Source organism: Mesorhizobium sp., assembly GCF_017306585.1.
GTDB lineage: Bacteria > Pseudomonadota > Alphaproteobacteria > Rhizobiales > Rhizobiaceae > Mesorhizobium.
In genome coordinates this window covers 1-42,691 of sequence record NZ_JAFKIC010000140.1, presented here as the reverse complement: position 1 = coordinate 42,691, position 42,691 = coordinate 1, and the positions used below count along the sequence as shown (strand labels likewise).

Sequence of the window (42,691 nt, the reverse complement as noted above, 5' to 3'; positions counted from 1 at the left end):
AATCTCCCGGCACCCATGCCCTGAAGCCGGTGACGCTGGCCTTCAAGGCAGGCGAGATCCACGCCATCGTCGGCGAGAACGGCGCCGGCAAATCGACCCTCATCAAGCTCTTGACCGGCGTCATGCCGCGCACCTCCGGCGAGGTCGTCTGGGAAGGCAAGCCGGCAGCACTTGCGACCCCGCACGAAGCGATGGCGCTGGGCATCAATGCCGTTCACCAGGAGGTCGTGCTCTGCCGCCACCTGACGGTCGCCGCCAACATGTTCCTGGGCGAGGAGACGTCCCGCTTCGGCATTCTGCAGCAGCGCGCCATGGTCAAGGAAGCGCAGAAGATCATCGATGATCTCGGCTTCGACCTGCCCGCGCATGTCGTGCTCGGCGACCTCACCATCGGCCAGCAGCAATTGATCGCCGCCGCACGCGCCACCGTGCGCGGCACCAAGTTCCTGATCTTCGACGAGCCGACCGCCTACCTTACCCGCAAGGAGGCCGACCAGCTCTTCACCCTGATCCGCCGGCTCAAGAGCGAAGGCGTGACGATCATCTACATCAGCCACCGCATGGAGGAAGTGTTCGAGCTCGCCGACCGTGTCTCCGTGCTGCGCGACGGCACGCTGGTCGGCACCAGGAACATCGCCGAGACCAACGACGCCGAACTGGTCAAGCTGATGATCAACCGTTCGATCGAGCAGGTCTACCACAAGGAGCACTTTACTCCGGGCGCCGCGATCGTGGAGGCCAGGAACCTGTCGGGCAAAGGCTTCGAGAATGTCTCGATGACGGTTCGCGCCGGCGAGATCGTCGGCCTCTACGGCCTGATCGGCGCCGGCCGCAGCGAGTTCGTCACCACGCTCTACGGCCGCCACCGCAAGTCCGCAGGCGAGATCCTTTGGGAAGGCAAGCCCGTCCAGATCAATTCCGAGCATGACGCCATCAAGCTCGGCATGGCGCTGGCGCCGGAAAGCCGCCGCGACCAGGGCCTGTGCCTCAACCTGCCTGTCGGCCTCAACCTAAACCTGCCGATCTACAAGCGCATCTCGAACAATCTGCTGATCTCCGGTGCGCAGGAAAAGACCCACGCCGACCGCCAGATCGCTGACCTTCGCATCAAGACGCCGACGCGCAACGCGCTGGCCTCCAGCCTGTCAGGCGGCAACCAGCAGAAGATCGTCATCGGCAAGTGGCTGGCCCACGGCGCCAAGCTGTTCATCTTCGACGAGCCGACGGTCGGCGTCGATGTCGGCACCAAGGCCGAGATCTATCGCCTGTTCAGCGCGCTGCTCTCGAAGGGAGCCGGCATCATCCTGATCTCGTCCTACCTTCCGGAAGTCTATGAGCTTGCCGACACGCTGCATGTGTTCCGCCGCGGCAAGCTGGTGGCGACACACGGCTTCCGCACCGCCGACCACGAGGAAATTCTCACGCAGGCGCTCGCCGAGAAACAAGAAAAGCAGGGAGGAAAGACATGAGCACCGAGGCTATCCCCGCCGAGAAACCGAAGCGCAATTACAACGCCCTGTTCGGGCTGACGCTGCTGGCGCTGCTGGTGCTGCTGTGGGTCATCCTGTCGGTGGCGACGCCGAGCTTCGCCTCGGCCAACAACATCTCGAACCTTCTGCGCCAGGGTTCGATGATCGCCATCCTGGCGGTCGGCCAGACCTTCGTCATCATCACCGGCGGCATCGATCTGTCCGTCGGCGCGGTGGTCGGCTTCGCCACCGTCGTCACCGCCATGCTGATCAATGCCGGCGTACCGGTTTTCCTCGCCATCCTGCTCACGCTGCTGGTCGGCGTCGCCATCGGGCTCTTCCATGGCTTCGGCATCGTCAAGATGGGCCTGCCGCCTTTCATCATCACGCTGGCGACGCTGACCTCGCTGCGCGGCATCGGCCTGCTGATGACCAACGGCAATTCGATTTCGATCAACAATGACGCCTTCCAGGAGTTCTCGCGCAACTCCTTTCTCGGCGTGCCCAACCTGTTCTGGATGGTCATCCTGGTCGGCGTCCCGGCCTATATCTTCCTGCATCACAGCCGCTGGGGCCGCTATCTCTTCTCGGTCGGCTCCAACGCCGAGGCCTCGCGCCTGTCCGGCGTCAATGTCCAGCGCACCATCTACATGGCCTACACGCTGTCGGGCCTCTGCGCCGCCTTCGTCGGCGTGCTGCTCGCCTCGCGCATCGGCATCGGCAACCCGACCCAGGCTGAGGGTTGGGAATTGCAGGCGATCGCCTCGTCAGTCATCGGCGGCACGTCGCTGTTCGGCGCGGTCGGCTCGGTGCATGGCCCGCTGCTCGGCGCCTTCATCCTGGCGACCATCAACAACGGCGCCAACCTGCTCAACGTCAACGCCTTCTGGCAGCGCATCATCACCGGCGTGCTGATCATCGTCATCGTCTATTTCGACGGACTGCGCCGGCGCGGCGGCAAGTAGCCATCAGGATTCCATCGCCGGTCCGTCACCTCAGGCGGGCCGGCGATTTCATGAACAGAACTGGATTGAAGCATGAGAGCCGTCGTCTGCCGCTCGCCCGGCGACCTTGTCGTCGAAGACCGTCCCGCGCCCGACGCTCCGCCTGCCGGCTGGGCGCTGGTCGCGGTCAGCCATGTCGGCATCTGCGGCACCGACTATCACATTTTCGAAGGCAAGCATCCATTCCTCGCCTACCCCCGCATCATGGGCCATGAAGTTTCAGGGACTGTCGTCGGGACCGGCGATGGCGTCGATCTCGCCGTTGGCGAGCCTGTCATCATCAATCCCTATCTCGCCTGCGGCAAATGCATAGCCTGCCGGCACGGCAAGCCGAATTGCTGTGTGCGAATCGAAGTGCTCGGCGTGCATCGCGACGGCGCCATGTGCGACCGGATCCTGGTGCCGGCGCGAAATCTCTACCCGGCCAACGGCCTGTCGCTGGCCGACGCCGCGGCGGTCGAATTCCTGGCCATCGGCGCGCATGCCGTGCGCCGCGCCCGCGCCGATCCCGGCGCCCGCACACTGGTCATCGGCGCCGGCCCGATCGGGCTCGGCACCGCGATCTTCGCCCGCATCGCCGGGCTCGACGTCAGCCTGCTCGACATGAGCAGCGAGCGGCTCGGCTTTGCCGAGAGCGAGCTCGGCTTCGCCACGCTCGACGGCTCCAGGAAAACGGCAGCTGAGTTGGTTCGCGACGCTTCCGGCGGCGAAGGGTTCGACGTGGTGTTCGACGCCACCGGCAACACGCAATCGGTGCAGTCGGCCTTCGCCCACGTCGCGCATGGCGGCACGCTGGTGCTGGTCAGCGTGGTCAAGGACGACATCGTCTTTTCCGATCCCGAATTCCACAAGCGAGAGATGACGCTGATCGGCAGCCGCAACGCGCTGAAGGCCGACTTCGACCACGTCGCCACCTCGATCCGCAATGGCGCGGTGCCCTTGGCCAAGCTCGTCACCCACCGCACCACGCTGGAAGACACGCCGCGCGATCTCGCAAGATGGGCGCATGAGAAATCCGGCCTGATCAAGGCCGTGATCGAGGTCGGATAAACGGACCGGCCGCCTTATAGCGCCGACAGTTTCAACTCGATCCGCTCGGCCGGGAAGCGCGACTCGGAAAACTGGATCGGCTGGCCGTCCGGCGTGACATTGACGGCGACCGTCACCAGCACGATGGCGCCGGGCTGCAGGTCAAGGTCGGCAAGGTCGGCCGCATCGGCATGGCGCGCCGACAGCACGGTCGATTGCCGGAGATAGTCGTCTATGCCGAAGCGGCTCAGCGATGCGGTGATCGATCCAGTCTCGGCCATGGCCTTGTCGATGCCGGTAAAACGCCTGGCGTCGAACCACGCGGTGGCGCGCGATATCGGCCGCCCGTCAGCCTCGCCGCGCGTCTCCAGCCTTATCACCTCGGCGCCCTTGGCCAGTCCGAGCCCCTCGGCGATACGCTGGCTGGCCGGCTCTACCGATGAGGCGAGCAGCACGATATGCCGCTCCGACGTCTGCCCCTGCAGGCCCGTCGAGAAGCGTGTACGCGTCCCGATCGGATAGGAGAGCCGCTTGCGCGACAGCACGAACGTGCCGCGTCCCTGCTCGGCGCGCAGCACGCCTTCCTGCACCAGCGCCGCGATGGCGCTGCGCACCGTGTGGCGATTGACGCCGTAGCGTTCGGCCAGCGCCATTTCCGGCGGCAGTGCGGCATTCTCGGCGAAATCGCCGGTCGAGATCGCATGCAGGATCCTGTCGGCGATCTGCCGCCACAAGGAGACGCCGCTGCGCCTCTCGATGCTGTCTACGCCTTGCCGCCCGATCATGAATGGTCCCCAGCCTCTGCCGCCCCCGGCATTCCGCGCCTGTCATGCACCCGTCATGGACTCGCGCTAGGTAGTATGTATAATTTGTATAGTTGTCTATATCAATAGACAAATTTAGCAAAGAGGAAAACAGGCGATGCGAGGACAGGAAGCCCGCGACCAGGCAGAGCGCAAGGCCGCCATGGCGACGCTGGCGCAATCCAGCGGTGACGACATCGTCCGGCTGTGGAACGAGGCCGGCCTGCCGGCGGAAGCCGAACTGCTGCGCGGCCCCGAGACCGGCCTCGTGACGCTGCGCGGCCGCATCGGCGGCGGCGGCGCGCCGTTCAATGTCGGCGAAGCCACCGTCACCCGCGCCACCGTGCGCGTGCCGTCCGGACAGGTCGGCCATTGCTACGCGCTTGGCCGCGACAAGCAGAAGGCAAAGCTCGCGGCCATCGCCGACGCCCTGTGGCAGGACCCTGCCCGCCGCGCCGAGGTCGAAGCCGGACTGATCGCGCCTTTGAGGTCGGCACTGACTTCGGCCCAGGAAAAGCGCCGCGCGCAAACCGCGGCCACGAAGGTGGATTTCTTCACCATGGTTCGCGGAGAAGACTGATGGACATCGCAGCTCAATCGATCGAGGGCGGCTTCGCCGATCCGGTCTTCAACGCCCAGGCCGTGTTCCGCGCCGTCATGGACGCCATGGCGCGGCCGGGCAGCGTGCAGCCGATATCTGCTTTCGCCCGTCCGCCGGCGCCGCTTTCGGCCACCTCGGGCGCCATCGCGCTGGCGCTGTGCGACAACGACACGCCGGTGTGGCTCGATCCGGCCCTGCACGCCTCGGCCGCGGTCATGTCCTGGCTCGGCTTCCACTCCGGCGCGCCGCTGGCCAACACGCCGGCCGACGCGCATTTCGCCTTCATCGCGACGCCGGCCGAGATGATGGCGCTGGACGGTTTTTCGCAAGGCACGCAGGACTATCCCGACCGCTCGACGACGCTGGTCCTGCAGGTCGCCGATCTCACCTCGGGCGCTTCGCTGCTGCTCGAAGGTCCCGGCATCGAAACGACGGCCACGATCGCGCCGGCGCAGATGCCACGCCACTTCATCGAGCAGTGGAAGCAGAACAACAAGCGTTTCCCGCGCGGCGTCGACATCATTCTCGCTTCCGCCGAAGCCATAGCCTGCCTGCCGCGCACGACGCGCATCAAGATGATGGAGGCCTAGCATGTATGTCGCGGTAAAAGGCGGCGAAGCCGCCATTGCCAATGCCCACAGCCTGCTTGCCGACCGCCGGCGTGGCGATCGCTCCGTGCCGGCGCTGCGCCTCGACCAGATCGTCGAACAATTGGCGCTCGGCGTCGACCGGGTGATGAGCGAAGGCTCCCTCTACGACCGGGAGCTCGCCGCGCTCGCCATCGTCCAGGCGCGCGGCGACATGATCGAGGCGATCTTCCTGGTGCGCGCATACCGCACCACGCTGCCGCGCTTCGGCTACACCAAGCCGATCGACACCGGCGCCATGCTGGTCGAACGGCGCGTGTCGGCAACCTACAAGGATCTGCCCGGGGGCCAATTGCTCGGCCCGACCTTCGACTATACGCACCGGCTGCTCGATCCCGAACTTGCCGCCGGCGCTGAAGTCGCCGAGCCGTTGCGACGCGAGGCGGAAGCGCAGGCCATGCCGCGTGTCTCGGCGATCCTCGCCCGCGAAGGCCTGATCGAACCCGATGGCGAAATGCCCGGGGATCATGTCCCCGGCGACATCACCCGCGAGCCGCTGGAATTCCCGGTGGCGCGCGATATCCGCCTGCAGGCTCTGTCGCGCGGCGACGAGGGCTTTCTCCTGGCGCTCGGCTATTCGACCCAGCGCGGCTATGCCCGCAACCATCCCTTCGTCGGCGAGATCCGCATCGGCGAGGTCGAACTGGAACTCGACGTCCCCGAACTGCCCTTCGCAGCACCCCTCGGCACCGTGCGTGTCACCGAATGCCAGATGGTCAACCAGTTCAAGGGCTCGGCCAAGGCGCCGCCGCAGTTCACCCGCGGCTACGGTCTCGTCTTCGGCCAGAGCGAACGCAAGGCGATGGCCATGGCGCTCTGCGACCGCGCGCTGCGCGCCAGGGAACTCGGCGAGGACGTCGTCGCGGCGGCGCAGGATGAGGAGTTCGTCATCTCGCATTCCGACAACGTCCAGGCGACCGGCTTCGTCGAGCATCTGAAGCTGCCGCACTATGTCGACTTCCAGGCCGAGCTCGACCTCGTGCGCCGCATGCGCGCCGAATACGACGCGCGGGAAAATCCGGAGAAAGCGGAAGAAAAGCGGGAGGCCGCCGAATGATCGAAGGTCTTTCCCACATGACTTTCATCGTGCGCGACCTCGACCGGATGACCGGGATTCTGGAGGGCGTGTTCGACGCCCGCGAGGTCTATGCCAGCGATGCCGAACAGTTCTCGCTGTCGCGCGAAAAATTCTTCCTGATCGGCGACATCTGGATCGCCATCATGGAGGGCGAGAAGCTGCCGGAGCGCAGCTACAACCACGTCGCCTTCAAGATCGATGACGCCGATTTCGACAAATATGCCGAACGTATCGGCAGGCTTGGGCTCGACATGCGCCCGCCGCGACCGCGCGTCGAGGGCGAAGGCCGCTCGATCTATTTCTACGACGACGACAATCACATGTTCGAACTGCACACCGGCACGCTCGATGAGCGATTGGCGCGGTACGCGCGGCATCTGGAGGTTGCGGAATGAAACTAGTGTCCGCCCCCATGCCCACCACCATCGTGGGAGTGGCTCCCGTGGTCTTGATACCCGCCATAACCGTTGCCGCCACCTCCGTAAGTCTCGCCCTGCGAGCCATCCGTAGGAGTCGGAAAAACCATTCTTCGGAGGAAAAAGGCAACGACGGCAGCGAACCCCACCAGCACGATTCCGAGGTGCATCCATCCGGCAGGATTCATTTTGATCTGATCCGGGTTCCACGCCTTGCAAGTCAATCCAGTAGCACAATGTGGATGTGATCGCCATGACCGACATCGCCACCTACAACTTCGCCTATCTCGACGAACAGACCAAACGGATGATCCGCCGGGCGATCCTCAAGGGCATCGCCATTCCCGGCTACCAGGTGCCGTTTGCCTCGCGCGAAATGCCGATGCCCTATGGCTGGGGCACCGGCGGCGTGCAGGTCACCGCCTCGATCATCGGTCCCGATGATGTGCTGAAGGTCATCGACCAGGGGGCCGACGACACCACCAACGCCGTCTCGATCCGCGCCTTCTTCAGGAAGGTCGCCAATGTCGCCGTCACCACCGATACGGCAACCGCCACCATCATCCAGACCCGCCACCGCATACCCGAACATCCGCTGACCGCAGGGCAGGTGCTGGTCTTCCAGGTGCCTATCCCCGAACCGTTGCGCTTCCTCGAGCCGCGCGAGACCGAAACACGCAAGATGCATGCGCTCGAGGAATACGGCCTCATGCATGTGAAGCTCTACGAGGACATCGCCAAGCACGGCCGCATCGCCACCACCTATGCCTATCCGGTAAAGGTCGAGGGCCGCTACGTGATGGACCCCTCGCCGACGCCGAAATTCGACAATCCCAAGATGCACCGCTCGCCAGCCCTGCAGCTGTTCGGCGCCGGCCGCGAAAAGCGCATCTATGCGGTGCCGCCCTTCACCGATGTCGTCAGCCTCGACTTCGAGGATCATCCTTTCGAAGTGCAGACATTCGACCAGCCCTGCGCGCTCTGCGCAGCCGAGAATGTCTATCTCGACGAGGTCATCCTCGACGACCATGGCGGCCACATGTTCGTCTGCTCGGACACCGACCATTGCGAGAAGCGGCGCGCCGATGGCCATCGCGGCCACCTTGCCCCTGAAACCCATACCGTCCCGGGAACCCATCCTGCCTCGGAAAAAATGGAGCCGGCCCAATGACCGACGAACCGCTGCTGCGCGTTGCGGCACTGTCCAAATTCTATGGTTCGCGCGTCGGCTGCGACAACGTCTCGTTCGACCTGTGGCCGGGCGAAGTGCTGGCGGTCGTCGGTGAATCCGGCTCCGGCAAGACGACGCTGCTCAACTGCCTGTCGACGCGGCTGCTGCCCTCTTCCGGCACCGCAAGCTACCGCATGCGTGATGGCCAGTTCCGCGAACTCTACCGCATGAGCGAAGCCGAACGCCGCTTCCTGATGCGCACCGACTGGGGTTTCGTCCACCAGAACCCGGCCGACGGACTGCGCATGACGGTGTCGGCGGGCGCCAATGTCGGCGAACGGCTGATGGCGGTCGGCGACCGCCATTACGGCAAGATCCGCGCCACCGCCGTCGACTGGCTGTCGCGCGTCGAGATCGACGAGGACCGCATCGACGACGAGCCTCGCGCCTTTTCCGGCGGCATGCGCCAACGCCTGCAGATCGCCCGCAACCTCGTCACCGGCCCGCGCCTGGTGTTCATGGATGAGCCGACCGGCGGTCTCGACGTCTCGGTGCAGGCTCGCCTGCTCGATCTGCTGCGCGGGCTGGTCACAGACCTTGGCCTCGCGGCCATCGTCGTCACCCACGACCTCGCCGTGGCGCGGCTGCTGTCGCAGCGCATGATGGTGATGAAGGACGGCCGCGTCGTCGAAAGCGGCCTGACCGACCGCGTGCTCGACGATCCGCGCGCGCCTTACACGCAATTGCTTGTTTCCTCGATCTTGCAGGTGTGACGATGCCCACCCCCCTCGTTGTCTCCGACGTCGCCAAGAGCTTCACCATGCATCTGCGCGACGGCATCAACCTCCCCGTCGTCGCCGGTGTCTCGTTCTCGATCAAGGCCGGCGAATGCACCGTGCTCGGCGGCCCGTCTGGCGCCGGCAAGAGCTCTATCCTGAAGATGCTCTACGGCAACTACGCCGTCGACGAGGGGCAGATCATCGTCATGCATGAGGACGGGCTTGTCGACCTGGCGCACGCCAGCCCGCGCACGGTGCTTGCCATACGCCGGCAAACGATCGGCTATGTCAGCCAGTTCCTGCGCACCGTACCGCGCGTCTCGGCGCTAGACGTCGTCGCCGAACCACTGGTGGAACGCGGCGAGGAGCGTGAAGCGGCGAGAGACAAGGCGCGCGCCTTGCTGGCTAAGCTCAACCTGCCGGAAAAACTCTGGGCCTTGCCGCCGGCCACCTTCTCCGGCGGCGAGCAGCAGCGCGTCAATATCGCGCGCGGCTTCATCACCGCGCATCCCATCCTGCTGCTCGACGAGCCGACCGCCTCGCTCGACGCCACCAACCGCGACGTGGTCATCGAACTCATCGCCGCCAAGAAGGCGGCCGGTGTCGCCCTGCTCGGCATCTTCCATGACCATGAGGTGCGCGAGGCGGTTGCCGATCGCATCATCGACGTCACCGCTTTCGCGCCGGGAAAACTCGCCGCATGACCAGGAAGCTGTCAGAGACACCGCTGGTCCATCCGACGGCGGAAGTCCACAATTCGACGCTCGGCCGCTGGACCGAGATCGCCGACCGCAGCCGGGTTTCCGAAAGCGAACTCGGCGACTACTCCTACATGATGCAGGACTGCGCCGTCTGGTGCGCGACGATCGGCAAGTTCTCCAATATAGCGTCAAGCGTACGCCTCAACGCCACCAACCATCCGACGTGGCGGCCGACGCTGCACCACTTCACTTACCGCGCCTCAGACTATTGGGACGACGCCGAGCACGAGAGCGAGTTCTTCGCCCAGCGCCGGGCAAAGCACGTCACCATCGGCCATGACACCTGGCTGGGACACGGCTCGACGGTCCTGCCCGGCGTCACTGTCGGCGATGGCGCGGCGGTCGGCGCCGGCGCCGTCGTGTCGAAGGATGTCGAGCCCTACACCATCGTTGCCGGCGTGCCGGCGAAACCGATCCGCGAGCGCTTCGACCGTCGCACCGCCGAACGCTACCAGGCGCTCGCCTGGTGGGACTGGGACCATGCCGGGCTGCGCGCTTCGCTCGAGGATTTCCGCGAGCTGTCGGCCGAAGCATTTCTGGAGAAGTATGGGGCATAGCGGCTTGTCCCGCGAAGGATTATGCCTGTTTCACACCCCTGACACAGGACTCGGACAGGACGCCATCTCCCCAAGGAGATCGCCATGCTCGATAAGATCAAACCCTCGCTCGCCGGATTCTTTGCCGGCTCCAATCCGGCCCCGCCGGCCCATCTCGGCACGCGCTACGACACGTCAGGCAATTTCCTGACCGAGCCTGGCAACACCGTCGTCAGCCATCTGGTCAGCGGTTCGCCGTCCGAGGCCGTGGTGCTTGCCGTGCGGGATCGAATGATGGCCATGCCCGATGCCGACCGGCTCGCCTTCACGCCGGTCTCAAGCCTGCACATGACCTTGTTCCAGGGCATTATCGAATATCGCCGCCGGCTGCCTTACTGGCCGCAGGACGTGCCGCTGGATACCAGCATCGACGCCATGACGCGTCTTTATCTGGAGCGCCTGAAAGGTTTCCAGGGTGCGGGCCCTTTCAACATCAAGGTGGTCGAGGTCGTTCCGACCGGCCTCACGGTTGCTGGCGCAACCGACGAGGATGTGCGCATCATGCGCGAATGGCGTGACGCGCTCGCGGTACCATTCGGCTACCGGCACCCCGATCACGACACTTACGTCTTTCACATCACCTTCGCCTATCAGATCCGGCGCCTTGCCGACGACAGGGCGGCCGCATGGCAGGCGCTGTTCGACGATTGCCTGGCACTTTTCGGGCGCGAGGCACCCGTCATCGAGATCAAGGCGCCCGCCTTCTGCGCTTTCCGCGACATGAAGCATTTCGAGGAACTGCTGGTCCTCGGTTGAGCCGCAAGCCACGCTCCGCCGCGTCTGTGGAGCGTAACAAAACTGACATGCTCGCGACACGGCAGGTTCATGTGGCTGCGATAGGCGAGAGGCTGACGATCAATACGGCCCGGACGGGAACCTGTTTATGTCTGCAGCCTCTGCCACGCTCGAAATCCGCGGTGTCAGCCGACGATTTGGCAAGAACACCGCCGTGAGCGACGTGAACATCTCGATCCCGCAGGGTCAGATGGTCGGCGTCATCGGCCGTTCGGGCGCCGGCAAATCGACCCTTCTGCGCATGATCAACCGTCTCGTCGATCCCAGCCAGGGGTCGATTTTTTTTGACGGCGCCGAAGTCTCCCAGTTGCGCGGTTCGCCGCTTCGCCGCTGGCAGCGCGACTGCGCCATGATCTTCCAGCAGTTCAACCTGGTGCCGCGCCTCGACGTGCTGACCAATGTGCTGCTCGGCAAGCTGAACCACCGCTCGACCCTGTCCAACCTTCTCGGCATGTTCTCGCGCGCCGAATGCGCCGAGGCGGTGGCCGCCCTTGAACGGCTCGACATCGCACGCACGGCGCTTCAGCCCGCCGGCACGCTTTCGGGCGGACAGCAGCAGCGCGTCGCCATCGCCCGCGCCATGATGCAGCAGCCCAAGGTGATCCTGGCCGACGAGCCGATCGCCTCGCTCGACCCGCTCAACGCCAAGGTGGTCATGGATTCGCTGCAGGACATCAATCTGCGCGAGGGCATCACCGTCGTCACCAACCTGCACACGCTCGACACCGCGCGCGCCTATTGCAACCGCATCATCGGCATGGCGGCAGGCAAGGTCGTCTTCGACGGCCCGCCCGAGGAACTCGACCGCGAGGCCGTGCGCCTCGTCTACGGCGCCGATGCCAGCGGCACCGACATTTCGGAGGCCATCACCTCCACCAGCGTTTCTTTCAAGCAGAAGATCGCCGCATCCGCCGGACCGCTCGAACCCGCATTCCCGGGATACTGAGCCCGTTTTGGGCCGATAGCGAGCAGCCTGGATCGTCCGCCCGCGTCAAGGGCAATCGTCAGGATCAAGAACGTCTCCGGCGCGGGGCCGGAACTTACAGGAGAGACATCAATGTTCAGGAAGATGGTTTTGAGCGCCGTTTCGGTGCTCGCGATGGCGACCAGCATGGCCCACGCGGCCGACATGAAGGAATTCCGCGTCGGCATCCTCGGCGGCGAGAACGAAACCGACCGCCTGCGCAACTACCAGTGCCTGGCCGACCACCTGAAGGCCGAATTCGGCTTCGAGAAGGTCTCGCTGTTCCCGGCCGCCGACTATGACGGCGTCATCCAGGGCCTGCTCGGCGGCACGCTCGACTTCGCCGAACTCGGCGCCTCCGGCTATGCCAGCGTCTATCTCAAGGATCCCAAGGCGGTCACCCCGATCCTCACCACCAAGCAGACCGACGGCTCGACCGGCTATTACTCGATCGGCCTGGCGCTGAAGACCTCGGGCATCACCGACATCAAGTCGGCCAAGGGCAAGAAGCTCGGCTACGCCGATCCGGACTCGACCTCGGGCTACCTGATCCCGCTGACGCAGATTCCGAAGGACACGGGCGCCTCGAACGAGACCTTCTTCGCCTCGACCCAGTTCAACGGCGGCCATGAGAACAACATCCTCGCCGTCCGCGACGGCAAGGTCGACGTGGCGGTGGACGATTCCTCCGGCATCGGCGACTTCAAGAACGGCTTCACCTCCGGCACCTTCCACAAGGTCGTCGCCAAGGGCGCCGTCGACCCGAACGACTTCGTCGAAGTCTGGCGCTCGGGCCTGATCCCGAACGGCCCGCTGGTCGTGCGCACCGCGCTCGGCGAGGACATGACCGCCAAGCTCGCCGCCTTCTTCACCGAACTGCCCACCAAGGACAAGGCATGCTTCGAAGGCGTCGAAGGCGGCGATTTCACCGGTTACGTGCCGGTGAAGCCGGACTTCTACAACGTCATCGTCGAAGCCCGTAAGGCAGCCATCGGCGGCTAACGGCGAAATTGCAAAGGGCGGTACCTGAGGTACCGCCCTTTTTGCATCTCCCATCATGACCCTTTCCGTGACAGCCCCCACGCCCTCCGGCACCACTCATGAGATGGCCGACGCCTGGCGACGCCAGACGTCGCTGCGCCGCGTTTATACAGTGCTCGGCGTTGGTCTGCTGCTGGCTGCCATGGTGGCCAGCATGTGGTTCGCCGACGAAGCCAATGCCGGCCATTTCTTCGACCGGCTGCCGCACATTTTCGATTTCCTTAGCTGGCTCATCCCCAAGGACTGGAACGACGTCTGGCGCGCGCTCTTCGACGTCGCCTCGCCGCACGACACCGGCACCCAGGAATTCAACTTCCCGCTCGGCCGCGTCTATGTCTGGGGCGATTTCTACATCCCCGAATATTTCGAGCTGATGCTGACCACCGTCAACGTGGCGCTCGTCTCGACCGTCATCGGCTTTGTTTTCGCCGTGCCGTTTTCCTTCATCGCCGCGCGCAACCTGACGCCGCACCCGCTGCTGCGGCTTGTGGTCAAGCGCTTCATGGAACTGCTGCGCGCCTTTCCCGAGATCGTCATTGCAGGCCTGTTCGCGGCGATCGTGTCCATCGGCCCGATCGCGGCCATGATCGCCATCGGCCTGCATTCGATCGGCGCGCTCGGCAAGCTGTTCTACGAGATCAACGAGAACATCGACATGCGCGCCGAGGAAGGCCTGCGCGCCGTGGGCGCCAACTGGTTCGAGCGGGTGCGCTTCGCCGACCTGCCGCAGGTCCTGCCCAACTTCATGTCCTACACGCTGCTGCGCGTCGAGATCAACGTGCGCGCCTCCACCATCATCGGCGCCGTCGGCGGTGGCGGCATCGGCGAGGAATTGAAGCTTTCCATCTCGCGCGGCTTCGGCGCCAAGACACTGGCGCTGGTGCTGCTTTTGTTCACCACCATTTTCATCATCGACCAGTTCTCCGCCTGGCTGCGCCGCAAGCTGGTTGGCGAGCAAGCCTTTCTGATGAGTACGTGACATGGCTTCGATGACCGCTGCCGAAATCCAGTCGATCGAAGAGCGCTACCCGCAGGTGTTCCGGCGGCCGCTGTACAAGCGTTTCTCGCCTCTGTTCCTGTTCGCCGGCATCCTGCTTTACCTCGTCTATGTTCTCTGGTTCTTCAATCTGCCGCAGGTGCTGAGGGAATCGCATTGGGAGCGTCTGCCGCTCTTCCTGACGCAATGGATCAGCTACGACCTGCAGCCGGAATTCCGTCTCGACCAGCCCGAGATCACGCCGAAATATCCGCGCTTCTCGGCACTTGGCGAAAACCCGAATCCCGACTGGGTGATCAAGAATCCGGACGGCACCTACACGATCCTGATCGACGGGCCGGCGAAATCCGTTACCTTCGACAAGACGCAGGCGACGATCACGGCCAACGGCCAGACGATCCCCGTGCTTCTGACCAGCGGCAAGCCGGTCGTCCAGGGTCCGGTGCCGGACTGGGTGACGGCGCACGATGATGAAGTGGTCGCCAAGATGGGCTTCGTCGGCGAGGTCCGCGTCACCGTCGACCGCGTCAAGGTGCGCAAGCGCTTCCTCGGCTGGGCGAATTTCGTTTTCGACACCCGCTCACCCTTCTTCGGCAAGCCGGCGGGCGAGGTGATCTCGCTCATCATGTCCGGCCCCGAACTCAAGCCGGGTACCTCCAACCTTGCGCTCGCCGGAGACAACATCTGGAACAACGCCCAGTGGCAGCATGGCGACGTCTGGACGAAGCTGCTGCAGACCATCGTCATGGCCTTCCTCGGCACGCTGCTCGGCGGCATTGTCGCCTTCCCGCTTGCCTTCTTCGCCGCGCGCAACATCACGCCGAGCGGTGTGCTGAGCCAGGTGCTCAAGCGCTTCTTCGACTTCATGCGCTCGGTCGACATGCTGATCTGGGCGCTGTTCTTCACCCGCGCCTTCGGCCCAGGCCCGCTGGCGGGAAGTGCGGCGATCTTCTTCACCGAGGTCGGCACGCTCGGCAAAACCTATTCCGAAGCGCTTGAGAATATCGACGACAAGCCGCGCGAGGGCGTGCTCTCGACCGGCGCCAACGGCCTTCTGGTGCAGCGCTACGGCGTCATGCCCGAAGTCATCCCGGTGTTCATCAGCCAGACGCTCTACCAGTGGGAATCCAACACCCGCGGCGCCACCATCATCGGTGCGGTCGGCGCCGGCGGCATCGGCCTGAAACTGTGGGAAGCGATGCGCACCAACTCCAACTGGGCCAACGTCTTCTACATGGTGCTTTTGATCCTGCTGGTCGTCTTCATCTTCGACAACATCTCCAACTTCCTGCGCCGCCGGCTGAGCCGCACCATCCACGACTACAACAGGATCCAGGCTCAGCAGGGGTGACCGGCGCAACGCCAGTGGCCCGCCGCGCCTTCGTCATCCACGGGCGGAGCAAGGAGCGAAGCGACGCGGCGCGGACCCGAGGATGACGAAGGAGAAGCCTAAGCCGCCTTCTTCCACCCGTCCCTGATATGCTTGTACCCGTCCCGATACACCGCTTCCGGCGTTTCTGAAAAATCCCGCCAGACCTTGGTAGCCGCCGCCAGGTCCTTCAGCGAACGGCCGAAGGCCTCGATCGTCAGCCAGTCGTCATAGCCGCTTTTGCGGATGGCCGCGAAAGTCTCCTTCCACGGGATGTTGCCGCGCCCGGGCACGCCGCGGTCGTTCTCCGATATGTGGATATGCACGACATTGCCGCGATGCCTGGTGTAGGCGCCGATCGGATCGGCCTCCTCGATATTGGCGTGGAACGTGTCGTACATCGCCTTGATGTGCGGCCGGTCGATGGCGTCGATATGCTCCGAAAGGTCGGCCATCGTGTTGAGGAGATAGCATTCGAAGCGGTTCAGCGCCTCGAGCCCGATGGCGACATTCCTCTTGCCGGCGTGGTCGCCGATGGCGCGCTGCGAGGCGATGGAACGCTTCTTCTCGGCCGCCGTCGGCCCGGTCCCCGAAAAGGCGCCGAGCGTCGAATGCAGGGGACCGCTCAGTGTCCTTGCGCCAAGCGCATCGGCGCAATCGATGGCCCATTTCATGTAGTCGACGCCGGCCTTGCGCGTTGCCGCGTCGGCCGAGATCAGGTTCATCGAGGGATCGCCCATGGCCGATACGGCCGTGCGCTCCAGCCCGATACGGTCGAGCAGGTCGCCGAGCCTTTTATAGTCGTCGGGCGCGCCGACAAAGATCGGTATCTCGACGCCGTCGAAGCCTGTCGCCTTGATGTCGCGCAACAGCGGCTCGTGCTTCTTCGACACCGCTGTCGTCCACAAGAACATGCACATGCCGATTTTCATCGACGCCCTCCCCATTTGACGGCGCGCCGGCTGTTCCCGCCAGGTTGGCGCCATGCCCCCTCATCCGGCCGCTTCGCGGCCACCTTCTCCCCGAGGGGAGAAGAGACTTAGCGTTGGCGCCACTTCCTCCTCTCCCCTCGGGGAGAGGTCGGATTGCCCCGAATTGCCCTTCGCAATTCGGCTGGCAATCCGGGTGAGGGGGCCTTCGTTACCCGCTGCGCTAGACTAAAGCTTCGTCCACGCCCCATTCTTCTTCGACGACTTCACGCAGGCCTCGATGAAGGCCATGCCTTCGACGCCATCCTCGATGGTCGGGAAGACGACATCCTTGGCCGGCTTTCCTCCCTTGCGGCGCGCCGCGCGAATGGCGCGCGCGGCCTCCTGATAGATGTTGGCGAAACCTTCGAGATAGCCCTCGGGATGGCCCGACGGCACTCGGCTGACGCGGCCCGCCACCGGCAGCGCTCCGGCGCCATTGCGCGTGATCAGTTGCTTGGGCTGGCCGAACGGCGTGTACCAGAGATAGTTTGGATCGGCCTGCACCCATTCCAGCCCGCCCTTCGAGCCATAGATGCGCAGCTTCAGCCCGTTCTCGTGGCCCGGCGCCACCTGGCTTGCCCAGATCATGCCCTTGGCCGGATGCGCCTTGCCCGGCGCCTTGAAGCGCAGCATGACGTTGACATTGTCGTCCAGCTGCCGCCCCGGCACGAAGGCGTCGAGATCGGCCGACAGCGCATCGAGTTCCAGCCCGGAGACGAAGCGGGCGAGATTGTAGGCATGCGTACCGATATCGCCCAGCGCCCCGCCGGCGCCGGCCTGCTTCGGGTCGCCGCGCCACGATGCCTGCTTCTGGCCGGTGGCGGCGAGGTCCTCGGTCAGCCAGTCCTGCGGGTATTCCGACTGCACGATGCGGATATCGCCCAGCATGCCCTTGGCCACCATTTCGCGCGCCTGCCGCACCATCGGATAGGCGGTGTAATTGTGGGTGAGCACGAACACCTTGCCGGTCTTCTCCACGACCGCCGCGAGCTTCTTTGCCTCGGCCAGCGTCGTCGCCAGCGGCTTGTCGCAGATGACATGGATGCCGGCCTCGAGGAACGCCTTGGCCGCCGGCACATGCACGTTGTTGGGTGTGACGATCGCCACCGCCTCGATGCCGTCGGGGCGCTTGGCTTCAGCCTTGGCCATCTCGGCATAGGAGGCATAGCTGCGCTCAGGGTCGAGCCCGAGTTCGGCCGCCGAAGCCTTGGCGCGCGCCGGATCGGACGACAGCGCCCCCGCGACCAGCACGAAATCATTGTCCATCCGCGCCGCGATGCGGTGTACCGCGCCGATGAAGGCGCCCTGCCCGCCACCCACCATGCCGTAGCGGATCGGGCCGCCTCCCGCTTCCGCCTTCGATGCGCCGACCATTTTTCGTCTCCTCGTTGTTTCACCTCCCGTTTGAAGGGAGGTCGATCCGCGCAGCGGATCGGGTGGGATCGCCGGGCGTGGAGATCGGCATCAACCGAACCCACCCGGCCCTTCGGGCCACCCTCCCCTCAACAGGGGAAGGAAAACGGTGCTAAATTCCCATCATCGCGCGCAGCAGCTTCTTGTCCGTGGTGCCGGCGGCGAAGTCGTCGAATGCCTTCTCCGTCACCCGGATGATGTAATGCTGGATAAACGGCGCGCCTTCGGCCGCGCCGTCCTCGGGATGCTTCAGGCAGCACTCCCATTCCAGCACCGCCCATGAATCGTAGTCGTACTGCGCCAGTTTGGAGAAGATGCCGCCGAAATCCACCTGCCCGTCGCCGAGCGAACGGAAGCGGCCGGCGCGGTTGGTCCAGCTCTGGTAGCCGGAATAGACGCCTTGCCGGCCGGTAGGGTTGAACTCGGCGTCCTTGACGTGAAAGGCCTTGATGCGCTCGTGATAGATGTCGATGAATTCGAGATAGTCGAGCTGCTGCAGCAGGAAGTGCGACGGGTCGTAATTGATGTTGCAGCGCTTGTGCCCGCCAACCGCGTCGAGAAACATCTCGAAGGTCGCGCCGTCGAACACATCCTCCGAAGGATGGATTTCATAGCCGATATCGACGCCATTGTCCTCATAGACGTCCAGGATCGGCTTCCAGCGCTTCGCGAGCTCGCCGAAGGCTTCCTCGATCAATCCGGCGGGCCGCTGCGGGAAGGGATAGAGGTAGGGAAAAGCCAGCGAGCCGCTGAACGACACCGAGACGTCGAGCCCGAGATTGCGCGATGCCTTGGCCCCGAACTTCATCTGCTCGACCGCCCATTTCTGCCGCGCCTTCGGGTTGTTGTGCACCGATGCCGGCGCGAACCCGTCCATCTGCGCGTCATAGGCCGGATGCACCGCCACCAACTGGCCCTGCAGATGCGTCGACAGTTCGGTGATCTCGACCCCGGCATCGGCGCAGATGCCCTTGACCTCATCGCAATAGGCCTTGGAGGAGGCAGCCTTCTTGAGGTCGAAGAGCCGCCCGTCCCAGGTCGGGATTTGCACGCCCTTGTAGCCGAGACCGGCGGCCCATTTGGTGATCGACGCCAGCGAGTTGAACGGCGCGGCGTCGCCCGCGAACTGCGCCAGGAACAGTCCAGGGCCCTTCATTGTCGTCGGCATCGGCATCCTCCCTCATTGTTCTCGCGACCGAGCATAGCGCCTGATGGAAGCAGGGCCAGCCACTTTGGTCTTTTCTCAACGGCAGCTTGAGAGCTACGCCATTCTGGTATGACCAAATATAAGCACATGGTCAAGCCCAGGAGCAGTCGCCAAAGGTCGCCAAACTTCGCGCAAAAGGAGAATATACCCCAATATAATCAATCAAATAATCCATACGGAAAGTTGCGTTGCCGTGCTTCTTGCTGTCCGGTAGAATTTGCTGTAGAGGTCGTTTTAGGCCCAATTGGTCGAACCAGTTTGCAGAAAAAGCCTGGGGATGCCTTGGGGAGGAACCCTTGCGTCGCCTTTCGGCGATGCATGTCGCAGGCAAACCATACGGACGATTTGGGAAGGACACACCATGCATCTTTCGACGCACAACTGGATGCGCGCCGAGCCCCTGGAGACCACGCTCAAGCGCATCAAGAAATTCGGCTATGAGTCGATCGAGATCTCCGGCGAGCCCGAACAGTACAAGACCAAGGAGACGCGCGCGCTGCTCAAGGAGCACGGCATACGCTGCTGGGGCGCGGTGACGCTGATGCTGGGCGAGCGCAACCTCGCCGCCAGGGACCAGGGTCAGCGCGAGCGCTCCGTGCAATACGTCAAGGATGTGCTGACCATGGTCGGCGAACTCGATGGCGAGATCATCACGCTGGTCCCCGCGACCGTCGGCAAGGTGGTGCCTGACGGCACCGAGGCGGAAGAATGGGGTTGGGTCGTAGACGCCACCCGCGAATGCTTCACCCACGCCAAGAAGGTCGGCGTCAAGATCGCCGTCGAGCCGCTCAACCGCTTCGAGACCTATCTGTTCAATCGCGGCGCCCAGGCGCTGGCGCTGGCCGATGCGGTCAGCCCAGAATGCGGCGTCTGCCTCGACGCCTACCACATTCACATGGAGGAATTTAACGTCCACGACGCGATCCGTCAGATCGGCAAGCGGCTGTTCGACTTCCATGTCGCCGACAACAATCGCTTTGCCGCCGGTCTCGGCCAGATCGACTGGCCAAGGATCGTCGCCACACTGAAGGAAGTCGGCTACGACGGCGCGCTGACCAACGAGTTCGTCGCCCCGGTCGACCGCACGCCAGCGGCGCCCTATCCCGACATGGTCGAGCGTCACCCGGTCGACATCTCGCCCGAACAGCTGAAGTTCATCCAGGACCACGGCTCCAGCGTGCTGACCGAGAAATTCTACACCGACCAGATGCGCATCACCGCCGAAACGCTGCTGCCGCTGATCAAGTAATCGAAGTCTGTTGGAAATCTGCCCTTCCGCCGTGGCCGGCGGCAGGGCTGGGGAAGAATATGCGCATCAAGACTGTCCAGGCCTGGTGGGTTCGCATCCCGATCGAAGCCGCGAAGCAGCACCGCAGCGACTTCGGCCAGGTGACGACCTTCGACGCCGCCATCCTGCGCATCGAGACCGATGACGGGCTGGTCGGCTGGGGCGAAGGCAAGAACGCCGCCGGCAGCGCCGGCAGCTATGGCGCCCTCGTCCATATGCTGAACCACGAGGTCGGGCCGCAGTTGATCGGCCGTGACCCGGCCGATATCGGCGTCATCTGGGAGATGCTCTATAACGGCGTGCGCCATGACAGCGCCGCGCGCGCCGGCCACGCCATGCCGCAACTGGCCCGGCGCGGCATGAGCATTGCCGCAATCAGCGCCGTCGACATCGCGCTCTGGGATATTCTGGGCAAGTCGCTCGGCCAGCCGGTCTGGCGGCTGCTCGGCGGCCGCAAGGTCGACCGCATGCAGGCCTATGCCTCCGGCGGCTGGGCCTCCGCCGATGCGATCGGCGAGCAGTTGAAATCCTATATAGCCAAGGGCGTCTTCAAGGCGCTGAAGATGCGGGTCGGCGCCATGGACGGCGCCCCGCACATCTCGGCCGCCCGCGTGCGCGCCGCGCGCCAGGCGCTCGGTCCCGATGTCGACCTGATGGTCGACGCGCATGGCACCTATACGGTGGCCGAAGCCAAGCGTTTCATCCAGCTCGTCGGCGATCTCGATCTCGCCTGGTTCGAGGAGCCTGTCATCGCCGACGACAAGCCGGGCATGGCCGAGGTGCGCGCCTCGGGCGCCGTCCCGATCGCCACCGGCGAGAGCGAGGCGACGCGCTACGCCTTCCGCGATCTTGCCGTGCTCAAGGCCGCCGACATCTTCCAGCCCGATCCTGCCTTTTGCGGCGGCATCAGCGAAGCGATGAAGATCGGCGCCATCGCCAGCGCCTTTAACCTGCGCTTCGCGCCGCATCTATGGGCCGGCGCGCCCTGCTTCTTCGCCGGCTTGCATGTCTGCGCCGCCTCGCCGTCGAGTTTCACCGTCGAATATTCGCTTGGCGCCAACCCGATGATCCACGATTTGATCGAAGAGACTGTCGAAGCAAAGGACGGTATGATAGCGATCCCGGAACGGCCGGGTCTGGGATTCACCATTTCGGAGCGGTTCCTGGAGGCGCACGCGCAACGCAATTGACGATGAAAGAAAAGAACCTTCTCGCGGAGCTTGCCGCCTATCTGTTCTCCCATTCGGACAAGGAGAGCGGCCGCACGCCGTCCGAACGTGAGCTGGCGGAGCATTTCGGTGTCAGCCGCGGCCAGATCCGCGAGGCGCTCGCCATTCTCGAAGCCATGCGCATCGTCGAACGTCGGGCCAAATCGGGCATCTACATCGACACCAAGCAGGCCAGCGTCGAAGCCCTGGCGCTGTTCGCCCGCGCGGGCCTGCCGCTCGATCCCCTGCAGATTTACGAGACGGTCGAGTTGCGCAAGATTCACGAGATCAAGGCGGCCGAGCTCGCCTGTTCGCGCGCCACCGAGGAGAATTTCGAACGGTTGCGCGAAATCCTGAAAGCCTCCGAAGAGCGCATCGCCGCCGGCGAAGGGCTCGCCAGGGAAGACCGCGAGTTCCACCTGGAGATCGTGCGTGCCACCAAGAACGGCGTCTTCCACAACATCTGCAGCGTCTATTACCTGATGGGCGAGCAGCGGCTGCCGATCTATTTCAACGATCCGGAGCGCAGCGTGCGCTCGCATGCCGAGCATGTGCAGATCTACGAAGCGCTGCTGCGCCGCGACGGCAATCTCGCCCAGGCGCTGATGAACGCCCATCTGCAAGGCGCCGAGAGCTACTGGAAGGGCCTGATCGAAGGCGGCAAGGCGGTTGCGCCCTCGGGCCCGGCGCTCGAAAAGGCCTGACCGTGGCGCAGGCCGTGCCCAGGATCCTGTCGACCCACCCGCTGCACGCACGCGCTTCGGCCAGGCTTGCCGGCGCCGGTCAGCTCGTCATCGCCTCGGCGCTCGACGCCGCGACCTTGACCCGGGAGGCCAAAGACGCCGACATCGTCATCGTACGCGCGCCGCTGCCGCCGGCCTTGTTCGAAGGTGCCTGGAAGCTGAGGGCGGCGATCCGCCATGGCGCCGGGCTCGACATGATACCGATGGAGGCTGCGGCCGCCGCCGGCGTGCTGGTGGCCAACGTTCCTGCGGTCAATGCGCGCTCCGTCGCCGAGCATGTGATGTTCGCAGCGCTTGCCCTGCTGCGGCAGTTCCGCAGGGTAGACCGCGACCTGCGGGCCAAGGGCTGGCTTGCCGGGCGCGAACACGCCAACGCCAACATCGAGCTCGCCGGCAAGACCATCGGCATCGTCGGCCTTGGCGCCGTCGGGCAGGCCGTCGGCCATATCGCCGCGCACGGCTTCGACCTGAAGGTGGTGGCGACCACGCGCAGCATGCAGCCGGCGCCGGAGAAGGTCGGCTTCCTGTCGATCGACGCGCTGGTCGAGCAGAGCGACATCATCGTGCTGTGCTGCCCGCTGACGCCCGAGACGCGCGGCCTGATCAGCCGCGAGCGCATTGCCCGCATGAAACCCAACGCGCTGTTGATCAACGTGTCGCGCGGCCCGGTCGTAGACGACGACGCGCTGATCGACGCCTTGCGGGAAGGCCGGATCGGCGGCGCCGCCCTCGACGTGTTTTCAACACAGCCGCTGCCGCCAAATCATCCCTATTTCGGCTTCGACAATGTCATCATCACCCCGCACATGGCCGGCATTACCGAGGAATCCATGATGCGCATGGGCGTTGGCGCCGCCGGCGAAGCGCTGCTGGTGCTGGCGGGCAAGCTGCCGGTCAATCTGCGCAATCCCGAAGTGGTCGATCACTATCGGCGGCGGTTTCCGCTCGACATCTAGCAATCGCCGTTTCGCCCCAATTCTCCGGCAACGCTGATGCCATGTCCGTTACCCGCCTCGCATTTCTAACTGTTGCCGCTTTCTCGACCTGCGCCTTGCCGTCGCTGGCCATGGCCGAAAGCAGCTATGTCTATTGCGACAACGGACTGCGCTGCTTTAAGGCGCCTTGCCCGTCCAACAGCGCGCTCGATCTTGCCACGGGCAAAGTTATCAAGGGCGTGTCGATCGACACGAGCCGGTTGCCGCCGAAGGATAGGGCCATGACCGAGGCATCGGACGTGCTCTATGCAGGAAAGATCGTCGTCAGGGGATCGATCGAGCACCGCGTCCAGACCATCACCGGCAAGGATTACAGGCTGACCTGGCTGGTCGCGACCAGCATCCAGCGCACCGCCAGGAACAGCGAGCGGAAACACTGCTCCTCATATAAACCGTGACCGCCCGAAAGGCCGCCATACGCCTCAGGAGCCGAGCAACGCTTCCATCGACGCGGCAATCCTCAGCAGGCGCCGGTCATGACCATTGCGCGCCACCAGCATCAGTCCCGCCGGCAGCGCCATGCCTGGCATCGGCAGCGATATCGCGCAGAGGTCGAACTGGTTGGCGACCTGGGTGTTGCGCAACAGCAGGCCCTCTATGTGGTCGCGCAGCTCTTCATCTTCGGCCACCGACGTGATTTTTGGCGCCGTCACCGGCGTGGTCGGCAAGACCAGCACATCGAATGACGCCAGCCGCTCATCCATCGCCGCGACCAGTGCGGCGCGGCGGCGCAGCGCCCTGATATAGACCGGTGTGGGCAGCAGTGCTGCCCGCGACAACGGCCCGCTGACATGCGGGTCGACCGCAACCGGTGCGCCCGTCGCCAGCCAGTCGGCATGCACTTCTGCCCCTTCCATGGCGGCGATCGAGCCCCGCCTGGTCGCCGCGCGCAGATCCGAGATCAGGTCGTCGATCGACAGCTCCGATATCCCCGCGCCGACCCGGCCGATCTTGCCGAGACATTGCTCGAACGCCGCGCCGACCTCGCTTTCCGTCTGCGTGAAAAGAACACCGCGCGGGACGCCGACACGAAGCCCCGAGAGCGGCAGCGGCGTCAGGTCGCTTGGTGGTTCACCAGCCATCACCGCGTCGGCGGCGGCACAGAGGGCAACGGTGCGGGCAAGCGGCCCGACCGAGTCCAGCGTGCCCGACAGCGGAAAGGCGCCGGAGAGCGGCACGCGCCGCGCCGTCGGCTTGAAGCCGACGACACCATTAAGCGCGGCCGGAATGCGGATCGAGCCGCCCGTGTCGGAGCCGATCGAAATGTCGCTGGTCCCCTCGCCCACGGAGACACCCGCGCCGGACGATGACCCGCCGGGGATGCGGCTGGCGTCAACGGCATTGCCCGGCGTTCCGCAATGCATGTTGTCGCCAATCGCGGTGAAGGCGAATTCGGTCATGTTGGTCTTGCCGATGATGACCGCGCCGGCCTGCCGCAACCGGCTGACTATGGCGGCATCGTGCGGGGCCGGCGCCGCGGTCCTGCGCATCAGCGAGCCGGCCGTGGTCGCCTCTCCCGCGACATCGAAGAGGTCCTTGATCGAGACGATGACACCGTCGAGCGGTCCGAGCGTCACGCCGGCCCGGCCGCGGGCATCGCTGGCATCGGCCGCCGCCCGTGCGGCCTCGGCATACAGCTTCGTGTACACCTTCTCGTCCGCCGCGCGATTGGCAAGACGTGACAGGATGATTTCAAGACGGTCGCGGATTGATTGCATGTCGATGTCGGACCCCGCAAGGATGGATCGTCTTTAAAAGCAAGCAGCCGATTTGGCTTGTTGCAGGGATAACCCGGCCAGCGTGCCTTTGCACCTGCCAGCGATGGGAAGATACTGATGCTGTACAAAGGCGGTTGCCACTGCGGCAAGGTTGCGTTCGAGGTCGAGGGCGAACTGGACGGCGTCGTGCGCTGCAACTGCTCGATCTGCGCCCGCAAGGGCGCGCTGCTGTGGGCCGTACCGCATGACAGGCTGACCCTCGTCGCCTGGGGCGATGACCTCGGCCGTTACACATTCGGCGCAGGAAAAATCGCGCACCGTTTCTGCCGCACATGCGGCATCCACCCTTTCGCCGAGGACGTGAGCGAAGGTCCGGAGCACAGCGCCTATATCAACGTCAGATGTCTCGACGGCATCGATCCGTCCACGCTGTCGATCTTCGACTTCGACGGGCGTTCGGCCTGAGGCAATTTTGCTCTACCGATAGCCCGTCGCATCGGCCGGTTTGCCGGCATCCTGGACTTCCGGCACATAGCGCCAGGCATCGGGCCGCGAGCCGTCGAGATCGGTGAAGCCGTAGATTCGGGCCAGTCCACCGCTGGACAGCGATTGTCCGTTCCAGCGTGATCGATCGGGATCCGCCGCCAAGGCGGCGACGGCTCGGCCGACAAAGCGGGGCGTTTCGGAGATGACGAAATGCGGCACCTGCGCGGTCGCATCACGCCAGTTTTCTTCGGAAACGCCGTAGATCTCCAGCATCATTTCCGAACGCATCCAGCCCGGCGTCAGCGAGACCGAAGTGGCGCCGTGTTTGGCGAGATCCCTGGCATGCGCCCAGGCCATGCGGTTCACCGCGACCTTGGCGAGATCGTAGAAGGGCGACAGGCGATAGTGCGCGGCATTGTATTCGGCGGTGCCGTCGGTGATTTCGACCAGCAATCCTCCGGGCTGCTCGATCAGCAGCGGCAGCGCGTGGTGCGCGGTGATCAGATGCGTGTCGATGGCCAGCCGCAACATCCTCAGGCCATTGTCCAGATTGTGCTCCCAGACCGGCTTGTCCCACTCGAACAGCTTCTCGCCGCCCCAGATATCGTTGACCAAGATGTCGAGGCGGCCCTGCTCGGCGCGGATGCGCGCGACCAGCTCGCGCACGTCGTCGGGGATGAGATGGTCGACCCTTACGGCGATGCCGCGCCCGCCATTCGCGCTGACCATTTCGGCCGTCTCCTCGATGGTTTCGGGCCTGGCATATTCGGATTGTCGGGCGCGCGTGGTTCGCCCGGTGACATAGACCGTTGCCCCGGCGGCGCCCAGTTCGACAGCTATGCCCCTGCCCGCGCCTCGCGTCCCGCCGGCGACCAGCGCGACTTTCCCTTGCAATGTCATGAAACTCTCCGAAATGCTCCGGCCGAACAAACCGGGCTGGCTTGACCGGCTTCCATCATATATAAATGATTATTCGGTTATATTGAGATGTCAAGATGACACGACCCAAGACGCAGTCTGATGGACAGGTGCTCGAAGCCGCGTTGCGGTTGATCCACGACCACGGCCCGGAGGCGCTCACCTTCGAACGGCTGTCAAAGGCTTGTGGCCTGTCTGGCGCAACGCTGGTTCAGCGCTTCGGCAACAAGGCCCGGTTGAAGCAGCGCGCCTTGTTGCAGGCCTGGGATGGCCTCGACGAAAAGACAAGAACACTGGCAGCCGGCGTGCCAGGGACCCCAGCGGGCGCGATCGAATTGCTGGTGGGGTTGTCGCAAGGCTATGGCGGCATCGAGTCCTATGCCGAAGGCCTGCTTGTCTTGCGCGAGGATCTGCGTGATCCCCTGCTCAGGGCACGCGGCGCCACCTGGAGGATATCGCTGTGCGATGCGCTGGCGGCCTGCTTCGCGTCGACAAAGGGCACGCCGCGCGACATCGGCCTGCTGATGGCGTCGCACTGGCAGGGATCGCTGTTGTGGTGGAGTTTCGACCCGGCGATCGAAGTGGCCGTCTATGTCGAGGACAGCCTCAACCGCTTCGTTGCCGCCATGACAACGACAACGGCCCGAGAACCATGATGGTTCTCGGGGCGCGGGACAGGTCGGGAATGGCTGCCGGCAGAGATTATTCGGCCTGCCTGGGGCCGCGCAGGAACACCACGGCCGCCGCGAGCAGCGTTGCGACGCCGCAATAGGCGAAGGCGCTGGCAACGCCCGCATGGTCGACCAGCAGGCCGCCGAACACGGCGCCGAGCGCGATCGCCACCTGGAAGGTCGCCACCATCAGGCCGCCCGCGCTTTCGGCCTGGTCGGGCGCCGCCCGCACCAGCCAACTCTGCAGCCCGACCGGCACCGCGCCGAAGGCAAAGCCCCAGGCCGCGACGGCGGCGGCGGCGATCGTCGGCGAAGCGCCGAAGATGAGCATCGAGGCAGCCGCCAGGGCGATCAGCAGGGGCGCCAGCGCCACCGCTGTCTTGAGGCTGCGTTCGGCCAGGATGCCGCCGGCGATGTTGCCGAAGAACCCGCCTATGCCATAGGCCAGCAGCACCAGCGAGATCGTCTCGATACCGAGCACCGGCACCTTTTCGAGGAACGGGCGCACATAGGTGAAGCCGGCGAAGTGTCCCGATGCGACCAGCAGCACCACCAGCAGCGCAACCCGGATCGACGGCCGCTCCAGCACTTCGAGCAAGGTGCGGAAGCTCGCAACACCGATAGGCGGCAGCTTCGGAATGGTGGCAACCTGCACCAGCAGCGCCAGCGCGGCGACGACCGTCGCGATCATGAATGCCGTGCGCCATCCCCAGACGTCGCCGACATAGGCGCCGACGGGCGCCGCGGTGACAGTGGCCAGCGAAACGCCTGTCAGGATGATCGACATGGCGCGCGGCATCAGCCGCATCGGCACCAGGCGCAACGCCATGGCCGCCGACATCGCCCAGAAGCCGCCAAGCGCCACGCCGAGCACGACGCGGGCGAGCAGAAGCATGGGCAGCGACGAGGCGAAGGTGGCCAGAAGGTTGGACAGGATGAGGAACGCGGTCAGCATCCACATCACCAGCTTGCGGTCCATCCGCTTGGTGATGATCGCCATGGTGGGCGCGGCGATCGCGGCGACGATCGCCGTCGCCGTCACCGCCTGGCCCGCTACGCCCTCGGTAACGCCGAGATCGCGCGCCATCGGCGTCAGCAGGCTGGCGGGCAGGAATTCGGCGGTGACGAGACCGAAGACGCCAAGCGCCAGGGAGACAACCGCCCCCCATGCGGGCTCGGCTCGTTCATCGGATTCCCCGGGGTTCAGAAGTGTGGCGTCGATGACGCCTGTCGCGGGTTCGGCCATGGTCAGTCTCCAATCTCTTCGCAGCGCCACATAAGGAGTGATCGACCGGGGCTCCACCCGTTACATGCCTTGCCATTACGGCTTGGCTGCGGGGCGGCCTCCGGTTTGTTTTGCGACGCAACATTTGGCTGCACTGCAACATAGGAAGTGACTGGCTGGAGTTTCCATGCTAAAAACCCCATCATGTTTGATCGTTCGTCCAAAATCCCGGTCACCGGTGATCCGCTGACAGACATATTGCGCGGGCTGCGCCTCGATGGTGTCGAGTATGGCCGCTGGGAGATGAAAGAGCCTTGGGGCATCCAGTTTCCGGCGCAGGCAGGGGCGCGATTTCACTTCATCGGCCGCAATGGATGCTGGTTGAAGCAGCCTTCCGGCGAATGGGTCGAGCTCAATGCGGGCGATGCGGTGCTCCTGCCGCGCGGTGCCGCTCACGTCCTCGCCAGCGAACCCGGCGCGCAGGCCTGGCCGATCCACGGCTATCACCTGGAAGAGGTTTGCAAGGACGTCTTCTGCACGTCGAACGCGGAAATGTGCGACAAGAGTTGCCGGCCGGGAACGCTGCTGTTCTGCGCCTGCATGTATTTCAACATAGACGGCCTGCATCCCCTGCTCGGCATGATGCCCGATGTCATGCGCACGCATGAACTGGAAGCCTACGAGCCGGGCATTCCACACCTGCTCGAAGCAATGGCGCGCGAGGTGACGATGGAGCGTGTCGGCTCCGGCGGCATCCTGGCGCGGCTGGCCGACGTGCTGGCCGCCACGGTGATCCGCTCATGGGTCGAGCGCGGCTGCGGCGACTCCTCGGGCTGGATCGCGGCGGTGCGCGACCGCGACATCGGGCGCGTGCTGGCGGCCATCCATCTCGAACCGGACCATGACTGGACCGTCGAGTCGCTGGCCAGGATGATGGGCGCCTCGCGCTCGGGCTTTGCCGAACGCTTCGCCACCATCGTCGGCGAGACGCCGGCAAAATACGTCACGCAGGTCCGGATGCATCAGGCAAGGCAGTGGCTGGTCCGCGACCGGATGAAGATATCCGTCGTCGCCGCCCGCCTCGGCTATGAATCCGATGCCGCCTTCAGCCGTGCCTTCAAGCGCGTCATCGGGTCCGCGCCCAGCCACCTGCGCGCCGAGGAGCAAAGCGAACTCCGCCAGGCTCGTTGAAACGGCCCGCTACGACGCGTGGCGCAGGTTGACGCCGCTGCCCTTGTCGAACAGCACCACCTTGTCGGCGTTCCAGGCAAAGCGCACCGGCTGCTCGATGGCGACATCGGTCCTCGCCGGCACGGTGGCCCGCAAGGTACTGTCGCCCACGCGCAGCGTCAGGATCTTCTCCACGCCGTGGTTCTCGACATCGTGGACCCGCGCCTCGACCGGCGCGCCGCTTTCCAGATAGACGTCCTCCGGACGAATGCCGAAGACGAGCGGGCGGCCATCGGTCGCCGCGCCCGCCTTCAGCCCCCCGAAGTTCTTGACGCCTTCTGAAAAGGGCAGTTCGAAATTCAGCGGCGCCATCACCGCGCGGCCGTTGACCAGCTTGCCGTCGATGAGGTTCATCGGCGGCGAGCCCACGAAACTCGCCACGTAGGTGTCGCGCGGATTGTTGTAGATCTCGTGCGGCGTGCCGGTCTGGATGATGCGGCCATGGTTGAGCACGCCCACCTTGTCGCCCATCGACATCGCCTCGATCTGGTCATGGGTGACGAACAGGAAGGTGGCGCCGAGCTGGATCTGCAGGTTCTTCAGTTCCGTGCGCAGCGCCTCGCGCAGTTTCGCATCCAGCGCCGAGAGCGGCTCGTCCATAAGGAACACCCGCGGCTTGCGCACGATGGCGCGGCCGATCGAGACGCGCTGCATCTCGCCGCCCGACAGCCGGTCAACCTTGCGGTCGAGCAGATGCTCGATCCTCAGCGTGCGGGCGGCGCGGTCGACACGGTCCTTGATCTCGGCGTCGGGCAGCCGGCGGATCTTGGGCTTCAACGGAAATTCGAGATTTTCCCGAACGGTGTAGCGCGGGTAGAGTGAATATTGCTGCAGCACCAGCGCCACGTCGCGCTCGGCCGCGCCCCAGTCGGCGACATCGACGCCGTCGATGAAAACCTGGCCTTCCCCAGGCTTCTCCAGCCCGGCGATCAGCCGCAGCGTCGTCGTCTTGCCGGCGCCTGTCTCGCCGAGCAGGACGAAGAACTCGCCATCGGCGATGTCGAGGTCGAGCCCGGTCAGCGCCGTATGGTTGCCGAAGCTCTTGGAGATGTTCTTGAGCTGGATATGCGCCATCAGAGCCTCACCTCGAGCGACTTGCCGCTTGCCTTGTCGAAGAAATGCGCCTGGGTGGGATCGATGCGCGCGAACACCTTCTCGCCGGGGCCGCTGACGAAGCCGCTCTTGGTGCGGGCCCGCAGCATCTTGGAGCCGACCTTGAGATCGACGATGTCGAAGGAGCCAAGCGGTTCGACGATCTGCGTTTCGACCGGCAGGAACCCGTCCGCCGCGTCGCGGCGGATGAGGACGCCTTCGGGCCGGATGCCGAGCGCCAGCTGGCCGCCGGCATGGCCGTTGAGCTTCGACAGCAGCGCGTTGGGGAACTCGAAGCCGGCGGCCGCATCGCCGACGGTCACCGAAGCGGACGAGGCTTTCTCGGTCACCGCCGCATCGGCGACGTTCATCACCGGGCTGCCGACGAATTGCGCCACGAACAGATTGGCCGGCCGCGAATAAACCTCGTCGGGCGTGCCCACCTGCTGCAGCACGCCCTCATGCATGATGACGATGCGGTCGGCCAGGCTCATCGCCTCGATCTGGTCATGGGTGACGTAGATCGTGGTCGAGCCCTGCTTGATGTGCAGCCGCTTGATCTCGGCCCGCATCTCCTCACGCAGCTTGGCGTCGAGCGCGCCGATCGGTTCGTCCATCAGCATCGCCTTGGGCCGCCGCACCAGCGCCCGGCCGATGGCCACGCGCTGCATGTCGCCGCCCGACAGCGCCGACGGCTTCTTGCCCAAGAGATCGCTTATCTGCAGCGTCCTGGCGACCGAGCGGACTTCGCTGTCGATCTCGGACTTGCTCTTGCGCGTGGCGCGCAAGGGAAAGGCGATATTCTCGTAGACGCTCATATGCGGGTAGAGCGAGAACGACTGGAACACCATGGCGATGTCGCGGTCGGCGGCCTTCAGGTGCTGGACAGGCTTGCCGTCGATGAGAATGTCGCCCTCGTCGATCGTCTCCAGCCCGGCGACGGCGCGCAATGTCGTCGTCTTGCCGCAGCCCGACTGGCCGAGCAGCACGATGAACTCGTTATCCGCGATCTTGAGATTGAGGTCCTTGATGACCTGGACGGCGCCGAAGAATTTCTGGACGCCGCGAAGCTCGATCTGGGTCAATGCGGTGCTCCCGGATTTCGTGCGTCGCCGGCATGTCCGGTGCCGGCCCCCTCCTCGGGCGCGATCTTCGAGGTGATGTTGAAGCCGATCAGCCCGATCAGGATGATGGTCAGGCCATATGTATGCAGGAGCATGTTCCAGGGCTGGCACAAAGCCACGATGCCGAGCACCATCAGCACCTGCGAACCGGGCTCCAGATATTTCTGGTTGATCGCACGAAAACTCATTTGCGGATCGCTCCGAAGGACATGCCGCGCAACAGATGGTTGCGGAGCAGGAAGGTGAAGATCGCGACCGGCAGCAGGAACAGGAAGGTTCCCGCCGCGATCACCGTCCAGTCCGGCAGGCCGGAACCGACCTGGCTGGGAATGAAGGGCGGCGCGGTCTGGGCGCGGCGGTTGGTCATGATCAGCGCGAAGGCGTACTCGTTCCACGCGGTGATGAAGCAGAACACGGCGGTGGCCGCGATGCCGGTTGCCGCTTCCGGCAGCACGATCTTGAAGAAGGCTTCCATGCGCGTATAGCCGTCGACGAGCGCTGCCTCCTCATACTCCTTCGGGATTTCGTCCATGAATCCCTTCATCAGCCACACCGAGAACGACAGGTTGAAGGCTGTGTAGAGGATGATCAGCCCGATGTGGGAATCGTTGAGGCCGACGGCGCGGTACATCAGGAACATCGGGATCGCCACCACCACCGGCGGCAGCATGCGGGTCGAAAGGATGAAGAACAGTAGATCGGCCTCCCCCTTCACCTTGAAGCGCGAGAAGCCATAGGCGGTGAACGTGCCCATGCCGACCGCCAGCACCGTCGATGTGATGGCGATGATCAGCGAGTTCATGAAGCGGTTGGGATAGCCCGACCACTGCACCTCGCCCTTGCCGTCGCGCACGATCTTTTCGCCGCCGTCGAAGACGACGCGTTCCCACCAGGGCGCGGCGGCATATTCCTCCGGCGTCGGCGGCGTGCGCAATTGCGAGCGCTTGGTGAACAGCTTGACGAACGGCGATATCTCCGGCTGGAAGACCACCGTCGGCGGGATGGTGGTGGCCAGGTTGCGCGGCTTGAACGCCGTCGAGGCGATCCAGTAGATCGGCGCCAGGAAGATGATCGTCACCACCAACACGGCGACGATGGCCACGCGGTTGAACGCGACTTCGGAAGAGGTGCGCACAGCGGCCATCTCAGCGCTCCTTCACCTTGTTGAGGTATTTGACGTAGATGTTGGTGATCGCCAGGACCATGATCAGCACGATGTAGGCCATCGCGCAGGAGCGCCCCGTCTGCCATTCCTGGAACGCCATCTTGTATAGCCTGATGGAGATCAGCTCCGCCGTCGGCTGGCTGGTCAGGATGTAGGCGAGGTCGAAGGTCTTGAACGCTTCCATGGTGCGGAAGATGACGGCGATCATCAGGATCGGCGCCACCAGCGGCAGCGTGATGCGGAAGAAGGTGTAGAACGGCCCGGCGCGATCGATCGCGGCTGCTTCGTAGAGATGCTTCGGCACCGCCGACAGGCCGGCCAGCGACAACAGCATGACGAAGGGCGACCACATCCAGATGTCGGTCAGCGCGACGGCGTAGAGCGCCATCTTGGGGTCGGCCAGCCACTCGAAATTGCCAAGCCCGAGCGCGTAGTTGATGACGCCCCATGACGGATCATAGAGCAGTTTCCAGAACAGCCCGACGACCGCCATCGACAGCATCATCGGCAGCAGCAGCAAGGTGGTGATGAGACCCTTGAGCGGAATGTCGCGGTTGAGCAGCATCGCCACGCCGAAGCCAACCAGCAACTGCCCTGCGACCGAGATGATGACGTATTTCGCGGTGATGGCGAAGTTCGCCCAGACATAGGGATCGTTGAGCAGGTCGCGGTAGTTCTGCAGTCCGACGAAATTCGCCGGCGCGTTGGTCGACGCGCGGAAATCCGTGAAGGAATAGCCGAGCGAATAGATCAGCGGAAAGATGTTGAAGACGATCAGGAACAGAACCGTCGGGATGATGAAGAGATTGCGGATGGAAATGTCGCTCAGGCCGCGTGCCGCGGCGCGCGAGGACCTGTCGAGCGTGGTGATCATCGTGGTCGCCAAGACCTGCTCCCTTTAAAAGGACTCTGCCCCCGTTTCAAAAAAGAACGGAGGAGGCAGTGCTGCCCCCTCCGCGGGACATGAAGGATTATTGGACGCGGCCGTATTTCTTGAAGGTCGCGTTCCAGTCGGCGGCAAGCGCGTCCAGCGTCTCCTTGGCGGTGCCGCTGCCGCCGATCATGTAGGGATAGATGCGCTGGTTGAGCTGCTGCAGCAGTTCGGCGTATTCCGGCACAGCCCAGAAGTCCTTCACCTTGAACATGGTCTCGTAGAAGGCCTTGTTGTAGGGCGTGGCGTTCTGGAACTCGGCCGACTTCAGCACCGCCTGGCTGCAGGTGTAACCGCCAAGCTCAGCCCACCTTTTCTGTGTCGAGTCCTTGATGAACCACTCCAGGAACTTCATCGCCTCGTCCTGCTTCTGCGAGTAGGAGACGACGGAGATGCCCTGGCCGCCAAGGGCCGCGAACTGATCGCCATGCGGACCGGCCGGATTGGCGAAGAAACCAGTGTTCTTGGCATTCGGGTTCGACGCCTCGTTGATCAGCGAGGGGAAGAAGGCGAAGAAGTTCATGCTCATCGCGGCCAGGTTCTCGGTGATCGCCTGGTTGTCTTCGACGAAGAAGGTCTTGGCCCAGCCCGGAGGCGTGAACTTGTAGAGTTCCTTGTAGGCGTCGAGCGCGGCGACCGCCTTATCGGAGTTGATATGGCCGTCGACCTTGTAGGTCGCGTAGTCGCCCAGTTCGCCGCCATAGGAGAACAGCGCGTTCTCGAAGCCCATCGCCATCGCGTCATAGGAATTGTCGGTGTAGATGGCGATGCCGTAGCGCTTCTGGTCGGGCCGGTAGAAGAATTCGGCGATGTCGCGCAGCGCCTTGAAATCCTTCGGTACATCGAGCTCGTAACCGTATTTGGCCTTGAAGGCTTCCTTCTCCTTCGGGTCCTCGAACCAGTCCTTGCGGTAAGCCCAGCCGACGGCGTCGCCTTCGAGCGGGATCGCCCAGTACTTGCCGCTGTTGCCGGGATACTCGGCGTAATATTTCACCGTCGCCGGCGCCATGACGTTGCTGAGGTCATGTTTCTTGAAGAAGTCGGTGAGGTCGACATAGTGACCGCCCGTCGAGCCGGCGCCGAGCCACTGCGAGTCGCCGACGACCAGGTCATAGGCGTCGCCATGGGCGTTGAACTCGGTGAAGGTCTTGGTCTGGAAGTCGGCCCAGGGCGTGGTTTCCACCGTGATCTTGACGCCGGTTTCCTTCTCGTACTCGTTGCCGAGTTCCTGCAGGTAGTTGGCCGGATCCCACTCCGCCCAGAAGATGGTGAGCGACTTTTCCTGCGCGTAGACTGAAGTTCCGCAGGCAAGCGTCAGTCCGATACCAGCAAGCATGCTGGTCACTAACTTGCGCATAATGATTTCCTCCCTTGTGCGCATTCTACCGTGTCATGCGAGCCGGCAACCGGGCCGGCCCTGGTAGTTCCTCCCGTGATCGCACCTTTCCGGTTCCGGGCCTCCTCGCCCTGCCGGAAAATGGTTCGCAGCCCTCACCTGCGATCCACTTTTCTTTTCTGATCTGGTATTACCAATTCAGCATCGACGTCAAGCTCTTTCTTGGGCGGCAGGTAGCCCCATTGCTGGTGGATTCAGACATTATCTGTCTGTTTTCCCATGATTTTCCTACTCAATGATACATTGAGGTGTTGCCCTGCACGTCGCGGCAAGGATAATATTGGTAGTCGGCGGTAAAATCTGGTCGAACCAGATATAGGCTATTCTGCAGCTACCGTCGGATCGTTGCTGTCGCCACCCTCGATCGATTCCGCGACCGCGGCGCGCACCAGGGCTCCGGCCGCCCATTGCGCGACGGATCGCGTCCCGCGGCTGTCCAGACCCCAGATATCCTTGAGCACGATCAGCACCTCGACGCCGAAGATCAACGACAAGGCCTGCGCCAGCCGCTTGAAGTCGCGCGGCGGCAGGCTGCCCTTGAGCGGCGCGATCGCCTGCTTCAGCAGGTCGACGCGATGGCCGCGCGTGAAGGCTGGTTCACCGCCCAGAGTGCCGGCCTGGCGCCGCGCCCATTGATCGAGCGAAAGTTTCAGCGCCGCCTTGAACGTCGCCTCGAACGCCTCGATGCGCGGCATGGCCGTGTCAAACAGTTCCCTGACCCGGCGCTCGGCATCGGTGGAAGTCGATTGCCAGGTCAGGATAGGCCCGAGCCCTTCGTCGACGACCGCCTGCACGAGAGCCGCCTGGCTCGGGAAATAGCGATAGGCGGTGGCGCGGGAGACTTCCGCCGCCTCCGCGACTTCGCTGACCGAGGGCGTGACACCCGCCTGCATCAGCCGAGTCGCCGTCTCCAGCATCAGACGCTTGGTGCGCGCGCGAGGTCCGCGCTCTGGTGTGGGACCGCCGGCCGGTTCAGTCCCGTCGCTAGATCGGGCTTGTTGACGTGAGACATCCATACCAATACGATACGCGCGTCTCAAAAATTTGCAATGACCTCCTCAGCTCTCGGAGTGGTTAGGTTGACGCTCTACGGCGCCCCCCTGTGTCCTGCCGGACATCTCCCCCACTTGGGGAGAGATCGGATCTCATTTCCACTTTCGCCAATCTCCAACGTCGCAAGGCAGACGCCGGCGCTGCGGCAAGCCAATCTCCCTCGGTGTGGGGGAGATGTCCGGCAGGACAGAGGGGAGCGCGGTAGAGCGCCAAGCGTCGACGCACTGAACAGCACCGCCACGCCGACCGGTACGGGAAGGCGGCCATGAAGCGCATCTACGTCGTGGGCACCGCCGACACCAAGGGCGAGGAGCTCGCCTTCCTCGCCGATACGATCGCCGCCACGGGCGCCGCCGTCATCCGCGTCGATGTTGGAACACGCGAGGCGACCGTTCCGGTAGACGTTGCCGCGAAGGAGGTTGCCGGCTGCCATCCAGACGGCCGCGACGCCGTGCTGGGCGGCAATGATCGCGGCGCCGCGGTCGCCGCGATGGGCACGGCCTTCGCGCACTTCATGCCGTCACGAAACGACATTGCCGCCGTCATCGGCATTGGCGGCGGCGGCGGCACCTCGATCATCACAGCCGGCATGCGCGCGCTGCCGCTCGGCCTGCCCAAGATCATGGTCTCGACGCTCGCGTCGGGCGACACCGCTCCCTATGTCGACGTCTCCGACATCGTCATGATGCCTGCTGTGACCGACATGGCGGGCCTCAACCGGCTCTCGCGCGTCGTGCTGCACAATGCCGCCCAGGCGATCGCCGGCATGGCGGCCAGACCCGCGCCGCCGGCGGAAGGCAAACCGTCGATCGGGCTCACCATGTTCGGCGTCACCACGCCATGCGTGACCGCGATCGCCGACCAGCTTCGTTCCACCTATGACTGCATGGTCTTCCACGCCACTGGCACCGGCGGCCGCAGCATGGAGAAACTGGCCGACAGCGGATTGCTCTCCGGCGTCATCGACATCACCACGACCGAAGTCTGCGATCTCCTCTTCGGCGGCGTGCTGCCGGCGACCGAAGATCGCTTGGGCGCCATCGCCCGCACCGGCCTGCCCTATGTCGGCTCGGTCGGTGCGCTGGACATGGTGAATTTCTGGGCGCCTGCCACGATCCCGGAACGCTATCGGGACCGGCTCTTCTATGAGCACAACCCGAACGTCACCCTGATGCGCACGACGGCGGACGAATGCCGTGCGATCGGCGAATGGATCGGCGCCAGGCTAGCCCTCTGCGACGGGCCGGTGCACTTTCTCATTCCCGAAAAAGGCGTCTCGGCGCTCGACATCGAAGGCGGAGCCTTTTTCGACCCGGAGGCCGATGCCGTCCTGTTCGACGCCATCGAGCGCGCCATCAAGCCGAACGGCAGGCGCCGTGTGACGCGCCTGCCCCTGCATATCAACGATCCCGAATTCGCCAGGGCCGCCGTCGCGGCCTTTCTCGACATCGCCAGACAGTGAGAGACCAGACATGCCGGCAATTCCGCGCAAGGACATATTGAAGAAATTCCGGGGCATGATCGACAAGCGCGTGCCGATCGTCGGCGGCGGAGCCGGCACCGGCCTGTCGGCAAAGGCCGAGGAAGCCGGCGGCATTGACCTCATCATCATCTACAATTCCGGCCGCTACCGCATGGCCGGGCGCGGCTCGGCCGCCGGCCTGCTCGCCTACGGCAACGCCAACGAGATCGTCAAGGAAATGGCCTACGAGGTGCTGCCGGTGGTCAAGAAGACGCCGGTGCTGGCCGGCGTCAATGGCACCGACCCCTTCGTCATCATGCCGCTGCTCCTGGCGGAACTGAAGACGATGGGCTTCTCCGGCGTGCAGAATTTTCCGACGATCGGCCTGTTCGACGGCACCATGCGCCAGAGCTTCGAGGAAACCGGCATGGGCTTCGGGCTCGAGGTCGACATGATCGCCGAGGCGCACAAGCTCGACCTCTTGACCACGCCCTATGTCTTCAACTCGGACGAGGCGCGCGCCATGACAAAAGCCGGCGCCGACATCGTCGTCGCTCATATGGGCGTGACGACAGGCGGCTCGATCGGCGCGACGTCGGCCAAGTCGCTCGACGACTGCGTCGTGGCCATCGACGCCATCGCCGAGGCGGCGCGCTCGGTGCGCAAGGACGTCATCCTGCTTTGCCATGGCGGACCGATCTCGATGCCGGACGACGCCCGCTACATCCTTTCCCGGGCCAAGGGCCTGCACGGCTTCTATGGCGCAAGCTCGATGGAGCGCCTGCCGGCGGAGGCCGCGATCGCCAGGCAGACCGCTGACTTCAAGGCCGTCACGCTGGGCGGCGACACAACGACGGCGAAGAAAAACAAGGGGTGATGACATGAGCGACAAGAGCAAGGTGTTCGTCTATCCGAAGGATGTCAGCGCCTTCGGCTTCGACTGGGGAAAACTGTCGCTGACGGTGGCGCCCGAGGTCAACGGCGCGACCCGCTTTTCCGGCGGCGTGGTCGACCTGCCGTCGGGCAAGGGACACACGCGCCACAACCATCCGGGCGCCGAAGAGATCATCTTCGTCATCTCGGGCAATGGCGAGCAGATGGTCGAGGACGAGAACGGCAATCCGGTGGTGGCGAAGGTCGGCCCCGGCTGCACCATCTATGTCCCGGAAAGCCGGTTTCACTCGACGCTGAACACCGGAGACGGACCAATGCAGCTGTTTGTGGTCTACTCGCCTGCCGGGCCGGAACTGGGCCTGCGCGAGCTACCGGATTTCAGGCTGATCCCGGCGGGGACGTGATCTCTTCTGCAAAGTCGCAGCCCCCTCATCCGACCGCTACGCGGCCACCTTCTCCCCATGGGGAGAAGAGAAAGGCGCCAGCGTCTGCCACCTCCTCTCCCCTCGGGGAGAGGTCGGATTGCCCCGAATTGCACTTCGCAATTTCGGCCTCGGCAATCCGGGTGAGGGGGCAACGCCGACCTTCGCCAGCTAAGCCGTCCCACCCCTGTTCCACCCGCGCCCCCGGTCCCCGAACATCACATAGCCGGTGTCCGTCACCGCCAGCGTGTCCTCCAGCTTGATGAAGCCGCGCGTCGGGTGAAGCATGGTCGTTTCCACCGACAGCACCATGTTCCTCTCCAGCGGCTTGGCCGCGTAGGTGCCCTCGTAAGTCACCGGATGATTGGTCATCAGGAACGGCGCCTCATGCGTGATCAGGCCCATGCCGTGAGCGAAGAAATCCGTATAGGGCGCGACCTTCGACGCCTTCAGCACGCCCTCCGCATGCGAGATCATGTCGCCGCCCAGAATGCCCGCCTTCACCTTGGAGAAGGCGGCCTGCTGCACCGTCTCCACTTCGGCCAGCAAGTCTTCCAGCTCGGCGTCCGGCTCGCCCAGAATGCCCATCCGGCAGAGGTCGCCGATATAGCCGTGATAATTGCCGCCGGAATCGATCGACAGCACCTCGCCCTTCTTCCAGGCCTGCGATGAGGCGGCACGGTTGTGGCTGGAACCCAGCGTCAGCAGGCAATATTCGAAATGCGCGCCGCGATTGGTCTCCTCGCGCCGGATCTGCTCGATCATCTCGGCCTTGGTCGTGCCTTCGCGCGCCCAGGCGATGGTCGCCAGCATGGAATCTGTGATGAGTTCGGACGCGGTGCGCAGCTTCTCCAGCTCGGCATCGGTCTTGATGGCGCGCATGGTCTCCAGCATGCCGGTCGCGTCGATCAGCCTGGCGTCGGGCAGCGCCTTGCGGATCAGCGCATAGGCGTCAGAGGGCAGGAAACCAGGCTCGATGCCGATACGCGCTCCCTCCCTGCCGATCTTTCTGATGTGCTCGACCGCGAGGTTGGCCGCATCGAGCGTGCCCCAGCAGGCGGCGTGCAGCGTCGGCGTCCAGAACGGATGGTTCTGGTGCTCGCCACCCTCCATGCGGTTGCCGATATAGGCGGCGTGATCCGGGCCGCCCTTCTCGTAGACCAGGATCGGCAAATAGCGGCTGTGGCCGATCGCATCCATGGCGGCGAAGAAGATGAACTTGTAGCCACCCAGAAGGTACTGCGTGTTGTGCTTGGAAGTGGCCAGCAGCACATCGATGCCGGCATCCTCCATCAGCCTGTCGACCCTTGCCTGATCGAATGGCAGATTGCTGACGGCACTCTTGCCCGGAGCAATGTTCATCTTTCTCTCTCCCTGAATTGCCGGTGGATCGGCGCTGTTTCGCATCCCATCCGATGGCTTGCGGTCAAATCTGCACCATTTTGCCTTCTCTGGTCTAGCCAGAAATACACCAAGAGCATGTGATGACGGCCACAAAGCCGCCATCCGCCTGCGCAATGACAAATCTGGTCCTACCAGATAGGTCATCCAAACCATTTCCCTTGAACTGGTCCAGCGGGCGAAAATTTCAAAGCCAAGCAAGGATGCGCCAATTCCGTCTCTGGCGAAACCCTCGCCAAGGCTCATAATCACCGCTGCAAGGATGCCGGCGGGCCTCGCCCGGCATCGAGGGGTGTTGGCGCCGACCGGGTCCGCGCGCAGGAGGGAGTTCGATCATGTCAGGTTTCACCATTTCCAGGCGCACGATGCTTGCCGGCTCGGCGCTGCTGCTGGCCTCCACGGCCATGCCGACACTGGGCCGGGCGCAGACACCGAAGAAGGGCGGCCGGCTGGTGCTCGCCGCCGATTCCGAGCCGCGCAACCTCAACCCGGCGATCGTCGCTTCCAACGGCGTCTTCTTCATCTCCAGCAAGATCGTCGAGACGCTGGCCGAAGCCTCCTTCGACGGCAAGGACGGGCTTGCGCCACGGCTTGCCGTGAGCTGGGAAGGCGCGGCCGATGGACTCTCGGCGACCTTCAAGCTGCGTGACGGCGTCAAATGGCATGACGGCAAGCCGTTCACCTCGGCCGACGTCGCCTTCTCGGCGCTGCAGATCTGGAAGCCGCTGCAGAATCTCGGCCGCACCGTCTTCAAGGATCTGAGCGCGGTGGACACACCCGACGATCTGACGGCCGTGTTCAAATTCGCCAAGCCGACACCGTTCCAGCTGATCCGCAACGCGCTGCCGGCGCTGTCGAGCGTGGTGCCCAAGCATCTCTACGAGGTCGGCAAGATCGAGGACAACCCGGCCAACACCGCGCCCGTCGGGACCGGCCCGTTCAAATTCGCGGAGTACAAGGCAGGCCAGTACTACCGGCTGACGAAGAACACGGATTACTGGGGCAAGGACGAGCCCTATCTCGACGAGATCATCTATCAGGTCCTGCCCGACCGCACCTCGGCGGCGAGCGCCCTGGAAGCCGAGGAGATCCAGCTTGCCGCCTTCTCCGCCGTGCCGCTCGCCGACCTCGACCGCATCTCCAAGGTGCCAGGCCTCAAGGTGATCACCAAGGGCTATGAGGGGCTGACCTACCAGCTCGTCGTCGAGATCAACCATCGCCGCAAGGAACTGGCCGACGTGAAGGTGCGCCAGGCGATCGCGCACGCCATCGACAAGGATTTCGTCGTCAAGACGGTGTTCCTCGGCTACGCCGCGACCGCCACCGGCCCGGTGCCGAAGAACGATCCGCAGTTCTACACCGCCGACGTGCCGACCTATGCCTTCGACGTCGCCAAGGCCAACGCGCTGCTCGACGAAGCCGGCTACAAGAAAGGCGGCGACGGCAACCGTTTCTCGCTGAAGCTCCTGCCCGCGCCTTATTTCAACGAGACCAAGCAGTTCGGCGACTATCTGCGCCAGGCGCTCGCGGCGATCGGCATCGACGCGCAGCTCGTCAACAACGACTCGGCCGCGCATATCAAGGCCGTCTACACCGATCACGCTTTCGACCTCGCGGTCGGGCCACCGGTGTTCCGCGGCGATCCGGCGATCTCGACCACCATCCTGGTGCAGAGCGGCATTCCCGACGGCGTGCCGTTCTCCAACCAGGGCGGCTACAAGAACGACGCGCTCGACGCCCTAATCACCAAGGCTTCGGAGACCCTCGACACCTCGGCCCGCACCGACCTCTACAAGGAGTTCCAGAAGGAGGTTGCTGCGGACCTGCCGCTGATCAACGTCGCCGAATGGAGCTTCATCAGCGTCGCCCGCGACAAGGTCGGCAACATCGCCAACAATCCGCGCTGGGCGGTCTCGAACTGGGCGGACACGTATCTGGAATCGTGACACAGTCGCGCGGATGAGAATTCGCGAGAAAATGGGGACTTCGGCGAAGGCCGGGTTCCCGCCCACCCCCCTCTGTCCTGCCGGACATCTCCCCCGCAAGGGGGGAGATCGGATGTCACGCCGGCTTTCGCAAATCTCCAGCGTTGCTAACCAGCGGAAAGAGCGCCGTCATCGACGCTGCCAATCTCCCCCCTTGCGGGGGAGATGTCCGG

43 protein-coding genes are annotated in these 42,691 nt (G+C 64.3%); 28 read left to right on the top strand and 15 right to left on the bottom strand.

Going from position 1 to position 42,691, the window contains the following annotated elements:
- The 3 genes from J0I79_RS14865 to J0I79_RS14855 all read left to right on the top strand — a co-directional run.
- The coding region (locus tag J0I79_RS14865; protein ID WP_292859800.1) for a sugar ABC transporter ATP-binding protein at window positions 1–1,469 on the top strand (1,469 nt) is incomplete at its 5' end.
- A complete protein-coding gene (locus tag J0I79_RS14860) occupies window positions 1,466–2,434 on the top strand; it encodes an ABC transporter permease (protein ID WP_292859797.1) in 969 nt (322 codons plus the stop codon). The genes J0I79_RS14865 and J0I79_RS14860, both read left to right, overlap by 4 nt.
- A 72-nt stretch (window positions 2,435–2,506) precedes the next feature.
- Complete coding sequence (locus J0I79_RS14855) at window positions 2,507–3,523, top strand: zinc-binding alcohol dehydrogenase family protein (protein ID WP_292859795.1); 1,017 nt, start codon at window positions 2,507–2,509, stop codon at window positions 3,521–3,523.
- 14 nt (window positions 3,524–3,537) lie between these two features.
- On the opposite strand, the gene phnF is transcribed toward J0I79_RS14855, so the two are convergent.
- Window positions 3,538–4,287 carry a phosphonate metabolism transcriptional regulator PhnF gene (gene phnF / locus J0I79_RS14850; protein ID WP_292859792.1) on the bottom strand — a complete coding sequence of 250 codons (750 nt, stop codon included), beginning with the start codon at window positions 4,285–4,287 and terminating at the stop codon, window positions 3,538–3,540.
- Between the two features lie 136 nt (window positions 4,288–4,423).
- Between phnF and phnG the strand changes: the two genes are divergently transcribed.
- The 13 genes from phnG to phnE (J0I79_RS14785) all read left to right on the top strand — a co-directional run bounded on the left by phnG (window position 4,424) and on the right by phnE (J0I79_RS14785) (window position 15,502).
- Window positions 4,424–4,885 (top strand): phosphonate C-P lyase system protein PhnG, encoded by a 462-nt coding sequence (gene phnG / locus J0I79_RS14845; protein WP_292859789.1) that lies wholly within the window; start codon window positions 4,424–4,426, stop codon window positions 4,883–4,885.
- Entirely contained in the window at window positions 4,885–5,496 is a 612-nt protein-coding gene (phnH, locus tag J0I79_RS14840; RefSeq protein ID WP_292859786.1) for a phosphonate C-P lyase system protein PhnH, read from the top strand. The genes phnG and phnH overlap by 1 nt, the downstream gene beginning before the upstream one ends.
- A gap of 1 nt (window position 5,497) precedes the next feature.
- Entirely contained in the window at window positions 5,498–6,610 is a 1,113-nt protein-coding gene (locus tag J0I79_RS14835; RefSeq protein ID WP_292859783.1) for a carbon-phosphorus lyase complex subunit PhnI, read from the top strand.
- Window positions 6,607–7,026, top strand: coding sequence for a FosX/FosE/FosI family fosfomycin resistance hydrolase (fosX, locus tag J0I79_RS14830; RefSeq protein WP_292859779.1), 420 nt, complete (start codon window positions 6,607–6,609; stop codon window positions 7,024–7,026). Before J0I79_RS14835 ends, fosX begins: the two co-directional genes overlap by 4 nt.
- A gap of 274 nt (window positions 7,027–7,300) precedes the next feature.
- Entirely contained in the window at window positions 7,301–8,218 is a 918-nt protein-coding gene (locus J0I79_RS14825; protein WP_292859776.1) for an alpha-D-ribose 1-methylphosphonate 5-phosphate C-P-lyase PhnJ, read from the top strand.
- Window positions 8,215–8,991 carry a phosphonate C-P lyase system protein PhnK gene (gene phnK, locus J0I79_RS14820; protein WP_292859773.1) on the top strand — a complete coding sequence of 259 codons (777 nt, stop codon included), beginning with the start codon at window positions 8,215–8,217 and terminating at the stop codon, window positions 8,989–8,991. The genes J0I79_RS14825 and phnK overlap by 4 nt, the downstream gene beginning before the upstream one ends.
- 2 nt (window positions 8,992–8,993) lie before the next feature.
- Window positions 8,994–9,701, top strand: coding sequence for a phosphonate C-P lyase system protein PhnL (gene phnL / locus J0I79_RS14815; protein ID WP_292859770.1), 708 nt, complete (start codon window positions 8,994–8,996; stop codon window positions 9,699–9,701).
- The gene (locus J0I79_RS14810; RefSeq protein WP_292859767.1) at window positions 9,698–10,315 is read left to right on the top strand and encodes a DapH/DapD/GlmU-related protein; all 618 of its coding nucleotides are present in this window, start codon (window positions 9,698–9,700) and stop codon (window positions 10,313–10,315) included. Before phnL ends, J0I79_RS14810 begins: the two co-directional genes overlap by 4 nt.
- A gap of 84 nt (window positions 10,316–10,399) precedes the next feature.
- Window positions 10,400–11,110 carry a DUF1868 domain-containing protein gene (locus tag J0I79_RS14805; protein WP_292859764.1) on the top strand — a complete coding sequence of 237 codons (711 nt, stop codon included), beginning with the start codon at window positions 10,400–10,402 and terminating at the stop codon, window positions 11,108–11,110.
- A gap of 127 nt (window positions 11,111–11,237) precedes the next feature.
- Window positions 11,238–12,095 (top strand): phosphonate ABC transporter ATP-binding protein, encoded by an 858-nt coding sequence (gene phnC, locus J0I79_RS14800; protein ID WP_292859761.1) that lies wholly within the window; start codon window positions 11,238–11,240, stop codon window positions 12,093–12,095.
- 111 nt (window positions 12,096–12,206) lie between these two features.
- Window positions 12,207–13,115 (top strand): phosphonate ABC transporter substrate-binding protein, encoded by a 909-nt coding sequence (phnD, locus tag J0I79_RS14795; RefSeq protein WP_292859758.1) that lies wholly within the window; start codon window positions 12,207–12,209, stop codon window positions 13,113–13,115.
- Between the two features lie 55 nt (window positions 13,116–13,170).
- Window positions 13,171–14,133 (top strand): phosphonate ABC transporter, permease protein PhnE, encoded by a 963-nt coding sequence (gene phnE, locus J0I79_RS14790; RefSeq protein ID WP_292859755.1) that lies wholly within the window; start codon window positions 13,171–13,173, stop codon window positions 14,131–14,133.
- A gap of 1 nt (window position 14,134) precedes the next feature.
- A complete protein-coding gene (gene phnE / locus J0I79_RS14785; protein ID WP_292859752.1) occupies window positions 14,135–15,502 on the top strand; it encodes a phosphonate ABC transporter, permease protein PhnE in 1,368 nt (455 codons plus the stop codon).
- 98 nt (window positions 15,503–15,600) lie between these two features.
- Here the strand turns inward: phnE (J0I79_RS14785) and J0I79_RS14780 are convergent, their stop codons facing one another.
- From J0I79_RS14780 to J0I79_RS14770, 3 genes are all read right to left on the bottom strand, one after another.
- Entirely contained in the window at window positions 15,601–16,452 is an 852-nt protein-coding gene (locus tag J0I79_RS14780) for a sugar phosphate isomerase/epimerase (protein WP_292859750.1), read from the bottom strand.
- A 225-nt stretch (window positions 16,453–16,677) separates the two neighbouring features.
- Window positions 16,678–17,865, bottom strand: a complete 1,188-nt coding sequence (locus tag J0I79_RS14775; protein ID WP_292859747.1) for a Gfo/Idh/MocA family oxidoreductase — start codon at window positions 17,863–17,865, stop codon at window positions 16,678–16,680.
- 151 nt (window positions 17,866–18,016) lie between these two features.
- Complete coding sequence (locus J0I79_RS14770; protein WP_292859744.1) at window positions 18,017–19,072, bottom strand: sugar phosphate isomerase/epimerase; 1,056 nt, start codon at window positions 19,070–19,072, stop codon at window positions 18,017–18,019.
- A 400-nt stretch (window positions 19,073–19,472) separates the two neighbouring features.
- On the opposite strand from J0I79_RS14770, the gene J0I79_RS14765 reads away from it, so the two are divergent.
- From J0I79_RS14765 to J0I79_RS14745, 5 genes are read left to right on the top strand one after another with little or no spacing between them, the layout of a single operon-like run.
- Entirely contained in the window at window positions 19,473–20,360 is an 888-nt protein-coding gene (locus J0I79_RS14765; protein ID WP_292859741.1) for a sugar phosphate isomerase/epimerase, read from the top strand.
- Window positions 20,361–20,419: 59 nt separating this feature from the next.
- Window positions 20,420–21,589 (top strand): mandelate racemase/muconate lactonizing enzyme family protein, encoded by a 1,170-nt coding sequence (locus J0I79_RS14760; RefSeq protein WP_292859738.1) that lies wholly within the window; start codon window positions 20,420–20,422, stop codon window positions 21,587–21,589.
- A 2-nt stretch (window positions 21,590–21,591) separates the two neighbouring features.
- Entirely contained in the window at window positions 21,592–22,311 is a 720-nt protein-coding gene (locus tag J0I79_RS14755) for a FadR/GntR family transcriptional regulator (protein ID WP_292859735.1), read from the top strand.
- A gap of 14 nt (window positions 22,312–22,325) precedes the next feature.
- Window positions 22,326–23,306, top strand: coding sequence for a hydroxyacid dehydrogenase (locus tag J0I79_RS14750; protein WP_292859732.1), 981 nt, complete (start codon window positions 22,326–22,328; stop codon window positions 23,304–23,306).
- Window positions 23,307–23,347: 41 nt separating this feature from the next.
- Window positions 23,348–23,743 carry a hypothetical protein gene (locus J0I79_RS14745; protein ID WP_292859729.1) on the top strand — a complete coding sequence of 132 codons (396 nt, stop codon included), beginning with the start codon at window positions 23,348–23,350 and terminating at the stop codon, window positions 23,741–23,743.
- A 24-nt stretch (window positions 23,744–23,767) separates the two neighbouring features.
- On the opposite strand, the gene J0I79_RS14740 is transcribed toward J0I79_RS14745, so the two are convergent.
- Window positions 23,768–25,063: an amidase gene (locus J0I79_RS14740; protein ID WP_292859726.1), complete on the bottom strand. Its 1,296-nt coding sequence runs from the start codon at window positions 25,061–25,063 to the stop codon at window positions 23,768–23,770.
- Between the two features lie 117 nt (window positions 25,064–25,180).
- Here J0I79_RS14740 and J0I79_RS14735 point away from each other — a divergent pair, with 117 nt between their 5' ends.
- The gene (locus J0I79_RS14735) at window positions 25,181–25,528 is read left to right on the top strand and encodes a GFA family protein (RefSeq protein WP_292859723.1); all 348 of its coding nucleotides are present in this window, start codon (window positions 25,181–25,183) and stop codon (window positions 25,526–25,528) included.
- Between the two features lie 12 nt (window positions 25,529–25,540).
- Here the strand turns inward: J0I79_RS14735 and J0I79_RS14730 are convergent, their stop codons facing one another.
- Complete coding sequence (locus J0I79_RS14730) at window positions 25,541–26,449, bottom strand: SDR family oxidoreductase (RefSeq protein ID WP_292859720.1); 909 nt, start codon at window positions 26,447–26,449, stop codon at window positions 25,541–25,543.
- Window positions 26,450–26,544: 95 nt separating this feature from the next.
- Here J0I79_RS14730 and J0I79_RS14725 point away from each other — a divergent pair, with 95 nt between their 5' ends.
- Window positions 26,545–27,123 (top strand): helix-turn-helix domain-containing protein, encoded by a 579-nt coding sequence (locus J0I79_RS14725; RefSeq protein WP_292859717.1) that lies wholly within the window; start codon window positions 26,545–26,547, stop codon window positions 27,121–27,123.
- A gap of 46 nt (window positions 27,124–27,169) precedes the next feature.
- On the opposite strand, the gene J0I79_RS14720 is transcribed toward J0I79_RS14725, so the two are convergent.
- Window positions 27,170–28,384, bottom strand: a complete 1,215-nt coding sequence (locus J0I79_RS14720) for an MFS transporter (protein ID WP_292859714.1) — start codon at window positions 28,382–28,384, stop codon at window positions 27,170–27,172.
- 183 nt (window positions 28,385–28,567) lie between these two features.
- Between J0I79_RS14720 and J0I79_RS14715 the strand changes: the two genes are divergently transcribed.
- Window positions 28,568–29,554, top strand: coding sequence for an AraC family transcriptional regulator (locus J0I79_RS14715; protein ID WP_292859711.1), 987 nt, complete (start codon window positions 28,568–28,570; stop codon window positions 29,552–29,554).
- A 9-nt stretch (window positions 29,555–29,563) separates the two neighbouring features.
- On the opposite strand, the gene J0I79_RS14710 is transcribed toward J0I79_RS14715, so the two are convergent.
- The 7 genes from J0I79_RS14710 to J0I79_RS14680 all read right to left on the bottom strand — a co-directional run bounded on the left by J0I79_RS14710 (window position 29,564) and on the right by J0I79_RS14680 (window position 36,317).
- Window positions 29,564–30,667 carry an ABC transporter ATP-binding protein gene (locus tag J0I79_RS14710; protein ID WP_292859708.1) on the bottom strand — a complete coding sequence of 368 codons (1,104 nt, stop codon included), beginning with the start codon at window positions 30,665–30,667 and terminating at the stop codon, window positions 29,564–29,566.
- Window positions 30,667–31,770, bottom strand: coding sequence for an ABC transporter ATP-binding protein (locus J0I79_RS14705; RefSeq protein WP_292859705.1), 1,104 nt, complete (start codon window positions 31,768–31,770; stop codon window positions 30,667–30,669). Before J0I79_RS14705 ends, J0I79_RS14710 begins: the two co-directional genes overlap by 1 nt.
- A complete protein-coding gene (locus tag J0I79_RS14700; protein ID WP_292859702.1) occupies window positions 31,767–31,997 on the bottom strand; it encodes a hypothetical protein in 231 nt (76 codons plus the stop codon). Before J0I79_RS14700 ends, J0I79_RS14705 begins: the two co-directional genes overlap by 4 nt.
- Window positions 31,994–32,953 (bottom strand): carbohydrate ABC transporter permease, encoded by a 960-nt coding sequence (locus tag J0I79_RS14695; protein ID WP_292859699.1) that lies wholly within the window; start codon window positions 32,951–32,953, stop codon window positions 31,994–31,996. The genes J0I79_RS14700 and J0I79_RS14695 overlap by 4 nt, the downstream gene beginning before the upstream one ends.
- 1 nt (window position 32,954) lies before the next feature.
- Window positions 32,955–33,860, bottom strand: coding sequence for a sugar ABC transporter permease (locus J0I79_RS14690; protein ID WP_292859696.1), 906 nt, complete (start codon window positions 33,858–33,860; stop codon window positions 32,955–32,957).
- An 85-nt stretch (window positions 33,861–33,945) separates the two neighbouring features.
- Window positions 33,946–35,262, bottom strand: coding sequence for an extracellular solute-binding protein (locus J0I79_RS14685; RefSeq protein WP_292859693.1), 1,317 nt, complete (start codon window positions 35,260–35,262; stop codon window positions 33,946–33,948).
- 359 nt (window positions 35,263–35,621) lie between these two features.
- On the bottom strand, window positions 35,622–36,317 hold the full coding sequence (locus tag J0I79_RS14680) for a TetR/AcrR family transcriptional regulator (RefSeq protein WP_292859690.1): 696 nt from the start codon (window positions 36,315–36,317) through the stop codon (window positions 35,622–35,624).
- A 302-nt stretch (window positions 36,318–36,619) separates the two neighbouring features.
- On the opposite strand from J0I79_RS14680, the gene J0I79_RS14675 reads away from it, so the two are divergent.
- From J0I79_RS14675 to J0I79_RS14665, 3 genes are read left to right on the top strand one after another with little or no spacing between them, the layout of a single operon-like run.
- On the top strand, window positions 36,620–37,816 hold the full coding sequence (locus J0I79_RS14675) for a Tm-1-like ATP-binding domain-containing protein (RefSeq protein ID WP_292859687.1): 1,197 nt from the start codon (window positions 36,620–36,622) through the stop codon (window positions 37,814–37,816).
- Between the two features lie 10 nt (window positions 37,817–37,826).
- Window positions 37,827–38,693 carry a phosphoenolpyruvate hydrolase family protein gene (locus J0I79_RS14670; protein WP_292859684.1) on the top strand — a complete coding sequence of 289 codons (867 nt, stop codon included), beginning with the start codon at window positions 37,827–37,829 and terminating at the stop codon, window positions 38,691–38,693.
- Between the two features lie 4 nt (window positions 38,694–38,697).
- Complete coding sequence (locus tag J0I79_RS14665) at window positions 38,698–39,114, top strand: cupin domain-containing protein (RefSeq protein WP_292859681.1); 417 nt, start codon at window positions 38,698–38,700, stop codon at window positions 39,112–39,114.
- A 189-nt stretch (window positions 39,115–39,303) separates the two neighbouring features.
- Here J0I79_RS14665 and J0I79_RS14660 read toward each other — a convergent pair whose 3' ends face one another.
- On the bottom strand, window positions 39,304–40,494 hold the full coding sequence (locus J0I79_RS14660) for a Xaa-Pro peptidase family protein (RefSeq protein ID WP_292859678.1): 1,191 nt from the start codon (window positions 40,492–40,494) through the stop codon (window positions 39,304–39,306).
- 374 nt (window positions 40,495–40,868) lie between these two features.
- On the opposite strand from J0I79_RS14660, the gene J0I79_RS14655 reads away from it, so the two are divergent.
- On the top strand, window positions 40,869–42,479 hold the full coding sequence (locus tag J0I79_RS14655; RefSeq protein ID WP_292859675.1) for an ABC transporter substrate-binding protein: 1,611 nt from the start codon (window positions 40,869–40,871) through the stop codon (window positions 42,477–42,479).
- Window positions 42,480–42,691: the final 212 nt, after the last annotated feature.

Bases quoted from the DNA above. Each gene is read 5' to 3' on its own strand.
- J0I79_RS14730 (WP_292859720.1), bottom strand. From the start codon at position 26,449: ATGACATTGCAAGGGAAAGTCGCGCTGGTCGCCGGCGGGACGCGAGGC.
- fosX (WP_292859779.1), top strand. From the start codon at position 6,607: ATGATCGAAGGTCTTTCCCACATGACTTTCATCGTGCGCGACCTCGAC.
- phnD (WP_292859758.1), top strand. From the start codon at position 12,207: ATGTTCAGGAAGATGGTTTTGAGCGCCGTTTCGGTGCTCGCGATGGCG.
- J0I79_RS14680 (WP_292859690.1), bottom strand. From the start codon at position 36,317: ATGGATGTCTCACGTCAACAAGCCCGATCTAGCGACGGGACTGAACCG.
- J0I79_RS14740 (WP_292859726.1), bottom strand. From the start codon at position 25,063: ATGCAATCAATCCGCGACCGTCTTGAAATCATCCTGTCACGTCTTGCC.
- J0I79_RS14725 (WP_292859717.1), top strand. From the start codon at position 26,545: ATGACACGACCCAAGACGCAGTCTGATGGACAGGTGCTCGAAGCCGCG.
- J0I79_RS14860 (WP_292859797.1), top strand. From the start codon at position 1,466: ATGAGCACCGAGGCTATCCCCGCCGAGAAACCGAAGCGCAATTACAAC.
- J0I79_RS14805 (WP_292859764.1), top strand. From the start codon at position 10,400: ATGCTCGATAAGATCAAACCCTCGCTCGCCGGATTCTTTGCCGGCTCC.
- J0I79_RS14745 (WP_292859729.1), top strand. From the start codon at position 23,348: ATGTCCGTTACCCGCCTCGCATTTCTAACTGTTGCCGCTTTCTCGACC.
- J0I79_RS14715 (WP_292859711.1), top strand. From the start codon at position 28,568: ATGTTTGATCGTTCGTCCAAAATCCCGGTCACCGGTGATCCGCTGACA.
- J0I79_RS14655 (WP_292859675.1), top strand. From the start codon at position 40,869: ATGTCAGGTTTCACCATTTCCAGGCGCACGATGCTTGCCGGCTCGGCG.
- J0I79_RS14780 (WP_292859750.1), bottom strand. From the start codon at position 16,452: ATGAAAATCGGCATGTGCATGTTCTTGTGGACGACAGCGGTGTCGAAG.
- J0I79_RS14675 (WP_292859687.1), top strand. From the start codon at position 36,620: ATGAAGCGCATCTACGTCGTGGGCACCGCCGACACCAAGGGCGAGGAG.
- J0I79_RS14670 (WP_292859684.1), top strand. From the start codon at position 37,827: ATGCCGGCAATTCCGCGCAAGGACATATTGAAGAAATTCCGGGGCATG.
- J0I79_RS14660 (WP_292859678.1), bottom strand. From the start codon at position 40,494: ATGAACATTGCTCCGGGCAAGAGTGCCGTCAGCAATCTGCCATTCGAT.
- J0I79_RS14835 (WP_292859783.1), top strand. From the start codon at position 5,498: ATGTATGTCGCGGTAAAAGGCGGCGAAGCCGCCATTGCCAATGCCCAC.
- phnK (WP_292859773.1), top strand. From the start codon at position 8,215: ATGACCGACGAACCGCTGCTGCGCGTTGCGGCACTGTCCAAATTCTAT.
- phnC (WP_292859761.1), top strand. From the start codon at position 11,238: ATGTCTGCAGCCTCTGCCACGCTCGAAATCCGCGGTGTCAGCCGACGA.
- J0I79_RS14755 (WP_292859735.1), top strand. From the start codon at position 21,592: ATGAAAGAAAAGAACCTTCTCGCGGAGCTTGCCGCCTATCTGTTCTCC.
- J0I79_RS14720 (WP_292859714.1), bottom strand. From the start codon at position 28,384: ATGGCCGAACCCGCGACAGGCGTCATCGACGCCACACTTCTGAACCCC.
- J0I79_RS14810 (WP_292859767.1), top strand. From the start codon at position 9,698: ATGACCAGGAAGCTGTCAGAGACACCGCTGGTCCATCCGACGGCGGAA.
- phnE (WP_292859752.1), top strand. From the start codon at position 14,135: ATGGCTTCGATGACCGCTGCCGAAATCCAGTCGATCGAAGAGCGCTAC.
- J0I79_RS14700 (WP_292859702.1), bottom strand. From the start codon at position 31,997: ATGAGTTTTCGTGCGATCAACCAGAAATATCTGGAGCCCGGTTCGCAG.
- J0I79_RS14695 (WP_292859699.1), bottom strand. From the start codon at position 32,953: ATGGCCGCTGTGCGCACCTCTTCCGAAGTCGCGTTCAACCGCGTGGCC.
- phnE (WP_292859755.1), top strand. From the start codon at position 13,171: ATGACCCTTTCCGTGACAGCCCCCACGCCCTCCGGCACCACTCATGAG.
- phnF (WP_292859792.1), bottom strand. From the start codon at position 4,287: ATGATCGGGCGGCAAGGCGTAGACAGCATCGAGAGGCGCAGCGGCGTC.
- J0I79_RS14760 (WP_292859738.1), top strand. From the start codon at position 20,420: ATGCGCATCAAGACTGTCCAGGCCTGGTGGGTTCGCATCCCGATCGAA.
- J0I79_RS14685 (WP_292859693.1), bottom strand. From the start codon at position 35,262: ATGCGCAAGTTAGTGACCAGCATGCTTGCTGGTATCGGACTGACGCTT.
- J0I79_RS14855 (WP_292859795.1), top strand. From the start codon at position 2,507: ATGAGAGCCGTCGTCTGCCGCTCGCCCGGCGACCTTGTCGTCGAAGAC.
- J0I79_RS14735 (WP_292859723.1), top strand. From the start codon at position 25,181: ATGCTGTACAAAGGCGGTTGCCACTGCGGCAAGGTTGCGTTCGAGGTC.
- phnH (WP_292859786.1), top strand. From the start codon at position 4,885: ATGGACATCGCAGCTCAATCGATCGAGGGCGGCTTCGCCGATCCGGTC.
- J0I79_RS14770 (WP_292859744.1), bottom strand. From the start codon at position 19,072: ATGCCGACGACAATGAAGGGCCCTGGACTGTTCCTGGCGCAGTTCGCG.
- J0I79_RS14765 (WP_292859741.1), top strand. From the start codon at position 19,473: ATGCATCTTTCGACGCACAACTGGATGCGCGCCGAGCCCCTGGAGACC.
- phnG (WP_292859789.1), top strand. From the start codon at position 4,424: ATGCGAGGACAGGAAGCCCGCGACCAGGCAGAGCGCAAGGCCGCCATG.
- J0I79_RS14665 (WP_292859681.1), top strand. From the start codon at position 38,698: ATGAGCGACAAGAGCAAGGTGTTCGTCTATCCGAAGGATGTCAGCGCC.
- J0I79_RS14710 (WP_292859708.1), bottom strand. From the start codon at position 30,667: ATGGCGCATATCCAGCTCAAGAACATCTCCAAGAGCTTCGGCAACCAT.
- J0I79_RS14775 (WP_292859747.1), bottom strand. From the start codon at position 17,865: ATGGTCGGCGCATCGAAGGCGGAAGCGGGAGGCGGCCCGATCCGCTAC.
- J0I79_RS14825 (WP_292859776.1), top strand. From the start codon at position 7,301: ATGACCGACATCGCCACCTACAACTTCGCCTATCTCGACGAACAGACC.
- phnL (WP_292859770.1), top strand. From the start codon at position 8,994: ATGCCCACCCCCCTCGTTGTCTCCGACGTCGCCAAGAGCTTCACCATG.